The sequence below is a fragment of the Gilliamella sp. Lep-s35 genome (genome assembly GCF_009795845.1).
In the GTDB taxonomy this organism is placed as follows: domain Bacteria; phylum Pseudomonadota; class Gammaproteobacteria; order Enterobacterales; family Orbaceae; genus Gilliamella.
The window spans coordinates 1-57,671 of record NZ_WTEX01000004.1 but is presented as its reverse complement, the minus strand read 5'-3'; the positions used below and the strand labels follow the sequence as shown (position 1 = coordinate 57,671).

General features: G+C 36.4%; 54 protein-coding genes, 2 tRNA genes, 3 pseudogenes and 1 riboswitch (1 of these 60 running past the window's edge). Of the genes and pseudogenes, 30 read left to right on the top strand and 29 right to left on the bottom strand.

Going from position 1 to position 57,671, the window contains the following annotated elements:
* From GQ590_RS02815 to GQ590_RS02790, 6 genes are all read left to right on the top strand, one after another.
* Window positions 1-227, top strand: the end of a protein-coding gene (locus GQ590_RS02815; RefSeq protein ID WP_160406408.1) for an ABC transporter permease subunit. Its footprint begins 529 nt before the window's first position; 227 of the gene's 756 nt are visible here — the last part of the coding sequence; the start codon falls outside the window, past its left edge; it ends in the stop codon at window positions 225-227.
* 1 nt (window position 228) lies between these two features.
* The gene (gene uvrC / locus GQ590_RS02810) at window positions 229-2,064 is read left to right on the top strand and encodes an excinuclease ABC subunit UvrC (RefSeq protein WP_160406407.1); all 1,836 of its coding nucleotides are present in this window, start codon (window positions 229-231) and stop codon (window positions 2,062-2,064) included.
* A gap of 109 nt (window positions 2,065-2,173) precedes the next feature.
* The gene (gene pgsA / locus GQ590_RS02805) at window positions 2,174-2,728 is read left to right on the top strand and encodes a CDP-diacylglycerol--glycerol-3-phosphate 3-phosphatidyltransferase (protein WP_160406406.1); all 555 of its coding nucleotides are present in this window, start codon (window positions 2,174-2,176) and stop codon (window positions 2,726-2,728) included.
* A 206-nt stretch (window positions 2,729-2,934) separates the two neighbouring features.
* Window positions 2,935-3,022: transfer RNA gene (locus tag GQ590_RS02800), tRNA-Leu, on the top strand.
* Window positions 3,023-3,034: 12 nt separating this feature from the next.
* Window positions 3,035-3,110, top strand: a tRNA-Gly gene (locus GQ590_RS02795).
* A gap of 556 nt (window positions 3,111-3,666) precedes the next feature.
* The gene (locus GQ590_RS02790; RefSeq protein WP_160406405.1) at window positions 3,667-5,259 is read left to right on the top strand and encodes an ABC-F family ATPase; all 1,593 of its coding nucleotides are present in this window, start codon (window positions 3,667-3,669) and stop codon (window positions 5,257-5,259) included.
* 95 nt (window positions 5,260-5,354) lie between these two features.
* Here the strand turns inward: GQ590_RS02790 and GQ590_RS02785 are convergent, their stop codons facing one another.
* The 4 genes from GQ590_RS02785 to GQ590_RS02770 all read right to left on the bottom strand — a co-directional run bounded on the left by GQ590_RS02785 (window position 5,355) and on the right by GQ590_RS02770 (window position 8,871).
* Window positions 5,355-6,338, bottom strand: a complete 984-nt coding sequence (locus GQ590_RS02785) for a hypothetical protein (protein WP_160406404.1) — start codon at window positions 6,336-6,338, stop codon at window positions 5,355-5,357.
* A complete protein-coding gene (locus GQ590_RS02780) occupies window positions 6,317-6,784 on the bottom strand; it encodes a hypothetical protein (RefSeq protein WP_160406403.1) in 468 nt (155 codons plus the stop codon). The genes GQ590_RS02785 and GQ590_RS02780 overlap by 22 nt, the downstream gene beginning before the upstream one ends.
* A gap of 414 nt (window positions 6,785-7,198) precedes the next feature.
* Window positions 7,199-7,537, bottom strand: coding sequence for a YggL family protein (locus GQ590_RS02775; protein ID WP_160406519.1), 339 nt, complete (start codon window positions 7,535-7,537; stop codon window positions 7,199-7,201).
* Window positions 7,538-7,554: 17 nt separating this feature from the next.
* Window positions 7,555-8,871, bottom strand: a complete 1,317-nt coding sequence (locus tag GQ590_RS02770) for a DEAD/DEAH box helicase (protein ID WP_160406402.1) — start codon at window positions 8,869-8,871, stop codon at window positions 7,555-7,557.
* Window positions 8,872-9,425: 554 nt separating this feature from the next.
* Between GQ590_RS02770 and nikA the strand changes: the two genes are divergently transcribed.
* From nikA to GQ590_RS02740, 6 genes are read left to right on the top strand one after another with little or no spacing between them, the layout of a single operon-like run.
* Window positions 9,426-10,991 carry a nickel ABC transporter substrate-binding protein gene (gene nikA, locus GQ590_RS02765; RefSeq protein ID WP_160406401.1) on the top strand — a complete coding sequence of 522 codons (1,566 nt, stop codon included), beginning with the start codon at window positions 9,426-9,428 and terminating at the stop codon, window positions 10,989-10,991.
* Window positions 10,992-11,017: 26 nt separating this feature from the next.
* Window positions 11,018-11,962, top strand: a complete 945-nt coding sequence (opp1B, locus tag GQ590_RS02760; RefSeq protein ID WP_160406400.1) for a nickel/cobalt ABC transporter permease — start codon at window positions 11,018-11,020, stop codon at window positions 11,960-11,962.
* Complete coding sequence (gene opp1C / locus GQ590_RS02755; RefSeq protein ID WP_160406399.1) at window positions 11,959-12,789, top strand: nickel/cobalt ABC transporter permease; 831 nt, start codon at window positions 11,959-11,961, stop codon at window positions 12,787-12,789. The genes opp1B and opp1C overlap by 4 nt, the downstream gene beginning before the upstream one ends.
* Window positions 12,786-13,652 (top strand): ABC transporter ATP-binding protein, encoded by an 867-nt coding sequence (locus GQ590_RS02750; RefSeq protein ID WP_160406398.1) that lies wholly within the window; start codon window positions 12,786-12,788, stop codon window positions 13,650-13,652. The genes opp1C and GQ590_RS02750 overlap by 4 nt, the downstream gene beginning before the upstream one ends.
* Entirely contained in the window at window positions 13,653-14,432 is a 780-nt protein-coding gene (locus GQ590_RS02745) for an ABC transporter ATP-binding protein (RefSeq protein ID WP_160406397.1), read from the top strand.
* A 3-nt stretch (window positions 14,433-14,435) separates the two neighbouring features.
* A complete protein-coding gene (locus GQ590_RS02740) occupies window positions 14,436-15,761 on the top strand; it encodes an MATE family efflux transporter (protein ID WP_160406396.1) in 1,326 nt (441 codons plus the stop codon).
* A gap of 262 nt (window positions 15,762-16,023) precedes the next feature.
* Here GQ590_RS02740 and GQ590_RS02735 read toward each other — a convergent pair whose 3' ends face one another.
* Window positions 16,024-16,230, bottom strand: coding sequence for a hypothetical protein (locus tag GQ590_RS02735; RefSeq protein WP_065635792.1), 207 nt, complete (start codon window positions 16,228-16,230; stop codon window positions 16,024-16,026).
* A 283-nt stretch (window positions 16,231-16,513) separates the two neighbouring features.
* On the opposite strand from GQ590_RS02735, the gene GQ590_RS02730 reads away from it, so the two are divergent.
* Both GQ590_RS02730 and GQ590_RS02725 read left to right on the top strand, forming a co-directional pair.
* Window positions 16,514-17,008, top strand: a complete 495-nt coding sequence (locus GQ590_RS02730; RefSeq protein ID WP_065635791.1) for a GNAT family N-acetyltransferase — start codon at window positions 16,514-16,516, stop codon at window positions 17,006-17,008.
* Between the two features lie 46 nt (window positions 17,009-17,054).
* Window positions 17,055-17,786: a rhomboid family intramembrane serine protease gene (locus GQ590_RS02725; protein WP_160406395.1), complete on the top strand. Its 732-nt coding sequence runs from the start codon at window positions 17,055-17,057 to the stop codon at window positions 17,784-17,786.
* Window positions 17,787-17,844: 58 nt separating this feature from the next.
* Here the strand turns inward: GQ590_RS02725 and lolE are convergent, their stop codons facing one another.
* From lolE to lolC, 3 genes are read right to left on the bottom strand one after another with little or no spacing between them, the layout of a single operon-like run.
* Entirely contained in the window at window positions 17,845-19,089 is a 1,245-nt protein-coding gene (gene lolE, locus GQ590_RS02720; protein ID WP_160406517.1) for a lipoprotein-releasing ABC transporter permease subunit LolE, read from the bottom strand.
* 6 nt (window positions 19,090-19,095) lie between these two features.
* Entirely contained in the window at window positions 19,096-19,800 is a 705-nt protein-coding gene (lolD, locus tag GQ590_RS02715; protein ID WP_160406394.1) for a lipoprotein-releasing ABC transporter ATP-binding protein LolD, read from the bottom strand.
* Entirely contained in the window at window positions 19,793-20,995 is a 1,203-nt protein-coding gene (lolC, locus tag GQ590_RS02710; RefSeq protein WP_160406515.1) for a lipoprotein-releasing ABC transporter permease subunit LolC, read from the bottom strand. The genes lolD and lolC overlap by 8 nt, the downstream gene beginning before the upstream one ends.
* A 158-nt stretch (window positions 20,996-21,153) precedes the next feature.
* Here lolC and mfd point away from each other — a divergent pair, with 158 nt between their 5' ends.
* From mfd to GQ590_RS02685, 5 genes are all read left to right on the top strand, one after another.
* Window positions 21,154-24,612: a transcription-repair coupling factor gene (gene mfd / locus GQ590_RS02705; protein WP_160406393.1), complete on the top strand. Its 3,459-nt coding sequence runs from the start codon at window positions 21,154-21,156 to the stop codon at window positions 24,610-24,612.
* A 29-nt stretch (window positions 24,613-24,641) separates the two neighbouring features.
* Window positions 24,642-25,931 carry a DUF945 family protein gene (locus GQ590_RS02700; protein ID WP_160406392.1) on the top strand — a complete coding sequence of 430 codons (1,290 nt, stop codon included), beginning with the start codon at window positions 24,642-24,644 and terminating at the stop codon, window positions 25,929-25,931.
* 89 nt (window positions 25,932-26,020) lie between these two features.
* On the top strand, window positions 26,021-27,421 hold the full coding sequence (gene mmuP / locus GQ590_RS02695; RefSeq protein WP_160406391.1) for an S-methylmethionine permease: 1,401 nt from the start codon (window positions 26,021-26,023) through the stop codon (window positions 27,419-27,421).
* Entirely contained in the window at window positions 27,411-28,352 is a 942-nt protein-coding gene (mmuM, locus tag GQ590_RS02690; protein ID WP_160406390.1) for a homocysteine S-methyltransferase, read from the top strand. The genes mmuP and mmuM overlap by 11 nt, the downstream gene beginning before the upstream one ends.
* Window positions 28,353-28,521: 169 nt before the next feature.
* On the top strand, window positions 28,522-29,406 hold the full coding sequence (locus tag GQ590_RS02685) for a hypothetical protein (RefSeq protein WP_160406389.1): 885 nt from the start codon (window positions 28,522-28,524) through the stop codon (window positions 29,404-29,406).
* 125 nt (window positions 29,407-29,531) lie between these two features.
* Here the strand turns inward: GQ590_RS02685 and GQ590_RS02680 are convergent, their stop codons facing one another.
* Window positions 29,532-30,137, bottom strand: a complete 606-nt coding sequence (locus GQ590_RS02680; protein ID WP_160406388.1) for a riboflavin synthase subunit alpha — start codon at window positions 30,135-30,137, stop codon at window positions 29,532-29,534.
* A gap of 171 nt (window positions 30,138-30,308) precedes the next feature.
* Here GQ590_RS02680 and crcB point away from each other — a divergent pair, with 171 nt between their 5' ends.
* Window positions 30,309-30,686, top strand: a complete 378-nt coding sequence (gene crcB, locus GQ590_RS02675) for a fluoride efflux transporter CrcB (protein ID WP_160406324.1) — start codon at window positions 30,309-30,311, stop codon at window positions 30,684-30,686.
* Here crcB and GQ590_RS02670 read toward each other — a convergent pair.
* From GQ590_RS02670 to GQ590_RS02660, 3 genes and pseudogenes are all read right to left on the bottom strand, one after another.
* A complete protein-coding gene (locus GQ590_RS02670) occupies window positions 30,568-31,902 on the bottom strand; it encodes a DNA polymerase III subunit gamma/tau C-terminal domain-containing protein (RefSeq protein WP_160406325.1) in 1,335 nt (444 codons plus the stop codon). The two genes, crcB and GQ590_RS02670, sit on opposite strands and share 119 nt — an antisense overlap.
* A gap of 40 nt (window positions 31,903-31,942) precedes the next feature.
* A pseudogene (locus GQ590_RS02665) lies at window positions 31,943-32,350 on the bottom strand (AAA family ATPase); the annotation flags it as partial.
* A 575-nt stretch (window positions 32,351-32,925) separates the two neighbouring features.
* Window positions 32,926-33,879, bottom strand: coding sequence for a hypothetical protein (locus GQ590_RS02660; protein WP_160422529.1), 954 nt, complete (start codon window positions 33,877-33,879; stop codon window positions 32,926-32,928).
* Window positions 33,880-34,320: 441 nt separating this feature from the next.
* On the opposite strand from GQ590_RS02660, the gene GQ590_RS02655 reads away from it, so the two are divergent.
* The 3 genes from GQ590_RS02655 to GQ590_RS02645 are packed head-to-tail and all read left to right on the top strand — an operon-like array spanning window position 34,321 to window position 36,047.
* Window positions 34,321-34,677, top strand: coding sequence for an ArsC family reductase (locus tag GQ590_RS02655; RefSeq protein WP_160406386.1), 357 nt, complete (start codon window positions 34,321-34,323; stop codon window positions 34,675-34,677).
* Window positions 34,678-34,690: 13 nt separating this feature from the next.
* Window positions 34,691-35,830: a succinyl-diaminopimelate desuccinylase gene (gene dapE / locus GQ590_RS02650; protein ID WP_160406385.1), complete on the top strand. Its 1,140-nt coding sequence runs from the start codon at window positions 34,691-34,693 to the stop codon at window positions 35,828-35,830.
* 58 nt (window positions 35,831-35,888) lie between these two features.
* A complete protein-coding gene (locus tag GQ590_RS02645; protein WP_081300065.1) occupies window positions 35,889-36,047 on the top strand; it encodes a YpfN family protein in 159 nt (52 codons plus the stop codon).
* A 61-nt stretch (window positions 36,048-36,108) separates the two neighbouring features.
* Here the strand turns inward: GQ590_RS02645 and cysZ are convergent, their stop codons facing one another.
* From cysZ to GQ590_RS02610, 7 genes are all read right to left on the bottom strand, one after another.
* The gene (gene cysZ / locus GQ590_RS02640) at window positions 36,109-36,933 is read right to left on the bottom strand and encodes a sulfate transporter CysZ (protein ID WP_091125425.1); all 825 of its coding nucleotides are present in this window, start codon (window positions 36,931-36,933) and stop codon (window positions 36,109-36,111) included.
* A gap of 84 nt (window positions 36,934-37,017) precedes the next feature.
* Window positions 37,018-39,048 (bottom strand): GNAT family N-acetyltransferase, encoded by a 2,031-nt coding sequence (locus GQ590_RS02635; protein WP_160406384.1) that lies wholly within the window; start codon window positions 39,046-39,048, stop codon window positions 37,018-37,020.
* Window positions 39,049-39,051: 3 nt separating this feature from the next.
* Entirely contained in the window at window positions 39,052-39,507 is a 456-nt protein-coding gene (locus GQ590_RS02630) for a DUF441 domain-containing protein (protein ID WP_160406383.1), read from the bottom strand.
* Window positions 39,507-40,217 (bottom strand): phosphoribosylaminoimidazolesuccinocarboxamide synthase, encoded by a 711-nt coding sequence (purC, locus tag GQ590_RS02625; protein WP_160406382.1) that lies wholly within the window; start codon window positions 40,215-40,217, stop codon window positions 39,507-39,509. Before purC ends, GQ590_RS02630 begins: the two co-directional genes overlap by 1 nt.
* A 65-nt stretch (window positions 40,218-40,282) precedes the next feature.
* A complete protein-coding gene (gene bamC / locus GQ590_RS02620) occupies window positions 40,283-41,041 on the bottom strand; it encodes an outer membrane protein assembly factor BamC (protein ID WP_160406381.1) in 759 nt (252 codons plus the stop codon).
* 51 nt (window positions 41,042-41,092) lie between these two features.
* The gene (gene dapA, locus GQ590_RS02615; RefSeq protein ID WP_160406380.1) at window positions 41,093-41,971 is read right to left on the bottom strand and encodes a 4-hydroxy-tetrahydrodipicolinate synthase; all 879 of its coding nucleotides are present in this window, start codon (window positions 41,969-41,971) and stop codon (window positions 41,093-41,095) included.
* Between the two features lie 94 nt (window positions 41,972-42,065).
* Window positions 42,066-42,824 (bottom strand): Nif3-like dinuclear metal center hexameric protein, encoded by a 759-nt coding sequence (locus tag GQ590_RS02610; protein ID WP_160406379.1) that lies wholly within the window; start codon window positions 42,822-42,824, stop codon window positions 42,066-42,068.
* A 200-nt stretch (window positions 42,825-43,024) separates the two neighbouring features.
* Here GQ590_RS02610 and rnt point away from each other — a divergent pair, with 200 nt between their 5' ends.
* Window positions 43,025-43,705 carry a ribonuclease T gene (gene rnt, locus GQ590_RS02605; protein ID WP_337189570.1) on the top strand — a complete coding sequence of 227 codons (681 nt, stop codon included), beginning with the start codon at window positions 43,025-43,027 and terminating at the stop codon, window positions 43,703-43,705.
* Window positions 43,695-43,859 carry a hypothetical protein gene (locus tag GQ590_RS02600; RefSeq protein ID WP_160406378.1) on the top strand — a complete coding sequence of 55 codons (165 nt, stop codon included), beginning with the start codon at window positions 43,695-43,697 and terminating at the stop codon, window positions 43,857-43,859. The genes rnt and GQ590_RS02600 overlap by 11 nt, the downstream gene beginning before the upstream one ends.
* Window positions 43,860-43,866: 7 nt before the next feature.
* On the opposite strand, the gene GQ590_RS02595 is transcribed toward GQ590_RS02600, so the two are convergent.
* The 5 genes from GQ590_RS02595 to yejK form a co-directional block, all read right to left on the bottom strand.
* Window positions 43,867-44,193, bottom strand: coding sequence for a Grx4 family monothiol glutaredoxin (locus GQ590_RS02595; protein WP_160406511.1), 327 nt, complete (start codon window positions 44,191-44,193; stop codon window positions 43,867-43,869).
* A gap of 124 nt (window positions 44,194-44,317) precedes the next feature.
* Complete coding sequence (locus GQ590_RS02590; protein ID WP_160406377.1) at window positions 44,318-44,464, bottom strand: hypothetical protein; 147 nt, start codon at window positions 44,462-44,464, stop codon at window positions 44,318-44,320.
* A 160-nt stretch (window positions 44,465-44,624) separates the two neighbouring features.
* The gene (locus GQ590_RS02585; RefSeq protein WP_160406376.1) at window positions 44,625-45,665 is read right to left on the bottom strand and encodes a hypothetical protein; all 1,041 of its coding nucleotides are present in this window, start codon (window positions 45,663-45,665) and stop codon (window positions 44,625-44,627) included.
* Window positions 45,662-46,507: a deoxyribonuclease IV gene (gene nfo, locus GQ590_RS02580; protein WP_160406375.1), complete on the bottom strand. Its 846-nt coding sequence runs from the start codon at window positions 46,505-46,507 to the stop codon at window positions 45,662-45,664. Before nfo ends, GQ590_RS02585 begins: the two co-directional genes overlap by 4 nt.
* Before the next feature lie 42 nt (window positions 46,508-46,549).
* On the bottom strand, window positions 46,550-47,554 hold the full coding sequence (gene yejK, locus GQ590_RS02575; protein WP_160406374.1) for a nucleoid-associated protein YejK: 1,005 nt from the start codon (window positions 47,552-47,554) through the stop codon (window positions 46,550-46,552).
* Between the two features lie 169 nt (window positions 47,555-47,723).
* Between yejK and GQ590_RS02570 the strand changes: the two genes are divergently transcribed.
* Window positions 47,724-49,100 (top strand): MATE family efflux transporter, encoded by a 1,377-nt coding sequence (locus GQ590_RS02570; protein ID WP_160406373.1) that lies wholly within the window; start codon window positions 47,724-47,726, stop codon window positions 49,098-49,100.
* 31 nt (window positions 49,101-49,131) lie between these two features.
* Here GQ590_RS02570 and GQ590_RS02565 read toward each other — a convergent pair.
* The 3 genes and pseudogenes from GQ590_RS02565 to clpB form a co-directional block, all read right to left on the bottom strand.
* Window positions 49,132-49,732, bottom strand: a pseudogene (locus tag GQ590_RS02565) (transposase).
* A 411-nt stretch (window positions 49,733-50,143) separates the two neighbouring features.
* A complete protein-coding gene (locus tag GQ590_RS02560) occupies window positions 50,144-50,410 on the bottom strand; it encodes a hypothetical protein (RefSeq protein ID WP_160406372.1) in 267 nt (88 codons plus the stop codon).
* Window positions 50,411-50,538: 128 nt separating this feature from the next.
* Window positions 50,539-53,112: an ATP-dependent chaperone ClpB gene (clpB, locus tag GQ590_RS02555; protein ID WP_160406371.1), complete on the bottom strand. Its 2,574-nt coding sequence runs from the start codon at window positions 53,110-53,112 to the stop codon at window positions 50,539-50,541.
* A 286-nt stretch (window positions 53,113-53,398) separates the two neighbouring features.
* A riboswitch (PreQ1 riboswitch) is annotated at window positions 53,399-53,444 on the top strand.
* A gap of 3 nt (window positions 53,445-53,447) precedes the next feature.
* On the opposite strand from clpB, the gene queD reads away from it, so the two are divergent.
* On the top strand, window positions 53,448-53,870 hold the full coding sequence (gene queD / locus GQ590_RS02550; RefSeq protein WP_065635568.1) for a 6-carboxytetrahydropterin synthase QueD: 423 nt from the start codon (window positions 53,448-53,450) through the stop codon (window positions 53,868-53,870).
* A 1-nt stretch (window position 53,871) separates the two neighbouring features.
* Window positions 53,872-54,486: a 7-carboxy-7-deazaguanine synthase QueE gene (locus GQ590_RS02545; protein ID WP_160406370.1), complete on the top strand. Its 615-nt coding sequence runs from the start codon at window positions 53,872-53,874 to the stop codon at window positions 54,484-54,486.
* Between the two features lie 68 nt (window positions 54,487-54,554).
* Here GQ590_RS02545 and pgeF read toward each other — a convergent pair whose 3' ends face one another.
* Both pgeF and rluD read right to left on the bottom strand, forming a co-directional pair.
* Window positions 54,555-55,322, bottom strand: a complete 768-nt coding sequence (gene pgeF / locus GQ590_RS02540; RefSeq protein ID WP_202112842.1) for a peptidoglycan editing factor PgeF — start codon at window positions 55,320-55,322, stop codon at window positions 54,555-54,557.
* A 5-nt stretch (window positions 55,323-55,327) separates the two neighbouring features.
* Window positions 55,328-56,302, bottom strand: a complete 975-nt coding sequence (gene rluD, locus GQ590_RS02535) for a 23S rRNA pseudouridine(1911/1915/1917) synthase RluD (protein WP_065635565.1) — start codon at window positions 56,300-56,302, stop codon at window positions 55,328-55,330.
* 92 nt (window positions 56,303-56,394) lie between these two features.
* Here rluD and bamD point away from each other — a divergent pair, with 92 nt between their 5' ends.
* Together bamD and GQ590_RS12430 are read left to right on the top strand one after the other, a co-directional pair.
* Entirely contained in the window at window positions 56,395-57,189 is a 795-nt protein-coding gene (gene bamD / locus GQ590_RS02530) for an outer membrane protein assembly factor BamD (protein ID WP_160406369.1), read from the top strand.
* 235 nt (window positions 57,190-57,424) lie between these two features.
* A pseudogene (locus tag GQ590_RS12430) lies at window positions 57,425-57,624 on the top strand (hypothetical protein); the annotation flags it as partial.
* Between the last annotated feature and the right edge of the window lie 47 nt (window positions 57,625-57,671).

Below are 57,671 nucleotides of genomic sequence, written 5' to 3'. Positions count from 1 at the left end.
GAGCACTTTCAACTTACTCTAATGAGGTTGTCTTTGTTATAAAAGGCACGGCATTAGCATCGATGATTCCCGTGATGGACATTATGGGATATAGCAACCAATTAAATAGTAAGGATTATGATTTTTCTATTTTTATTGTTGCTGGCTTAGTTTACCTCTTGATAAATGGCTTACTTAGCACCATTATGAGGATTATAGAGAAAAAAGCCCTCACTTTCGAAAACTAATATGAGCCAATTTGATTCAAATTCTTTTTTAAAAACAGTCCCACATAAACCGGGTATTTATCAAATGTTTAATGATAAAGAAACCATTATTTATGTGGGAAAAGCCAAAGATCTTAATAATCGACTAAAAAGCTACTTTAATAACAGCAAAAAAACATTAAAAACGGATATGCTAGTCAGCCATATCCATCGTATCGAATTCACGATTACCAATACCGAAACCGAAGCATTACTACTTGAACAAACTTATATAAAAAAACATCAGCCCAAATACAATGTACTTTTAAAAGATGATAAAAGTTATCCATTTATAAAACTAAGTAAAGAACGCCATCCACAACTTTCACTTTATCGAGGGGCGATAAATCGAAAAAAAGATGAGTTTTTTGGGCCTTATCCAAGTGGATATGCGGTAAAACAAATATTAACTTTATTACAAAAAACATTTCCGATAAGACAATGCTTAAATTCAACTTATCGAAATCGAACACGTCCTTGCCTACAATACCAAATTAAGCGCTGCTTAGGCCCTTGTGTGCCAGGTCTAGTTAGTGATGAAGATTACCTTGAACAAGTTAACTATGTTAGATTATTTTTATCTGGTCAATCAGATCAAATACTACAAAAAATAACTGAAGATATGCAAAAAGCTAGTAGTGAGCTTAACTTTGAAAAAGCAGCGGTTTTGCGTGATCAACTTCAAGCAATAAAACACATTAATGAAAAACAAGCAATATACAATAATAATGATAATCTTGATGTTATTGGATTCCATTATGAATTAGGATTAGCTTGTATCTATGTACTGTTTATTCGTAACGGACAAACTTTTGGTCATCGATCATACTTTCCTAAAGTACCATCAAATACAGAACTAGAAGAAGTTATAGAAACTTTTTTAGGACAATTTTATCTACAAGGTAATCAGAATAGAAATATTCCGAGAAAAATTTTACTCAATTTTTCATTATCAGATAAACAACCAATGGAAGAGACACTGTCACTTATTGCAGAGCATCAAGTTAAACTCATTGATGAACCTAAAGGAGATAATCTTAAATTACTCAATATTGCAACAGTAAACGCTCAAACTGAAGTTAAAAATAAGCTATTAGAAAATTCCACAATAAAACAACGATATGACGCATTAAAATCTTTTTTGGGAATCGATAAAATTAACCGAATGGAATGTTTTGATATCAGCCACTTTATGGGTAAAAACACGATTGCATCTTGTGTTGTATTTGATGATAAAGGACCTGTTAAATCTGAATTCCGTCGTTATAATATTACTGGTATCACACCTGGCGATGATTATGCGGCAATGGAACAAGTCTTAACGCGCCGTTACAGTAAAAAAGAACTACCCGACGAAAAGATTCCTGATATTATTTTTATTGACGGTGGTAAAGGGCAACTTAATCAAGCTCTAAAGGTATTTGAACAATTAGAGGTAAATTGGAACAAAAATCATCCTATACTAATTGGTGTTGCTAAAGGTGCTGATCGTAAAGAAGGATTAGAAACCCTCTTTTTTGAAGCTCATGGTACAGGACATTATCTTGATGATCACTCCCCTGCACTATTACTCATCCAACAAATTCGTAATGCATCGCACGATCACGCTATTGTTGGGCAACGCAAAAAAGGGACAAAACAACTTACTGATAGTGCCCTAGAACATATTGAAGGCATTGGAGCCAAAAGACGTCAAGCACTACTAAAACATTTTGGCGGATTAAGAGAGCTAAAAAATGCCAGTATTGACGAAATAGCACAAGTACAAGGCATATCCAAGCCATTAGCAGAAAAAATTTATCTAAATTTAAAGCAATAACACATTGAAAAAATAACATATTTCAGGCAACATAAACGCCAAGAAAATACTGTTTTTTTAATAATCAGTAATATATTGATTAATAAAGAAAAAAAAGAGCTTATGTCACATGAAAATTAATTTTCCAACATCCTTAACATTATTTCGAGTTATTTTAATCCCTTTTTTTGTGTTGGCATTTTATTTATTTCCTCATCGATGGTCTGGCTTTTTTTCTGCATTGATTTTTTTAATTGCTGCGGTGACCGATGTATTAGACGGTTATCTTGCCCGTCGTTTAGGTCAAACCACTAAGTTTGGTGCGTTTTTAGATCCCGTCGCTGACAAAATTATGGTAACCATTGCATTAGTTTTAATTACGCAATATTACCAAGCGTGGTGGATCTCAATCCCGGCAATTATTATTGTTTCGCGCGAAATTATCATATCAGCCCTACGTGAATGGATGGCCGAAATTGGCAAACGTAACAGTGTTGCTGTTTCATCAATTGGCAAAATCAAAACGATTGTACAAATGACAGCGTTAACTTGGCTACTTTGGCGACCTTGTGATATGGTCATTTACGCAGGACTTGCAGCCCTATTTCTTGCAGCATTCTTAACCTTATTATCAATGTTACAATATTTATGGATAGCGCACAGTGATCTACTTAATGAAGAATAACTTTTTAAAATACATTTACATACAGTATTTAATTTTAAAAATTACATTTTTTATTCTATAAAATTAAAAATAAGCTATTTTCAATATATAACAAGTCAAACATTGAGCAATTAAACAATTAATTTAAAATTTTTGTTGACTGAAATGATAAGATAGGTAAAATGCACACCATTCAAAGCGCAATTACTTTCAGTAATTAGTTTTGAGCCCGGGTGGTGAAATCGGTAGACACAAGGGATTTAAAATCCCTCGGCCTTTTTGGCCGTGCGAGTTCAAGTCTCGCCCCGGGCACCAATTCTTACCTATGCGGGAATAGCTCAGTTGGTAGAGCACGACCTTGCCAAGGTCGGGGTCGCGAGTTCGAACCTCGTTTCCCGCTCCAAATTGTATAACTCAACAAAATTGTCTTGATGCTTCGTAAATATTACAAAATAAATTTTTATTTTCTATCTTTTGCATCACTAAATATTTGTTGATTATACCGCATCTCAATTCTAAGTTTGTATCACTCTCTCGGCTTACCCATTCGTTTGTGGCGGATCTATTTAGTAAACTTATTGATTAATAATATGATTGTCACACATTTTACCTAAACAAAGAAAAACAGCTCAACTCTTGTCAAAAAGTTTCAGAAAAGCATAGTGTTTAAGTAAAAAAACAAAAAAATCAGTAAGCAACGCAAGGAATTTCTACACATTATAATATCACTTTACTAGTACCTAATCTATTTTGTCTATTTGTTAATTCATCATGCTTATATTTTGATTGTAAAATAAATGAATTAAAAACTAAACCTAACTTATTCTATAGCAACAAATCAAAGATCCTCAAACAAGTTTTATTATGGCATAATATGCGCCAATTGATATTTCCGCGACTTTACTCAAAGGCTAATTATTACTTGTGAGTAAAGCGCATGTTAAAGAGAGTAAATTCTAGTGTTAAGTACAAATAACATCACAATGCAATTTGGCAGTAAGCCATTATTTGAAAATATCTCGGTTAAATTCGGTAATGGCAATCGTTATGGTTTAATTGGTGCCAATGGTAGCGGTAAATCAACTTTTATGAAGATTATTGGTGGCGATTTAGTGCCAACATCTGGCAATGTTGCTTTAGATCCACATGAGCGATTAGGTAAGTTACGCCAAGACCAATTTGCGTTTGAAGAGTTTACCGTGCTTGATACCGTAATTATGGGGCATACCGAATTATGGCAGATTAAGCAAGAACGTGATCGCATTTACTCACTTCCTGAAATGAGTGAAGATGATGGTTTTAAGGTCGCTGATTTGGAAACCCAATATGCCGAAATGGATGGTTATAGCGCCGAAGCTCGTGCGGGTGAATTATTATTAGGCGTTGGTATTCCAATTGAAAAACACTATGGTTTAATGAGCGAAGTTGCTCCTGGTTGGAAACTGCGTGTATTATTGGCACAAGCCCTATTTTCAAATCCTGATATATTATTGCTTGATGAACCAACCAATAACTTAGATATTGATACAATTCGCTGGCTTGAAGACACCCTAAACCAACGTGAAAGCACCATGATTATTATTTCGCATGACCGCCATTTTTTGAATATGGTCTGTACCCATATGGCAGATTTAGATTATGGTGAATTGCGCATCTATCCAGGTAACTACGACGATTACATGACCGCATCAACGCAAGCGAGAGAGCGTTTGTTAGCCGACAATGCCAAAAAGAAAGCACAAATTAGTGAGCTACAATCTTTTGTTAGTCGATTTAGTGCCAATGCGTCTAAATCAAAACAAGCAACTTCGCGCGCAAAACAAATTGAAAAAATCAAATTAGAAGAAGTCAAGGCCTCTAGCCGTCAAAATCCATTTATTCGTTTTGAACAAGATAAGAAACTATTCCGTAATGCGCTTGTTGTTGAAAAGCTAACCAAAGGTTTTGATAATGGTCCACTATTTAAAAACTTAAACCTAATGGTCGAAGTGGGCGAAAAAGTGGCTATTTTAGGGACTAATGGTATTGGTAAAACCACATTATTAAAAACGCTAATGGGCGAGCTTATTCCCGAACAAGGCGATATAAAATGGTCTGAAAATGCCAATATTGGTTATTATGCTCAAGATCACGAATACGAATTTGAAGGCGATTTAACGGTATTTGACTGGATGAGCCAATGGAAGCAGCCAACTGACGACGAGCAAGCTGTACGTAGTATTTTAGGTCGATTGTTATTTTCACAAGATGATATTAAAAAGCAAGTTAAAGTCCTATCTGGCGGTGAAAAAGGACGTATGTTATTTGGTAAATTGATGATGCAACGTCCTAACATTATTGTTATGGACGAACCAACTAACCATTTAGATATGGAATCGATTGAATCACTCAATATGGCATTAGAGCTTTATCAAGGCACGCTATTTTTTGTTTCACACGATCGCGAATTTGTTAGTTCATTGGCAACACGCATTGTTGAAATTACAGCTGAAAAAGTCATTGATTACACAGGTAATTATGAGGATTACTTGCGTAGCCAAGGGATTGAATAATCAGTTATAAATAAAAATAGCCACTAATAATAATGTGGCTATTTCCTGTTATATTAATAATTTTCATTCAATGATAAAGTATCTTTTTATCGATGCTATTTTCGACAAACGGGAGTGCATCCATTATTTTTAAGCACATTATAACCAACATAACCATTTTGGACATTAATGCCAAATATAACTCTATTTGTATACGCCTGACTACTCCAAGTGCATCCTCGAGATAAATCAAAACCACTTTGAGGATATCCTTTATACAAATTCCCCCACTCACCATAAAACGTCCCATCTATATCTCGAGATAATCTAGCTTTTTGATTATGCACCCATTTAGGAAATGATCCAGTTCCATTCTCTGTTACAGCTGTCGATGCACTTGGAGCATTACTAAGTTCCATTGGTGAATAAAAATAACTTGCCGCTTCTTCTGCACTAATCATCCCTAAATCACGTCCAGCACAAGCATTAGCTGCAGGGAAAATACCATTTCCAGTATCTAAATACTGCTCTGTTTTATATTGTGTTGGAGGAAGTGCTCGTATCCATTTATTAATGGTAAAAGAATAAATAGACGTTTTTGAAGGCGTTATTATATTGGGTTTTGTCCTTGCTGTTAAGGTTACATTAAAAGGTAAATTGGGATGAACGGATGAATTAAAGGTAACAACACCTTCACTTCCTGCTACATTACTTATTGAGACTAAATTCGGATTACTTGATGTATAAATATAATCACTCTGTTTGTTACTCATTCTTAAAGTGAATTTTGCTTGATCAAAAGCCGTTGTGGGGAATTTAGTAGGAGCCAAAGCCGAAAACCCCTCATTAGGGAAGAAAACGCTAGGGTTATAACCGCCAACAAATTTACAATTTTCTTTATTAGTACATGTGTTTTCACCAACACCAGAAGCATCATAAATTTGTAAACTAGCAGGTTTTATATAGCAAACTTTGAAATCATCAACTTTTATTGTATACGTTTTACTAAGACTACCATAAGCATGTTCAGATGGTATGCCATATTCAGATTGCACCTTAACATTACTAGCACTAATCGTCAATTGATATGGCTTTGACATGAATCTAATTTGTTTTTTAATTCATCAGCAGATAACGTTCTTATCGTACCATCTGGCTGTTGATATCGCCAAGTAGCAGTTAAAGTACCTGTTATTCCCATAGTTAAATGAGCGAAATCACCATCATCATCAGCATAACTTACCCCCACAATATCTGACAAATGATTTGGTTGTCCATCAGCAACAACTTTTGTAATAAATTGATTAAATTTGTCTCCACTATGAGCATAAATAACTTCATTGTTCGATGGAGTAATTATCATTAAGCCTTTCGAACTATTCGTTTTTTCAAAACTTAACAGATCGGTTAAATCATTAATTGCAGAACCATTTAATCTAATATAAGGTGAATTACCATGAATCACTGCTGAACTCGTCGCTGATAAAGCGGCATAGCTGTTGTTAATACCTAACAAGATAAGCAACCCAAAAGCTAAAGTCTTCATTCCAATAGGTACTATTTTTATGAAGATTAAATAATCATTAATACCTTTAGACAAATTACTATAAACAGATAATAAACGCTTTAAGAGTTTATTTAGAGATAATTTTAGTTGTTCAAACCTTGTTGTGTGCTTGTGTGCTTGTTATCACCTTCATTCTATCATTATCCATCTTATATTGCAATCCATTATTTAATTTGCTGTTTTTATAAACTCCATCAATTAATATTTATGATATTAATTAAAAAACATACCACTTATAATAATTGAATTAATAACGAGGCTAGGATATAGGAAAAAACAAATAAATTCAGTAATTATTTCATAAAGATTAATAAAGATTAATAAAGTTTAATAAAGTTTAACGAGGAATAGCCACATCAGTGGCTAACTTATTTCAATTAATTGCTTAGCAAATTAAAACTCTAACTCATCCCACCAAATATCGATAAGTGGACTGGTTTTGACATTTTTTAAGCCGTGACTTTCAAGCCATTTTGTGACAATGTCACGATGTTCATCAGTACAGTTGCCGAGTTTTTGAGTACAAATAATACCTTTCCAATTCAAATAACCACTACCCTCATAAGCTAAACCATTTGGTTGAATAGCTTCAAGAATAAATTGATCAACAATATTATCTAAGGTTTCTTCAGTTGTACCTTCGTCAAAAGACCAACTAACAGTAAAACCTAATTCTTTAAACTCGTCGATGTGTAATTTTTTTCGTAAACGTCTACTACGATTAACCATAATCATTTCCTTCTTTTCTATTAAATATTCGTTTGTTTATTTCTAGTATAATGTTGTCTGTTAGCGGATTTTACACTATTTTGCTTCGGTTGCGACGATCGGTTTGTTGTTGAACTTGCTCTTTTTGGCCCAGTTCGCCTTGCTGACGATTTTTTAACAGGCTCTGGTTTTATTTTAGGATCGACTTCAAATCCTTGTGTGGTTAGCTCAGGAATTGACCTTTTAATCAACTTTTCAATCGCTTTTAGTTGTGGAAGTTCATCAATACAAACTAATGAAATAGCTTGTCCTTGATTTTGCGCACGTCCTGTTCGACCAATACGATGCACATAATCTTCAGCAACTTGTGGTAATTCATAATTAACAACATAAGGCAATAACTCAATATCAAGCCCACGAGCAGCAATATCGGTTGCCACTAACGCCCTAATTTGCCCTGTTTTAAAATCGGCTAACGCTTTAGTGCGAGCACCTTGGCTTTTATTACCATGAATTGCAGCAGCCTTAATGCCATCTTTGGTTAATTGATCTGCCAAATGATTAGCGCCGTATTTGGTGCGAGTAAAGATTAGCACTTGTTGCCACTGATTTTTACCAATTAAATAAGAAAGTAACTCACGCTTACGACGTTTATCAACCCGATGTACATATTGCGTGATCTGCTCTGAAGCACTATTGGTTTTAGCAACCTCAATCAATTTTGGTGAATGTAAAATTGTTTCGGCTAAGGCTTTTATTTCGCTTGAAAATGTTGCTGAAAACATTAAATTTTGGCGTTTTTTAGGCAACTTAGCGATCACACGGCGAATATCATGAATAAAGCCCATGTCTAACATACGATCGGCTTCATCCAACACCAACATTTTAACAGTAGCAAGATCCACCGCATTTTGTTGTACTAAATCAAGCAAGCGCCCTGGTGTTGCAATCAAAACATCAACACCACCGCGTAACTTCATCATTTGTGGATTAATACTCACACCACCAAAGACCACTAACGAACGAATGGGCAAATAACGGCTATAATAGCGGATATTTTCGCCTATTTGCGCAGCCAGCTCACGCGTTGGGGCTAAAATCAAGGCATATAACGGACGTTTGCCTTTTTGGGCACCTGCTTTATTGCTATTTTGAGCTTGTTGAATAAACAGTTTTTGCAAAATGGGCAAACCAAAGCCAGCCGTCTTTCCTGTTCCTGTTTGCGCACTGGCCATCAGATCGTTGCCTGATAAAATAACGGGAATAGCTTGTTGTTGAATGGGAGTTGGTGTTGTGTAGTTCTGTTCGTGAATTGCTTTTAAAATCTCGGTATCTAAACCAAGAGAGTCAAATGACATGAAATATTCCTAAAATGAAAAATAAATTATTCATATCCATTATAAAGCAATTCAATAATAAATGTCTGACTATTTAAATAATATTAGCGCTTAACTAATTTTATAAACAAAATCGCTATTACATCAAATGTGTTATCCTACCTATTTAAATAGTTTTTTACATAAACGTAGTACACTCCTGAAACTTTTTGACAAAATGATGCAATCTTTATTTGTTTAGATAAAATGTCTGTTTAAGTAAACTGCGTAATACCCTACTGTACCAATCAGAAATTCATCAAACTAGCCTATTCACAAACAAATAAGATAATCGAAATCGTGATACGAATTTTGAATTGGGATTTAGTATAATCAGCAATTATTTAGCGATTCAAGGGAAAACGTCTTATGCGTTTTTAGAGAGTTATTTTAATTATTGATGTGTAAATAACTCAGCGTTTTTCTATAAATAATATTTTTCAGGAGATCTATAATAAAAAAATCAAATGATATTTATTATCATTTGTGTTTATGCTACTATTTTCTCTTTGATAATGATAATTAATGGATTTTGTATGCATTTTAATCTTAGCGGTATAAAACGTTTATTTATTGCTTTGCTTTTAACAACCCTTAGTCTTAACTGTTTTGCTAAAGATGATATTACTTTTGCAAACTTTCGTGATATTCGTGATTTGAACCCACATCTTTATGGTGGCGAAATGTGGGCGCAAAATATGCTTTATGAGTCGCTAGTTCATTACAATGAGGATGGTACCTTTTCGCCTTGGCTAGCTGAAAGCTGGACCATTACTAACGATGGTAAAACTTATACTTTTAAGTTAAGAAAAGATGTTACTTTTAGTGATGGTGCTAAATTTGATGCCCATAGCGCTAAACTAAACTGGGATGCGGTGCTTTCAAATAAAGTACGTCATACTTGGCTTGAAATGGTACGCCTAATTACCGAAATCAAAGCCGTAGATGATTATACTTTACAAGTTAACCTATCCGAACCTTACTACCCATTTTTGATTGAAATTGCTGTTACAAGACCAATGCGCTTTATTTCACCAAATTCTATGATTGATGGCGAAACTAAAAATGGTGTTAAATCTTATATTGGTACTGGCCCTTATGTTTTAGGCGATCATAAAAAAGATCAGTATGCCATTTTTAACGAAAACCCTAACTACTGGGGCAAAAAACCGCAAATTAAAAAAGTCACAATGAAAGTGATCGCTGATAACCAAAGCCGTTTGATGGCGCTTGAAAAAGGTGAAATTGATCTTATTTACGGTAAAAATATGGTCGATGCTGATTCGTATGAACGATTTGCTAAAATGGATAAGTTTCAAACATTAATGTCAAAACCCGTTTCAAGCCGAATCGTTCTGATGAATACAACAAGGCCACAACTTAAAGATGCCAATGTGCGCCGAGCTATTGAGCATATCATCAGTAAAAAAGATGTTTCTGAAGGTATTTTTAATAATAGCGAAGCGCCAGCCGATACTTTAATGGCAACTAATATTCCTTATGCTAATATCGGGTTAAAACCTTATGAGTATGATACCAACTTAGCAGCGCAACTACTTGATAAAGCAAGTTGGGTTAAAGTGAATGGCGAGCAATATCGTCAAAAAGAAGGCAAACCGTTCGAAATCACCCTTTACTATGATAGCAACACAGCTTCGCAAAAAACCATTGCTCAATATATGCAAGATGAATTTGAGCAAGTTGGTTTAAAATTAAACATTCACGGTGAAGAAGAGCAAGGGTATCGCGATCGCCAAAAAGCCGGTGATTTTGATATGGTTTTTGATATTTCATGGGGGATGCCTTATGATCCGCAGTCTTTCTTATCTGGCATGAAGTTGCCTGTTTATGGTGATTATATTGCTCAGCAAGGCTTAGCAGAAAAAGCTCAAATTGACGCAAGTATTAGCAAAGCGCTTATTTCCACCGATGAACAAGAGCGACAAGCACTTTACCGCTATGTACTAGAAACACTTCATAACGAAGCGGTATACATTCCTTTAACTTATGAACGTAACCGAGCTATTGCCATTAAGTCATTAAAAGGCATTGAATTTGCACCGTCACAATTTGATATTCCATTTGATAAAATGCATTATTAGGTTGTTGATTTTATTATTTAATAACAATGTTAAATTATATTTTTAAACGTTTAATTATGATGATACCGATTCTTATCGGTATCTCATTTATTGCTTTTTTGCTGATTAATTTAGCGCCTTCAGATCCTGCCGAAGTTGCATTACGCCTAAACGAAATCATGCCAACGCCTGAAGCCATTGAAAGTATGCGCCAAGAGCTTGGTTTAAATGAACCTTTTTGGTATCGTTATTTTAACTGGCTGTATAACGTCTTTCATCTTGATTTTGGTCGTTCATTTATTCATCGTGACCGATTTGTTTGGGATGAGATGATCCGCTGTTTAAAACCAACACTTATTTTAGCTACATCATCCTTTATTTTTACGCTTATAATTAGTTTAATTTTTGGCATACTCTGTGCCATTTTTGCCAATTCTGCGTTTGATCGGATTTTGCGCATCATTATCTTTTTAGGCACAGCGATGCCAAGTTATTGGCTGGGGCTGTTATTTATTTGGTTATTTGCCAATTATCTTGATCTATTGCCAACTAATGGTTATGGTTCTTGGCAAAATTTAGTTTTACCTACAATTACATTATCGTTTGTGTATATTTCTACTTATATTCGATTTATTCGTAATAACATGATTGAAAACATGCATAATTATTTTGTTTTTTATGCTCGTAGCCGTGGATTAAAAGAACGCACAATCATTTTAAAACATGTGCTAGTCAATTCATTACAAACCACCATCACCGCATTAGGTATGACCATTCCGCAATTAATTGCGGGTTCGTTTGTCGTTGAGTATATATTTTCGTGGCCAGGGCTTGGGCGGTTGTGTATTTCTGCAATAATGAATCGAGATTACCCTGTTATTCAAGCTTATATCTTATTGATGGCTATTTTATTTGTTGTTTGTAATTTTATTGTGGATGTTTTACACCTATTACTCGATCCACGATTAAAAGAGAGTGGTAGTCTTTCATGAACCAATTTAAGCAACTGCTCAACAATAAAATGGCATTATGCTGTTTAACGATTATTGGTGTGTTTATTGTTTTAGGTATTTTAGCCCCTTATATTGCACCATTTGATCCCAATAAAGTTCGCATTGTGCGCAAATATGCAGCGGTTTCTGCTCAGCATTGGTTTGGTTGTGATCATTTAGGTCGAGATATCTTTTCTCGGTTACTTTATGGCATTCGCTCAACACTATTTTTGTCGATATTGACCATGGCAATAACAATTGTTATTGGAACCATCATTGGGCTTATTTCGGGCTATAATAGAGGTAAACTTGACGAATGTATTATGCGCCTTTGCGATATTATGCTTTCTTTTCCAAGTCAGGTAATGATACTAGCCATTGTCGGCGTGCTTGGAGTCGGTATTGAAAACGTGATTATTGCTAATATTGTTGTCAAATGGGCTTGGTATAGCCGAATGATTCGTAGTTCTGTAATCAAGTATAGCCGTAAAAACTATATTCTTTTTTCACGCACAATTGGTGCGCCTCATTTTTTTATTATTCGGCGCCACTTGCTACCTAATATTATGTCTGAACTTGTTGTGCTTGCTACACTTGATACAGGGTGGGTTATTTTAAACATTTCGGCACTTTCTTTTATTGGATTAGGCGTACAAGCACCCACCGCAGAATGGGGATTGATGTTAAGCGAAGCCAAAAACGTAATGATTCAGCACCCGATGCAGATGGTCTTTCCAGGAATGGCTATTTTGATTGTGGTTGCTGCATTTAATATGCTAGGGGATTGTTTGCGAGATATTTTAGATCCAAAGGAAAAAACAGCATGAGTGACACATTGCTTCAAGTTAACAATCTCACCGTAACACTAGATAACAGCAAGCCACTATTAAATAATATTTCGTTTCATCTAAAACATCATCAATGTTTAGGTATAGTTGGTGAAAGCGGTAGTGGCAAAAGCTTAACATGCAAAGCGATTATGGGCTTGTTAGAACCTTATTTTTCAGTTCAAGGGCAAATCCTGTTTTCCCCAAAAAAAACACAAATCAAGTTACAACAAAATGGCGATTTGTTAAAACAAAATAACGAAACATTACGTTTTATGCGTGGTAATGTGATTTCGGCCATTTTACAGCACCCAATGAGTGCTTTTGATCCGCTTTACTGTGTTGGTAACCAAGTTGTTGAAACGCTATTGGCTCATCAACCAATCAGTAAAAATCAAGCCATAACTAAAACGCTTAATATGCTTGCAGATATTGGTCTTGATAATCCTAAACAAATTTATAATCGATACCCTCATCAATTAAGTGGCGGTATGCTACAACGAATAATGATTGGTATTGCTCTTATGCTTGAACCTGAGCTGATTATTGCCGATGAACCAACAACTGCATTAGATTCAATTAGCCAATTTCATATTCTAAAAATATTTGAACAAATTAAACAACAATCCAAAACATCCATGATATTTATCTCACATGATCTAGGCGTTATTCACCATATAGCCGATCACATTTTGGTAATGAATAAAGGCACCATTGTGGAACAAGGAAGTCGAGATCATATTTTTTATCATTCTAAAAATGATTATACTCAATATTTAATTAATGCTCGTAAGCAATTATTAGCCAAATTTAATTGTGTTGTTCAACCCAATTATATAACACCCAGTTCGGAGACAATCTAAATGCCACCGTTGTTACAGCTTGAGCATGTAAAAAAATCGTTTTTACAACCCAATCAAGGCTTACTTGGTCGTAAAAAGATATCGGTAATTAATGATGTCTCGTTTTCACTATATCAAGGTCAGTGTTTGGGAATTATTGGGGAAAGTGGCAGTGGTAAAAGTACCCTAGGTAAACTGATTTTAGGGCTTGAAAAGCCAGATACTGGAAACATTTACTTTAATGGATTTGATACATCTCAACGCGCTTGGCGAAAATCCTCAATGCGGCGTGATATCAGTGCCGTATTTCAAGATTATAATGCATCTGTTAACCCTTATTTTACTACCGCTGAGATTATTGCCGAACCTATTGATATTTACGAAAAAATATCAGCCAAAGAACGCCAAAAACGAATTGATGCGCTGTTGGAACAAGTCGGGTTAGATCACTCCTTTTATCATCGCTTTCCTCATGAAATGAGTGGCGGTCAATTGCAACGAATTTGTATTGCACGGGCGATTGCTTGCTCGCCTAAATTTATTCTATTTGACGAAGCAGTCAGTTCGTTAGATATATCCGTACAAACTCAAATTTTATCTTTACTGGCAGATTTACAAAAACAGCTAAACCTAACCACGATTTTTATCACTCATGATTTAACGACTATCACTTATTTGTGCGATAAGGTGATCTTTTTTTATCAAGGACAAATTGTTGAACAGGTGGACAATATTTCTCAATTAAGCCAAGTCAATCATCCTTATTCTAAACAACTTCTTGAATCTATTTTAGGATTTTAGATTATGACCACATCTTCAAATTCAAACAAACAATACCATTTTAAAAACTACCTTGCGCTAGTTATCCCCTTTATTATTTCAACAATCACCACGCCACTACTGGGTGTGGTTGATACTGCTTTAGTTGGTCACTTACCTAACCCCGCCTTTATTGCGGGTATTGCTGTGGGCACCGTGATTTTTAATACTATTTATTGGCTATTTGGCTTTTTACGAGTCAGCACCACAGGGTTTTCAGCGCAAGCTTTAGATGATCCTATTTTACTAAGATCTTCGCTTATTCGTCCGCTTTTTATTGCCATTTTATTAGGCATTGTTTTTATTATTTTTCAAAGCCTAATATTTAATAGCGCCATGCAGCTGATAAAACCAAATGAAGAAGTAAAACACCACGCCCACACCTATTTTACTATTCTAATTTGGGGAGCACCTTTTGTTTTAATCAATTATGTTTTAGTGGGTTGGTTAATGGGCATGGCAAAAATAAAAGCGGTTTTGTTTTTGCAAGTATTAATCAATTTACTTAACATTGTTATGGCTGCCACGTTTGTTTGGGGCTTTCATTTTGATATTCAAGGTGTCGCTTTTGCTACGCTTAGCGCACAAATTATCTGTACACTATTGGGTATTTGGTTTATTTATGCCTATCTACCTAAAACTGAGCAAAAAACAGATTTCAAAGCCATATTATCTTGGCAATCTTTAAAAGGGGTAATTTTAGTTAATACCAATTTAATGATTCGAACTATCTGTTTACTTATTGTTACCAATCATTTTATCTCAATAGGCTCTCGTTTTAGTACTGAAATGTTAGCCGCTAATGCGGTTTTATTTCAAATCCACTATTTAATGGCTTACTTATTTGATGGTTTTGCCAATGCATCGAGTGTTTTTAGTGGTAAAGCTAAGGGAACAAAAGACATCACGTTATACAATCAAACACTACGTTGGTCATTGCTATCGTGCCTTATTTGTCCTGTTGTTTTGATAGCAATTTGGTTGGGATTTGATTCAATGATTATTCGGTTGCTTACTAATCAAACCGACATTATTAACCTATGTATTGAATATCAATACTGGCTTATTGTATTCCCTATTGTGGTTGCTGGTGGGCTTATTTATTATGGCGTATTTTCAGGTATTAGCTACACATCGTCCATTCGCGACTCAATGATTTTAGCGCTATTGCTATGGTTCATTGCACAATATCTATTTGTGCCAATTTGGGGCAACCATGGGTTATGGCTCTCTTATATTTTATTTAGCGCAGGGCGAACACTCTTTTTAGTCATCTGGATTAAAAAATCTAAAAACAATATTATGCTTTAAGCAGCTACGCAGTAGATAAACCTATTGCGTAGGTTAATATCAAATTAAGTGTAAGTAACAAAACTCAAAAATACACAAGGCATCTCTTTTTTAAACTCAACTTATTGAATATTATTGATTATTTAATATATCAATTAAAGTATATATCACTTTTCCTCGTTTTTTAAGTTTTAAACGGTATAGATTCCTGAATATTTTTTACAAAAATATAATCAAAAAAGGCAACCTAATGGCTGCCTTTAATTGCATTAACAAACTAAAATCACTTTTTATGTGGATGCGGATCTTTAACAGAATCACCCTGTCCAGTCATAATATACCAACCATTTTTGCTATGTGGTTTTTTATTATAATCAGGGCAAGGAGGTAACGATTTCTTACTTTGGTTTGAATAAATATAGCCACAGTCAGCGCATTTATAAGTGCCTGACGAAACATCACTACCATATGGAGCAAATTTGTGTACCATTTTAAGACCCTCCAAATTAAATAAGCGACAAGCCCAATGCTTATCACTGTATATATAACCGCCGATTTAAGAAAAAATCAAGTGTGTTTTTTAAACAAAAAACGAATAAAATAACTATTTTTAATACATAAAAATCAGTCAAAAAAGATATTGATTTTATTGAAATTTTTTTGAGACAAAAATCATTATTTTTTGTTTGCTTTTTAATCAAAATATCCCTTATTGCCTATAACCCATAATAAAATTACAATAATCCTCCTTTTAATTACTTACTACAAAGAAGATGATCACTTACCACGATGCTACATTAGAAGATTTGTCATTTATTGTCGATGTTTATAACTCAACTATTGCTAGCCGACAAGTTACTGCTGATACTCAGCCTGTTTCTGTTGAAAGTAAATTAGATTGGTTTAATCAGCATAACCCACAAAACCGCCCACTTTGGCTAATAAACTATCAAGATAAGCCTTGTGGTTGGATAAGTTTATCTTCATTTTATGGTCGCCCTGCCTATAATAAAACCGTTGAAATCAGCTTGTATCTTCATCAAGATTATCGGGGTAAGCAAATTGGGCAGTTTATGATTAACCGTATTGAGCAGTTTGCTAAGCAAGCAGGCATACAAACCATACTGAGTTATGTGTTTGGTCATAACACGCCTAGTATCAATCTATTTAAAAAAATGCAGTATCAACAATGGGGCTTGTTTCCAAATGTTGCGGAGCTTGACAATATTCAGCGTGATTTGGTGATACTAGGCAAACGGCTAGATTAACCACTCGCTTTGTCAATACAATTTAACACTAAAAAGGACCTTTTTAATGAGTACGTTAAATGATATCAAGTATTACGCTAGTCAATCTAAAATTACCACGACACTAGTGGTCATTAATATTCTATGTTTTTTTGCCTTTAGGATGCTTGATAGTGATGGTTTTTCGTCACTTTATGAAAACCGTTTTTTGATTGATTGGGGAGCCGATGTTGCGGAGTTAACTTTTTCTGGCCAATATTGGCGCATGTTTACTAATTTATTTATGCATATCAGTTTTACTCATTTAGCTATGAATATGCTGGCATTATGGAGCATTGGTCCTATTTTAGAACAGCGCATTCCTTGCCTTGCTTTTGTTGGCATTTACTTTTTTTCAGGGCTGGTAGGAAGCTTATCAAGCGATATTGCCACCATCAATCAAAATGTGATTAGCTGTGGTGCCTCGGGTGCTATTTTGGGTATTATTACCGCATTGTTGGCTTATTGTTTGGTGTTTAAAACCAATATACAAGAAATGCCAGTCAAAGCAATGCTGGTGAGTTTAGTATTAACTGCTGGGTTAGGGTTATGGCCATCTATCGATAATATGGCGCATATCGGTGGTGCTTGCGCTGGTTTTGTGCTTGGTGGGGCTGTTTCGTTATGTATTAAAATGTTCAAATACCCAAGTAAGTTAACTTTACTTATTATTGGTCTTGTATTTATTGTGACTGCATTGGGGATCTATGTGCAATATATGCACTATGCTTTGCCTAGTGGTTATTATGTCTATTATTAATAATAAAAAGGCGCTGATTATCATTAAACAGCGCCTTATTTATGCAAAATCGATACAACTAAAAGCTATTTAAAATCCGAGCAGGTTCGATTTTGCAAGCCCGTTTAGCAGGATAGTAGCTAGCAATTAAGCTTAGTAACATGGCAGTAATAAACACCATGACCACATCAAACAGATGAATTTCGGATGGTAAAAAATCAATAAAATAGATATTACTATTTAAGATTTTATGTCCCATTAATGACTCAATAAAGCCCATGATATTAGAAAGTTGCCATGACAGTATTACGCCTAAAATAACGCCAATTAAACTGCCAATTAACCCTGAAATCACTCCATACCATATAAAAATATGTTTGATTAAACGATTAGTTGCGCCCAGGGTCTTTAATATGGCAATATCACGCTGTTTATCTTTTACGGCAATGACTAAAGTGGATACAATATTAAAACAGGCCACGCCAATCACTACAATCATGGCCAGATACATGATTTGCCTAATCATTTGAATATCACGATACATAAAGCCAAACGTCTGTTCCCAACTATTAAATAACAGATCTTCGTCAAGCCCTAATGCTGCTTGACCAATAAGGTTATTGGATTGATAAACGTCTTTTACATTTACCATAATACCTGTAACGCTATCGCCCATATTTAGTAATTTTTGTGCATCGGTCAACGGAATTAAGGCCATGTTATTACTCAAGCTGCCACTTAATTCTAAAATCCCTACTACTTGCAAACGGACTCTTTTAGGTGGTTTGAGTTGATTTGGACTACTCGAAACAGGAATTAATAAAGAAACCCATCCCCCTTCTCTCACTGATAAATTTTTAGCAAGCCCTGCTCCAATAATAATTTGTTGGTTATCGGGCTTAAAATCTTGCCATTTATTATTCAGTACATAATTCGGTAGTGAACTGATTTGCATTTCTTGTTCAGGGTCAAGACCCTGTACTTGCACAGCACCAAGTTTGCTACCGTTTTCAATTAATCCAGTAAAATTAACAAATGGTAAGGCTGATACAATATTACTATTGTTTTTAAGTTCTTGTTGAACGTGTTGCCAATTATCTAAATTGCCGTACTCTGGATAGAATTGTCCATGTGGCACTACCGATAACACTCGATTGTGTAATTCACGCTCAAAGCCATTCATGGCACTTAAGCCAATAATTAATGCCGCAATACCAATAGCAATACTGAGTGTTGAGATAATCGAAATTAACGACACCATACCACTTTTGCGACGCCCTTTTCGAAATTTTATGGCGGTAATTAAAGATAAATTCATATTAATTATCCATTAATTGTTATCTGATGATGCGCTATCAGAAAGTTGACCATCTCTCATCACCATTTGTTTATCAAGTTTATTGGCAAGCTCAAGATCATGCGTCACCACCAAAAATGCAGTGCCATGTTCCCGATTTAGTTTAATAAGCAAATCAAAAATGGTATCCGCGGTTGATTTATCCAAATTGCCAGTTGGCTCATCAGCCATGACCAGTGCAGGGTTGTTAATTAATGCTCGCCCAATTGCCACACGCTGACGCTCACCACCTGATAGTTCCGATGGACGGTGATTAGCTCGTTTAGCCAAATTAACCGCTTCAAGCATTACCATAGCTCGTTTTTTTGCTTCATTAGGCGATACACCACCAATTAATAGTGGCATTGCAACGTTTTCTAGCGCGGTAAAATCAGGTAATAAGTGATGGAACTGATAAACAAAGCCGATTTCTTGATTACGTAGCTGTGCCTTTTCGACTTCGGATAGTTGGTTAAGTTGTTTTGACTTAAACATGATTTCGCCTGAAGTAGGTTTATCAAGTCCTCCTAATAGATGTAATAACGTACTTTTACCCGATCCTGAACTACCAATAATGGCAAGTAATGATTTAGAGTAAATATCAAACGAGACGTTTTTTAGCACCTCGGTGACCATTTTGCCTTCGTTATAAGTTTTATAAAGATTCTTGGCACTTAGTAATATTGGTGAATTATTCATAACGTAAAGCCTCGGCAGGTTGGATATTGGCTGCACGATATGCAGGATAAAGTGTTGAAATTAGCGATAACATAAGCAATCCAATAATAATTAAAATAATTTGCGATGGTTCAACCAATGAAGGTAGCAAGATACCAGCTAAAGATAAACCTAACAATTGCATGATTTCGTTTAAGTTAATAGCAAGTAACAGTCCTAAGGCGCTACCTAATAACGTGCCAATTATTCCTGAACTTGCACCTTGAATAATAAAAATTAACATAATTTTAAAGCGAGACAGACCTTGTGTTTTTAAAATAGCGACTTCGCCTTGCTTTTCCATCACCAACAAGCTTAATGAAGTAATAATATTAAAAGCCGCAACAATCACAATCAGGCTAATGAGTAATCCCATGACATTTTTTTCCATTTTAATGGCTTGAAATAATTCACCTCGTTTAGCTCGCCAATCTTTAAAGACTAATCCTTCAGGTAATGGGGTATTGGTTATCGAGGCAATATCCAGTGGTTTATCTAAAAATAGACGCCAACTGCTAATCATATTAGGAGGATAACGTAATAAGTTTTTAGCGTCAGATTGATTGACATAAATGAGTGATTGATTAATATCATGATTAACTGAAAATAGTCCAACAATATTAAACAAACGTTGTGAAGGAATACGACCAACTGGAGTGATCTGGCTAGCATCGGTCACCATTAAGCGGATTTTGTCACCAACTGTTACGCCTAATTGATTAGCTAATGTTTGCCCAATAATGACATTGTACTGCCCTGCTTGCAAATCTAAAACAGAACCACTATAGATGTAATCATTGATTGGATCATTGTCTTCTGCTGTAATGCCCATTAAGGTACTTACTGTGATACTTTGTTCACTTTGCAAAACCACATCACCAGTAACTAAAGGGCTAATATGGTTAACACCTTGAATATGGCTAAATTGCTCACCAGTAACAACGTTAGGATCAATACGACCCTGTGAACTTGTAATCTGTGCCTGAGGTAAAAACTTCAAGATACTGCCTTGCATCTGATCTTCAAGCCCATTCATGACTGATAAAACCACAATCAGGCCAATAGAGCCGAGCATAATGCCAATCATTGACAACCATGATACAAAGCGACCAAAGCCATCCGTTTTTTGCCCATACACATAGCGCAAACCAATAAAAAAAACTAATGGACGAAATATTTTTGACATAAACGTATAGATTACCTGAAACTTTTTGACAAAGTTTTGCTAGTTAAATACAAGGTGCTTATCATACAGGATTAAACTGTTATAGAAAACAACCTCATACTTACGTTATAATCTGACAATAAATTTTCAGCGACATCAACGAACTCATCATGTCTAAAACAGTTAATATTTCAAACTTAATTCCTCAAAAATCAGGTGAAGTAAAGCAAATTGGGCAGCTAGTTGGCTCTTCCTTATCACAATTTTGCGCTCAAGCTATAGATGCACATGAAGGTATAGTTGTGATTGTCACTGATGATATGCAACAAACCTCGCGCATTCATGAAGAACTAAAGCAGTTTACATCCTTCCCTTCTATTATCTTTCCAGATTGGGAAACATTGCCTTATGACAGCTTTTCTCCTCATCAAGATATCGTATCAGAACGCTTATCTTGCCTTTATCATCTTGGACATTTAACCAAAGGGGCGTTAATTTTACCCATTAATACCTTAATGCAAAAAGTCTGCCCACAAAGTTATTTGGGTGGACATGTTTTTATGATGAAAAAAGGCTTACAAATTAGTCGTGAACATTTGCGTTTACAACTTGAAAATGCTGGCTATCGTTCAGTTAGCCAAGTCATGGAGCATGGCGAATATGCTACTCGTGGAGCGCTTTTTGATATCTACCCCATGGGCAGTGATAAGCCTTATCGCATCGATTTTTTTGATGATGAAATCGACAGTATCCGTACTTTTGATGTCGAAACTCAACGTACCTTTGATGAAATTGCTGAAATACAATTGCTACCAGCCCATGAGTTTCCTTTCGATAAAACAGCTATTGAGTTGTTTCGTAGTCAATGGCGAGAACAATTTGAAGTTAGATTAGACTCAGAAAGCATCTATCAACAAGTTAGTAAAAATATTTTGCCAACCGGTATTGAATATTGGCAAGCCCTGTTTTTTAACGAACCATTAACACCTCTATTCTCTTATTTTTTAGCAAATAGCTTAATTATCAATACAGTTAATATTGATCAATATGCTAACAAATATTGGCAAGATATTACCCAACGTTATGAAAGCCGCAAAGTCGATCCTATGCGACCATTACTTGCACCAAATGTTATTTGGTCTAAAACTGACGAGATTTTTGCCAATTTCAAAAACTACCCAAGAATGGTTTTATCGCATGCAATAACGACTGAATCAAATAAAAACGTTAATTTGCCTTATGTAGCATTACCTAATATTGCTATTGAGATCCAACAAAAAGATCCTTATTTGCAATTTCAAAAATTTGTTGAAAATTTTGCAGGAACAATCATCTTTTCGGTTGAATCAGAAGGACGCAAAGAGGCTTTACAAGAAATTCTTGGACGAATTCGTATTCATCCCACTACCATCAATTTACTTGATGAACGAAAAAACAGTGATAGCCGATTTTATTTAATCGTTGGAGCTAGTGAACAAGGCTTTATCAATCAGCAAGATAATTTTGCCTTTATTACTGAAAATGAGCTATTAGGACGACGAGTAGTTCGTCGTAAAAAAGAAAATAAACAAGCTATCAATACTGATTCACTTATTCGTAGTTTAGCTGAGCTAACACCCGGCAAACCCGTTGTCCATTTAGAACATGGCGTTGGTCGATATGCAGGACTTACCACATTAGAAACAGGGGGGATTACGGCTGAATATCTTATTCTATTATATGCCAATGACACCAAGCTTTATGTTCCTGTTTCATCATTAAATCTAATTAGCCGTTATTCTGGTGGCGATGAAGAGAACGCACCACTCAATAAATTAGGTACTGATGCTTGGAGTAAAGCACGGCAAAAAGCGGCCGAAAAAGTACGAGATGTTGCAGCTGAATTACTAGATATTTACGCTGAACGTGAAAGTAAACCCGGATTTGAATTTAAACAAGACCGAGAGCAGTATGAACTATTTTGCCAAGGGTTTCCTTATCAAGAAACTGATGATCAACAAAATGCCATTGGGGCAGTAATTGGCGATATGTGCTCTCCTTATGCCATGGATAGATTAGTCTGTGGTGATGTTGGATTTGGTAAAACAGAAGTAGCGATCCGCGCTGCTTTTTTAGCCGTTATTAATCATAAACAAACAGCAGTTTTAGTTCCTACAACTTTACTTGCAGAACAACATTACGAAAGCTTTTGTGATCGCTTTGCAAACTGGCCAATTCGCATAGAAAGCCTGTCTCGATTCAAAACCGCCAAACAACAAAAAAGTATTATAGAAGCTCTTGGTGAAGGCAAAATTGATATTGTAATTGGCACACATAAATTGTTACAAGAAGATATCAAATGGAAAGATTTAGGCTTGTTGATTGTTGATGAAGAACATCGTTTTGGCGTCCGCCAAAAAGAACGAATTAAAGCAATGCGAGCAAACATTGATATTCTAACACTAACCGCAACGCCAATTCCAAGAACCCTCAACATGGCAATGAGTGGTATGCGGGATCTTTCTATTATTGCGACTCCTCCAGCTCGCCGATTAGCAGTGAAAACCTTTGTTCGAGAATATGATGATCTTGTGATTAGAGAAGCCATTTTGCGTGAAATTTTACGTGGTGGTCAGATTTATTATTTGCACAATGATATTTCTGATATCGAAAAAGTAAGCGAAAAACTGGCAGAGCTGGTGCCCGAAGCGCGAATTACCATTGGTCATGGGCAAATGCATGAACGCGACTTAGAGCGCGTAATGAATGACTTTCATCATCAACGTTTTAACATACTTGTTTGTACAACCATTGTTGAAACTGGTATCGACATTCCTAATGCCAATACCATTATCATTGATCGTGCTGATAAATTTGGTTTAGCACAGCTACACCAATTACGAGGACGTGTTGGTCGATCATACCATCAAGCTTATGCTTATCTATTAACGCCACATCCCAAGTTACTCAGCAAAGATGCCAAAAGACGCCTTGATGCAATAGCCTCGCTCGAGGATTTAGGCGCTGGATTTGCCTTAGCAACGCATGATCTTGAAATTCGTGGTGCTGGCGAGCTGCTTGGCAGTGATCAAAGTGGTCAAATCGAAACTATTGGCTTTAATCTTTATATTGAACTGCTTGATGACGCCGTTAAGTCACTAAAAGAAGGCAAAGAACCAACACTTGAATCATTACTCAATAATCAACAAACAGAAATTGAGTTACGCTTACCAACACTTATTCCTGATGATTTTATTCCCGATGTTAATACACGGCTATCGCTTTATAAACGCATTGCTAGCGTTGATAACCTTGATGAGCTCACCGACATTCAAGTTGAAATGCGTGATCGCTTTGGACAATTACCTGATGCGGTACTATTTTTGTTAGAAACAACCAAAATCCGCTATCATGCAAATCAACTAGGTATTACTAAAATCGAATTTGGCGAAAAAGGTGGTTATATTGAATTTGGCAGTAATAATAAAGTGTCAGTTGATTATTTAATTGAAATAATACAAAAAGAGCCAAAAAATTATCGCTTAGAAAACTCAAATCGATTAAAATTACAAAAATCAGAATTACAACGAAATGAACGTATTGAATATATTAAAAATTTGTTGGCTAATTTTGCAAAGCATCAAGAATGATAATTTAAAATATAACTAAGAGAACGAAAATGAAAAAAACTACACTCGCTATAGGAATCGTTGCCGTATTAGGAATCGCTTACGTTGGTACGGCATGGTACACTGGTAACATAATTGAAAGAGATATTGACAACCAATTAGCACTAATCAACAACAAAGCCAATCAACTTGAAAAGAACTTAACATTTTCTATTACCAAAAGTCATTATGAAAAGGGAATTTTCTCAACTAAATTACACCTAACTGTAACAGCGTTAGAAAACAATTCGTTTTATGGTGAAGACGCAACCCCAACAACGCTATTTGATGATGATGTAACCATCCACCATGGCCCTTTCCCTATTGCGGCTCTTGCTGAAGGGACATTCGCTCCACAAATGGCGTGGTTAGAATACGAAATGAGTGAACAAATCAGCCCACAACTTTGGAAATTAGCCGGTAATCAGCCATTTATTACTGGGCATGTTGGTATGAGTTATGGCAAATATCTCACTGTTAAGTTAAAAAACAAAGCCATCGAGGTCGGGCAAAACGAAATTCCAATTTTCAATGGTACATTGTCTCTTGGCAAAGGTAGTTACACCTTTAGCGGGTATACTAGTGGTAAGGACATTAGCTCTAAAATAGAGATCGATAAGTTTTCATTTAATCATTTCCAATTATTTAGAACTGATCCTACTTTGGTGGTGGTTAATAAATTCGTTATGAATCAGAATGCTAATTTAAATAGCGACACAAATACAGCTGAGGGGTCGCTTTCTAGTCATATTGATTCAATTATTTATGGTCAACACAATTTGGGAACCGTTTCATTAGATTTTGATTTCCAAGGATTTGATAAACAACTATTTACTAATCAATTAGGCATGAACTACCCTGATTCTGACTTAGATGATATCGACAAAAAACATAATATCAGATTTTCATTAAACAAATTCAATTGGCAAACATCTAGTGGCGATATTAATGCTAACCTAATGTTTGATATCTCTGATTTTAATAGTGAAGTCCTTGATAAAGAAGATTACGAAAAAATTAACGCGCTAAAATTCAAGCTTGAAGCACCATTTGACGTATTAGCTCATTTATCAGCACAAATTAAGTCACCTGATACCAATGATATAACTTCACAAATTATTGAAGAAAAGCAAAACATACAACGGATGTCTGGCTTCCTTGTTCATAATTCCCCATTTTTAACATTAAGCAATGGTAAAACTAAAGGTATCTATTCTGATATAAGCCTAACCAAAGATAGTGATGAAGTTAACGTAAATGGTAAAAAAGTGTCAAAAGAAGAATTCTTTGAGCAATTATAATTAGCTAATTTATTATTCAAACTAACCTATTCCGTTCCGCCACTAATTTTGGCGGGATTTTATTATTTTTAACTTAAGCCCAAAAATTTATGAATACAAATTCATCATCCACAACAGAAAACCAATTTAAACGCACCATGAAAACCCGCCATTTAATTATGTTGTCACTGGGTGGCGTTATTGGCACTGGTTTATTTTTTAATACTGGTTATATTATTGCTACTGCTGGGGCTATTGGTGCTATTATTGCTTATTTGATTGGTGCATTAGTTGTTTATTTAGTGATGCTATGCCTAGGCGAACTGGCTGTTGCCATGCCTGAAACCGGTGCATTTCACACCTATGCCTCGCGCTTTATTAGCCCAGGCACAGGTTATACCGTTGCTTGGCTGTATTGGCTAACCTGGACAGTGGCATTGGGTTCAAGTCTAACTGCTGCTGGATTATGTATGAAGTATTGGTTCCCTACTGTTTCGGTTTGGATCTGGTGTTTAATTTTTTGTATCGTAATTTTTGCATTAAACACTATAACTGCGCAATTTTTTGCAGAAAGTGAATTTTGGTTTTCAATTATTAAAGTCATCACTATTATTATCTTTATTGTCGCAGGTACTGCCGCTATCTTTGGTTTTTTTCCTATGAAAAATGACATGCCAGTCCCTTTTTTACACAATATTACCGATAATGGCTGGTTTCCTAATGGTATAACGCCAATTATCATGACAATGGTTTCAGTCAATTTTGCCTTTTCTGGTACTGAGTTAATCGGTATTGCAGCGGGCGAAGCAAAAGAGCCAGAAAAAACAATCCTATTAGCTATTAAAACCACAATTTTACGGCTTATCATCTTCTTTATTGGTACCGTTTTTGTCTTAGCCGCCTTATTGCCAATGGATCAAGCCGGCGTTATCGAAAGTCCTTTTGTGACCGTTTTTGAAAATATTGGCCTACCTTATGCGGCTGATTTTCTTAATTTTGTGATTTTAACCGCCATTTTATCGGCTGCAAATTCGGGGCTTTATGCTTCTGGGCGTATGTTATGGTCGCTTTCTAATCAGGGCACTTTACCTAAAAGCTTTAGCAAACTCACTAAAAAAGGTATCCCGGCATTTGCTATTCTGGTTAGTATGTTAGGGGGCTTATTAGCATTGTTAACAAGTATTATTGCGCCTGATACCGTCTTTGTTGCCTTAACCGCAATTTCAGGCTTTGCCGTAGTAGCCGTTTGGCTAAGTATTTGTGCTTCACACTACTTTTTTAGAAAACAACTATCGGCAACGGAACTCAGTGCCTTAAAATATAAAGCACCACTTTACCCACTAGTGCCAATTTTAGGATTTATTTTGTGTTTGATTGCTTGCATTGGCTTAGCATTCGATCCTGAACAACGCATTGCGCTATATTGTGGTATTCCGTTTGTAGTATTGTGTTTTATTGCACACCATTTTACCCAATCTAATCCAAAGCGAGTGGAAAAGAATGATCAATAACAATCCTATTAACGCATTACTAAAACAAAAAAAACATATCATAGTTGACGGTGCACTTGCTAGCGAGTTACAACGCCGCGGGTGCGATCTTAACGACAGTTTATGGTCAGCAAAAGTGTTAATAGAACAACCCGAACTGATTCGCCAAGTCCATTATGACTATTTCGGTGCAGGCGCAGATTGTGCCATTACCGCCAGTTATCAAGCCACACCATTAGGATTTGCTAAAAAAGGGATCACACTAGATCAATCCATCAAACTCATAAAAACCAGTGTCGAGCTTGCCAAGCAAGCAAAGTGGCAATATCTAAACGAAACAAAACAAAATAAAACGTTACTAATTGCAGGTTCAGTTGGTCCTTATGGTGCTTATCTTGCAAATGGTTCAGAATATACGGGCGATTATCAACTTTCTGAATCAGAATTTATTGATTTTCACTATGACCGCATCAAAGCATTAGTTGATGCAAAAGTCGATCTACTGGCCTGCGAAACATTGCCCTCTTTTGCTGAAATCAAAGCTCTCACAAAACTTCTTGAAAAATTTCCAATAGTAACAAGCTGGTTTTCGTTAACATTAAAAGATGCCAATCATCTTAGCGACGGCACACCATTACCTTTAGTAATCGAACATCTAAATCACTGCCAACAAGCGGTTAGTATTGGTATTAACTGCATTGCCTTAGAAAGCGTTACCGCTGCGTTAAAATCGTTGCAAAAACTTACGCAAAAACCACTGATTGTCTACCCAAATTCTGGCGAGCAATACGATCCAAATACCAAACAATGGCATAAAAATAACCATCACAATTGTACCTTTGCCAACCAATTACCTTTATGGACAAAACTAGGGGCTACGTTGATTGGGGGATGCTGTCAAACAACACCAAGCGATATTACCGAAATTGCAAGGTTATTAAAAGATAACTAAATCATTTAAGATTTGGGCGTAATAATCTATGATAATCAAATCGAAGCACTTAAAACCGCCCAAAGCCTGATCGATAAAACACTATAGAAAGATTAGAAAATATAGTAATTTTATTTAAGTGCTGATTTTAGGTATTCTAAGTATCGATAAATATTTTTAGGAATTAACTATGATAAACCAAGAAAATGAATGGATAATATCACATATTGATACACTTATTGATAAGGTTAATAATTTACCTCATGAGGATTTTGAGGGTTATTCCCCTTATGAAATGGGATCTTTGCTGAATTTTTTAAATGATCCTCGCTCCCCGCTTAAGATTAATGTACTTTCAGATAAAGCCTACAAAGAGATTCCTTTACTTAATCAAACCTGCTTGCTTATGTCTATTTTAGAAGAGCAGGAAAACCTATTATTAACAAAAGTCGGTAATTTACCTCCAAAATGGGTAAAAGCACTTTATGTTTTAGGCCCACCTGAATTAGCAATTGAAATGAGTTCCAAAAACGTAATTAAAGAGCAAGATACTATTGCAGTACAGTTAGCCAGAATAATATTAAAGATTTATCGTTTGTGTAAACAACGCCATAACAAACTCTCTCTAACTCATCATGGCAAGAAACTACTTAATAATAAGCCTGCGTTACTGCATGGCATATTACATGTTTTAACCTATCAATTTAATTGGGGATATTTTGATGGTTATGGTAATTTTGAAATTGGCCAATTGGGATTTGGGTTTACCCTAGTATTGCTAGCGAAATATGGCGACAAACCACAACCAGCTGAGTTTTATGCAGATAAGTATTTTAAAGCTTTCCCTCAATTATTAATCGATAATAATAACAACTCGCAGTTTAGGCACAATAAAAAAAGTCTTAAGTACTGTTATTATTTTAGAAATTTTGACCGTTATTTATCTTATTTAGGGTTAGTAAATATAACAAAAGTTCCAAGTACTTTGGAAGAAAAATATTTAATTCAAAAAACGCCTCTATTTGATCAGTTAATTACTGTCGTTGCACCGCAAGGAATCGGTGACAAAGTATAAAATTATAGCAAAAACTAAACTTTTAATAAAAATATAGGCTTTTTCTATATCCTTATAATAAAAATGGAATATTTATGTAATGCAAATAATTAAAAATTAGCACAAATATTTTTAATATAAGTAGGTTATCTAGAGGCAAGCACTCGCTCAACCGTATCGACAATGGCTTGAGTTTGAGAGTCGATTTCGATATTAACTTTGTCCCCAACTCTTTTTGCGTTTAAGGTAGTAACAGCGAGTGTTTCAGGGATTAGATGAATATGAAAGCAATTATCGTTAACCTTGCCAACCGTCAAGCTTGCACCATCAATACCAATAAAGCCTTTATATAATAAATACTTACTAAATTGTGCTGGCAACTGTAACGTCATTTGGCAATTGGTTGCTGTTTTTTGAATATCAATTATAGTTGCTGTGCAAGAAATATGACCAGACATAATATGCCCACCCACTTCATCACCATATTTTGCACTACGTTCAATATTGACAAAATCGTGGATTTTTTTATTGCCTAATGTTGTTAACGCTAGGGTTTCTTGCATAATATCAAACGTTACCCAATCTTGCTCAAAACTTGTCACTGTCAAGCAACAACCATCATTAGCAATTGAAGCACCAATTTCAATTTTATCGACCAATTGATGGGGTAATTTAACTTTATATGTTCTTAATTTATCTTTATCTTCAATATCAATGATCTGACCAACTCCTTGCACAATACCTGTAAACATATATAAACCTCAATTCTTGATAATGCTAAATATTCTATCTCAATCTGCTTAGAATTTCCTATTTCTATTTTCTACTGGTATGATCGTTTCAAATGTTTATTGATCAATTATTATTGATATCGATAACAAATTTAACTTTTTATTACAGTATATAAGCAAGGACATATCATTATGTTAAAACTGATTTTAGCTATTTCGGTCGGTTCGGTGGCGGGTGGTTTGTTACGTTGGTTTTTATCGCTTAAATTAAATATTATTGCTTTTGCAATTCCGCTAGGCACATTACTGTCTAATTTAGTTGCAGGTTATATTATTGGTTTTGCCATTGCTTTTTTTAACCATTCTAACCTTTCTGCCGAATGGCGTTTACTTGTGATAACCGGTTTTTGTGGAGGGCTATCAACCTTTTCAACTTTTTCAGCCGAAATTGTTAACTTTTTACAAGAAGGTCGAATATCTTGGGGCTTAGCAGCCATATTGATTCATGTAATTGGCTCAGTTTTAATGACATTTTTAGGGATTTTATCGTACCAATATTTGCGATCTTAAAGCAATTTAATTCACAAATAATACAAAAAATAGTCATAGGACGAACACTTGCTTCATCAATCTTAGCGTCAAAATATCGGCAAATTGTAGCCACTTTTGGATCTTCAGCAATCGTTATCTTCGCTTGTGCGAGTTTTTCTTGGTACAACTCTTCACGCATTTCAATTGGTGTTTTATAATTTAGATCATCATCAATAATAATATTTACATCAAGCTCTTGGTTACGATGTTTGCAAAGCGCTTTTTTTACTTTAATCACATTCGATACCGAATTAATTAAATGTTTAACGTTTGAACGCAAATGCAACACAATCGTTTCATTATCTGTTTGCTCAACAGCCGAGTTAACAAAAATTTGCTTAATCAAAGGTGACAAATCCAATTGCTCAATTTCAGCACACCATGCATCCTTTTGAGCCATTTCTGCAATCAATTTTTTAGTCATTTCAGGTGTTTTTTCACCGTTAAGCGATTCACGAAAGGCTTTAGTATCAACCACAATCTCTTCTTTCATCGGAATTAAACCACTCGCTTGCCATTGATAATTTTCGGCTGTGATTTCTTCTTTTTCGTTACTATTATCGCTATCATTATCAGCATGACTATCGCTATTATCGGTATTGATAGACTCAACAGGAACCGAATTTTGCTTAATTCGTTCAAGTGATGCGTTGATTACAGGGCTTTTTGGTTGAGCCACCTTAGCCTCAACCGTTTTAGGCTTTTTTGGATTTTGTTCCTCTTTCATCAACTGCATGCGCATTTCTAAAATGCTTTTAGTCACCGTTGAAACATCATCAGGAATCGCTAAATCATCATTTCCAGATTTAGCCATTTTTTCAACTTTTCGGCTAGCAACAGACGACTTGTCACTCACTGGTTTAGAGGAATTTTGTGATTGTTCAGATCCAGATAAAGGCGAGCTAAGCGCTGATTGTTTTGCTTCAAGCGAGGAGGATTTAACGGGATCTGAGTGATTAACTGCGTTATGCTCAAGCTGACTTACTTGCGGTGCCTTTGTCGCTTGTACTGGTGTTGTTACATGCGAAATTTGCGTTTGAGAATTAACTGACTTATTACCCTCTGCTTGCTTTGATACATTAGTTTGCTCTATTGCTTGAGCTTGAGCTTGAGCTTGGTGTTGAGTTTGGGTTTGGGTTTGCGATTGTGGCTGTAGCACAGTTGGCGGAACAACCGCATCAACGGCCTTTGGCATAAAAGCCAAGAGTTGAATCAAGCACATTTAAATGCAAACAGCGTGACAGCATATGGACTTCGTCAATCAAGTAGACCTTAAAGCGCCCTTTAGTTGGTAAGTATTGAATATTATCAAGAATTTCACGCGTGTCTTCGACTTTGGTTCGTGATGCGGCATCGATCTCGAGCAAGTCAACAAATCGCCCTTGCTCAATATCACGACAGTTATCACAAACCCCGCAAGGTGTTGCCGTAATGCCTGTTTCGCAATTGAGCCCTTTTGCTAATAAACGTGCAATTGACGTTTTACCCACGCCTCGTGTGCCTGATAATAAATAAGCATGATGAACGCGACCAAGTGATAGTGCATTAGACAAAATTTTAAGGACATGCTCCTGCCCCACAACTTCAGAAAATGATTTTGGTCGCCATTTGCATGCTAAAACTTGATAACTCTTAATCAGCATAACTTATTGTCATTGAATTTGGCGCTAATCATACCATAAAGCGCTAAATTAGTCTTTATATAAGCAATAATCTGTAGAAAAACACCGAGTTTTTACATTTCATCATTAAGGTAATTCGCTAAAAGCGCATAAGTCCTTTGGCTTAAAATCGCTTTATTCGGTTTAACGGTATAGACTCCGGAATATTTTTTACAAAATAACCGACAAAATAAACCAATAAACAGCCACGCTTAATGTGGGGCTTCTGCTTTTTATTGCTTGGCTAGTTTTTATAACTTAAGTTTGATTTTTTTAGGTTTTTTACATAAATAAGGTGCATTCCTGAAAGTTTTTAACAAAAATGGGGCTTTGTCTGTTTTCTTGATAGCGTAAAAAAACTGAAATATTGGCCTTGCGGTGTTGTTGGCACTTTTTACTTTTTTAGTTAAATCAATTTGTTATGAATTTAAAACGGTATAGACTCCGGAATATTTTTTACAAAATAATCGGCAAAATAAACAGCCCCACTTAATGTGGGGCTGCTGTTTTTTATTGCTTGGCTGTCTTATATAACTTTAAAGATTAATAACTAAAAACTAAGGGGTGGTGCAAACAGCATAAAAGTGAGTGTCGGGGGAGTCGCTGGGGATGGCAACGTTGCCACCGCCCGCGTAGACATTGTACCGAATTCTATCTGCCTCTACCCCGTCACTTGTCCAATAGTAGAGGAAGACAAAGTTCGCACCATAGTAGTCCTGCACGTAGCCCCACTCCGTGAAAAATCCAGCGCCAATTCGACGTTGTAATCCATACTCTCCTGACGACGGCTTGGCGCCATCTATGCCATTCCTACAGGGGAAATAATAATGTTTACCACACTTCGCATTGGTTAAATCTTTTACCTTCGGCATGCGATAACCCAAACTATTACACCATGCTAACTGGTCACTATAAGGTTTAGATTCAGCACCACGATTGACAAACCACTTTTGTAGCACAAATCCATAGACTACCTCATGGCCATCATTATCTCTACCCACTAACTCAAACGTCTGCGGTAACCTTGGCTTAGCAATTGGGCTAGGATTCGGATTCTTATGTTGATTTATTGTTGCCACTGGACCGGTTAGCGTTACGCGAGCTACCACAGGTCCTCTCTCCTCATAATCAGGAGTCCACAAATGAGCATTTACAACATTTGTCACTGTTGCAGTAATTCCTTCGTGCGTGACTGGTTGCCATGTCAATTTATTTATATCTACGCCACTTATGAGTAAATCAAAAAATAGACCATTCGCACCCGTGGTCGGAAAATTGAGATTGTATGACTGAGGCTCGATTGATTGAACTAAAAAGCCTTTATTCGAATTCCATATGTCAGCTGGGCCTCCAAAACCACCCCTTAGAGTTGGCCTTGCATAATTAATAACTTCCGTCAGTGGTAGTATTATGGCATCACTACGCTTAGCTCGATTATTGCTATCATTTGCTGCCTGCAATTGCCACGAATATGACAATAACGGCAGTGCCAGTAATACAATTTTTGCCAATGATTTTAGTGATAATTTAAGCGATAATATCGAGGATATAAGCGAGAAAAATGTGAAAATGCACCTAATGGCAGTGTTTGGTAAACTTAAAACATAGGTTTGCCAGTGTCGGTGTTCGGTGTTCGGTGTTCGGTGTTTAACATGGTACTGCATCATATTTCCTTTGTCAAGTAATTCTTTGTTTTATTTGATTTTTTATACCCGTTAGATTATTAAATGATCTGTTTTGCTTTTTTAGTATAATCGTTTGAAAACTATTTGACTAGCTTTTTTAAGATTTTTTTTAGTTTTATTAAGGGTTTTACTAATTAAGTTGTAAAAAACAGCAATTGTTCTTTGTTATGATTAAAATAATCCGTTTGCTTAAATTCCTCCTTTAATTTGCTGCCCTATGCTGATAACTGTTATAATTTGCTTATCTTTCAAACTGAGATCAGCCTTATGTACACTATTTATGGCATTAAAAACTGCAACACAATGAAAAAAGCCTTTACTTGGCTTGATGAACATCACATTAATTATCAATTTCACAATTATAAAACCGATGGACTATCAGAAGCGCTTTTAGATACATTGTTGCAATTGGTAGATTGGCAAAATTTGCTTAATACGCGCGGCACAACTTGGCGCAAGTTAGATGAAGCTGTCCGTGCTCAGATCGATAACGAGCAAGCAGCTAAAAAAATCATGCTAGCCAATCCATCTATTTTAAAACGCCCTTTATTGATTGATGGAAAACGAACTTTATTGGGATTTTCAGATCCACTTTATTCACAATTTACATCGCAATCTAAATAAAATTGAGGCCATTATGACCGAACCTGTTATTGCATTAACCAAAGCACTCATTGCCGAAAAATCAATAAGTCCTGACGATAAAAACTGCCAAAAACTCATTATTGAGCGATTAAAACCGCTTGGTTTTGTCATTGAAGAAGTCAATATAGGGCAAACCAAAAACTTATGGGCTTATCATGGTGATGCTACCAGCAAAACCTTGATGTTTGCAGGTCATACCGATGTTGTACCTGCAGGCGATGAAAGTAAATGGCTTTATCCACCTTTTACACCAACCATTGACGAGCATGGCGTGCTTTATGGGCGCGGTGCATCAGATATGAAAAGCGGTGTTGCAGCCATGGTTTGTGCAGCAGAAGAATTTGTTAAACGCAATCCAAACCACGCAGGACGTGTGGCTTTTTTGATCACATCAGATGAAGAAGCAGACGCCACTGACGGCACTGTCAAAGTGGTTGATTTACTAATAGAACGACAAGAACGTGTTGATTATTGTATTGTCGGCGAGCCATCTAGCGACACCGTGTTAGGCGATCAAATTAAAAATGGCCGCCGTGGTTCACTCACGGCTAATTTGGTTGTACATGGCGTTCAAGGCCATGTTGCCTATCCTCACCTTGCCGATAATCCCGTTCATCGCTTTGCGCCAGCATTAAACGAACTGGTTAGTACCGTTTGGGATGAAGGTAATGAGTACTTTCCTAAAACCACAATGCAAATAGCGAATATTAATGGCGGTACGGGTGCTGAAAATGTTGTACCGGGCGAGCTTTGTGTGCAATTTAATTTTCGGTATAGTAGCGAATTGACCGATGCTATAATTAAGACGCGTGTTGAGCAGATTTTACAAAAGCACAATGTTAATTATACCTTAACTTGGCGATTGTCTGGTCACCCTTTTTTAACGCCACAAGGTGATTTAACCAACGCTGCAGCTAGCGCTATCAAAGAGTTAACCAATATTGATACCGAATTATCTACTAGCGGTGGCACATCTGACGGTCGTTTTATTGCTAAAATGGGCTGCCAAGTGATTGAATTAGGTGTGCTTAATAAAACTATTCACAAAGTCAATGAAAATGCCAACTGTCAAGATATTATTACTTTAACTGCAATTTATTACCGTATTTTGGAAAAATTGTTGTTAGCGTAATTAGTTGATGTGACGATTATAACTTGGTGATTTTGATTTTAATCTAAGAGGAAATACTATGGAATGGCTTAAAGATTATTGGTGGATAATTTTGATTATTTTAATTGGAATTTTTATTAATACCATTAAAGCACTAAATCGACTAAGTTATAAAGCGTATCTTGAAAAAAAGAAAGGAATAAAACCTATCCCTTATAAAGATGACGACGATGATTGACCAACAACGCCCACTTCAACGTCGCCTAAAAAAAAGTAACACTGTTAAAATAATAGTAAGCTTAGTTACCGCTATTAAATAATGCTTGATGGCGGTAGCGATCAACCCACATTGCCGTAGCACCACACACGGCAATAGGCATAATAATTAAATTAAGCACTGGCACCATGGTAAAAAAGCTAACTAACATGCCAAAAGTTAAATTATCGGCTTTATGTTGTTTAAGCAACTGACGCATATGATCAAAAGTGATTTTGTGATTATCAAAGGCGTAATCGGCATATTGAATATTAATTTGCCAAGCAGTAAATAAAAACCAAACCACCGGTGTAACCGATTGCCCAATAACTGGAATAAAATAGGTTAACAGTATCGGAATAGCCCATAATAGATAGTTGAGCAATTTTTGAAATTCACGACCAAAAATACGAGGAAGATCTTTAATAATACTTAACCACGATGTATCTACCGCAGGTATTCCTGTTAATTGTGCTTCAACTTGTTCGGCCAATATACCATTAAACGGTGCAGCAATAATATTGGTTACCGTACTAAAAAAATAACAAAATAAAATTACCAGTGTCAATATCACAATAAAAACGATAATATAACCCAACCACTGCAACCAACTTGGTACATACGATAATCCCCAATCCACTACTCCCGTAATGGAGGTAAAAAACCAATAAAATAGTGCCGACATAATCACAATATTGGCAATTAGCGGTAAAAAAACAAACCGCTTAATCCCGGGGCTAAACGCCAATGACCAGCCTTTTAAAAAATACTCAATGCCTGTTGTTGGTTGACCTTTTGGGGTGTTGTTATTCGTTTGGTTTTGCCAATGGCGGTGCTGCGTTTGGTTTTCGAGTTTATTGTGAGTCACATTCGATTCCTTTTTAATTAAAACCAATTGAGTAAAAACATAGTAACTATTGTAAACATACCTCTTGATAACCTGCAATGGCAATTAATTATTTTTGCTGTCTATTTGACTAAAGATTACATTATTGCCCTGCTTTGCTAGCCATGTTCTGACCTCGTGTTTAATAGTTTGCATTAATGCTTGTTTGCCGGCAAGTTGATATAAATCAATGATCAAATTCTGATTGTTTTTGCTTTTTAGCAGTGCTGACAATACAGGCAAAGTACTCGCCTGTGTAGATTGTGATTGTAAGCGCGTTTGAATATGACGATTTAATCGACACAGCGCAGGGTAAGAGGCTTCAAATGGGCGGTGATAATAAGCAAATCCCGTTAGCTCATCAAAATCATGCGTATCTAAATTTAGTGATAATAACGTTTCACTATTGTTCTTAATCATCTGGTTAAAAGGTAAATCGATGATATTTTTAAGCCAATAAGCATTACGGTGTAACCTTTGGGTGAGTTTTCGTATTAGCTGCTGCCCAGATTCGGTTAATGACTTAAGCACCATAACCGAATAACTGCCACTGCTAGCTTGTTTATGGCTACTAATATGAACTAAGGTAAAACCACAAGCTGTCCAAAATTGATAATTAGACGGGCTATAAGCAAAACTAACTGATACAAAATCACAATTATGCGCTTTGCCATCATCAACAATATTCTGCACAAGTTGTTTAGCAATAGATTGTCGTCGATAAGTGCTAATAACCGCAATGCGGTTGATTCTAACCGAGCGCAGCTTGGCAGCTAACCGCTCACCAGCATGGGCAACCAGTGACTGCGCCACTAAATTACCTTTGGGGCGACGTGTGCCTTGCCATACTTGTTCAATTAAGTCATCAGGCAAATTACCTTCAGTTATTGTCACTGCCGCAGCAACTTTTTTATTATCAACTGTTGCCTGCCAAACTGATAAATTTTGTGCGTCAAATAGTCGTCGTAAATCAATGAGTGTGGTTTGATAATGTGCTATTTTTAATAAATAAAAGATCGATGTTAATGCATTAACATCGTTGTGATCAACCTTAGTATATTGGGCGGATAAAGAACTCGTTTGCCTAGCGTTATCTTGCGCCAATAACCCATTGAGTAACAACCGATCGCTAAATTGTTCAAGTTTATCACCCAATTGCCAACGAATGGGGGTATGTAGGTAAAAATATTGACACGCTTTATTTGCCAATAATTTTAATAAAAAGCCCTGCCCTGTACCTTCATACCCTTCAACGGTTGTTGTTAATAATACTCGGCTATTATTGGCAATAGCCAATTGTAGCAGTTTTTCAAGCATTGAAAGAGGAATCATTGCTGCTTCATCAATAATCAAATAGTTAGCAAAATTATGATGTGACTGTGCAATTAATTCATCAGGTGCAAAAAATGGGGTATCGGGTTTGGCAAAAGCAAAAAAGGTTGTCAAAGCTGATTTATTGGGCGCTGTTACAATACAACGTTGATAATGGCTAAACAGTCCTGCTAATGCCGATTTGCCACGTCCACGCTTGGCAACAACGACATTAATTTGTTTATTGCTGTTTAATAATTGCTTTAATGTCGTTTGCTGCTGAGTTAAGTCGTAATTGTCATCGGTCACCTGCTCAAAAAACATGGGCGATACAGCTGTTTTTGGCAAAGAGTTTTGATTAATAATGATGCCAAACTCTGCTAATGTTTGGGTTAAATGTGCAACAAAATTAGGTACCGTGATGGCGGTTTGACATTCGTTCCAGCGCAAGCTGTCTTGATCGTGCCAAGTAGCCAAGTTATTGGGTAATAACAAAACCAACACACTGCCTTTTATTAGTGTACCGACTAACATGGCAAAAGCATCAAGATTAAATCCAACCGTTGCATCAAAAACCGCATGCCGATACTGCTGACCCAATAATTGTTTTGTTTGATTAGGTTTAAGTGCGTTCGCAATCAATGAACAAGGCAAACAATCAGGCTGATGCGTAACAGTAACCCAATCGCCAGCGTTTTGCTCAAAGATGGGTATAAGTTGTTCAAATAATTGTGAGGTTTCACCCTGTAACACCCATAGCTGTCGAGTGTTGTTGGGAGTATGCATAGGTTAACTTTTTCCAATTAATAACGACAATATCCCAGCAGCAATAAGCGGCCCCACAGGAACACCTTTGAAAAACGCAACGCCAATTAGCGTACCAATAATTAAGCCATTAACAATAGTTGGCTCTGCACCAATAAGCGATACGCCACGCGTGCCAAGCCAAGATACACAAATACCCACCAAAATAGCCAATAGTGATTGCCAAGTAGTAAACGATTTAACAATATCGCTAATTTTTAACGAACCATCAGCCAATGGCACCATCATGGCAGCTGTTAAAATAACAATTCCAATGGTTAAGCCATATTGATTTAAAAATGGAAAATAAGTGGCTAGTGGTGTTAGCTTAAAGAGTAACAATAACAGTACTGCAAATGTCACTGTGTTATTGTGCGTTAAATAACACAGTGCTGCTAAACCTAATAGAATAAAAAAAGAAACATCAAACTGCGCAAGCATTACAAAGGCACACCAATGCGTTTAGCCACCTCTTCATAAGCTTCAATTACACCGCCTAAACCTTGGCGAAAGCGATCTTTGTCCATTTTTTTTAGTGTGGCAGTTTCCCACAAGCGACAACCATCGGGTGAAAACTCATCGCCTAAGGTAATTTCGCCTTTAAATAAACCAAATTCAAGCTTATAGTCAACTAATATTAGCCCTGCTTTGTCAAATAAATCAGTCAAAATAGTGTTGATTTTAAAGCTCAGTTCTTTCATTTTAGCTAATTGATCATCGCTCGCCCAACCAAAAGCTTTACAGTGTGACTCGTTAACCATCGGATCGTGCAATGCATCGTTTTTGAGGAATAATTCAAAAGTAGGAGGATTTAAGACTTTACCTTCTTCAACGCCTAAACGCTTAACTAAAGATCCTGCTGCACGATTGCGCACCACACATTCAACAGGCACCATTTGTAGTTTTTTTACAAGTACTTCGTTGTCTGATAATAAGGCCTCAACTTGAGTTGGGATACCTGCTTCACGCAATTTAGTCATAATAAAATAGTTAAATTTATTATTAACCATGCCTTTACGATCTAATTGCTCAATGCGTAAACCATCAAATGCGGATGTATCATTGCGAAACTCAAGGATTAATAAATCGGGGTTTTCAGTAGTGTATACCGTTTTAGCTTTACCACGATAAAGCTCAGCCAACTTTTTCATGTTTTTAACCTTATACCAGTTACCAATAAATAATTAAGGAGCTGTTCGCTCCTTAAATTCCAAATCTATTTTTGATCTTCATCACTTACGGCTGTTGCTGTTTTTTTGCTTTCAGGCTTGTTCTTTTCTTCGTCATTTTTATCTTGTGCTTTTGCTGGCACAATACGCATAGAATCAGGTGCAACATCGTTCATGATGTCATTAAATAAACCAACAATATAGCGTTGTACTTCAACCGGTTGTGAAATTAAATTTTCAGTACCACGGGTTAACGAGGTGATCAAAATAGTGATTGTTTCGGTATCCCCTAGCAATTGACGTTTAATTGAATAAGAGGCTTCAACCGCTTGCTCTTCGTCAGCACGAACCATAAAGCTTTTGCCGGTTTGAATAGTATTACTGTCGTGGCTAGCAATCAAAATATTTCTTTTATTTAAACTATTAGGAATCTGCTCCCACACATTACTACTTAATGGCACATTAAAAGTGACTGAGCCGTTATTATAAATTGCAAAAGCTTCTTGGATAGTTGAGATTGGTAAAGTTGGTGGTCTAATATCAAGCTTCTTTCCTAAATCACCGTGAACCTCAGTTGTATTAACAAAAAACTCATTACTTTCAGCTGGTATCGTAGTACCTTCTGGAATGATTAACGGTTTTAAAGCAGGTGATTTAAGATAATCTTCATTTCCTTCAACTTCACGTTTAAAATTTTGATCATTACCACAACCAACAAGAAATAAAGAAGTCACAACTGCTAAAACAGCCGTTTTTTTAATAACATTGTTTTTAAATAGGATTTTGTTCAATGTGTTATTTAACATAGATATCTGCTTTTAAAATTAAAGGTTATACAAAACTAAGGTTATACAAAACTATAGTAGATTTGCCTCTTTTAATGCTTGCTCAACTACCGAAATTGATGATTGAGTTAGCGCAACTAAAGGCAATCGAATGCTTGGGCTTTGCATTAAACCTAATCTTGCGCAAGCCCATTTAGCTGGCGTTGGGTTGGGTTCAATAAACAAATGACGATGTAATGCCGTTAAAGTATCATTTAAAGCACGAGCTTCTTGAATTTGGTTATTAGCAGCAAGCTTACATACCGTTGCAACAGCTTTGGCAGCCACGTTGGCAGTGACTGAAATCACTCCATCACCACCTAAAATCATAAAGTCTAAAAACGTTGAGTCATCGCCACTTAATAATTTAAAATCAGGCCCAACTAATTTACGGGTTGGATAAACTCTTGAAAGGTCACCTGTTGCATCTTTTAATGCAACAATATTTTTAATTTTGGCTAAACGCCCAACGGTTTCAGGTTTAATATCGCTACTAGTGCGCCCAGGCACATTATATAAGATTTGTGGCAACGTTGTACTTTCTGCAATGGCTTTAAAGTGTTGATAGATGCCTTCTTGGGTTGGTTTATTATAATAAGGCGCAACCGTTAAACAACCAACAACCCCGATATTTTCAACCCGACTGGTTAATTCAATGGCCTCTTTCGTTGCGTTTGCCCCCGTACCTGCAATAATAGCAATGCGACCATCGGCATAATCGATGGTTCGTTTAATCACATCGATATGCTCATGATGATCAAGCGTTGCCGATTCGCCTGTCGTACCGACCGAAACAATGCCCGATGTTCCATTAGCAATATGATATTCGACCAATTTTTTTAAGCTTACGTGGTCTACATTTCCTTTCGTATCCATAGGGGTAACTAGTGCGACCAGACTTCCTGTAAACATAAAATGACCTCTCATATTATTGGTTTATAACACAACGTAAAGAATAAAATATGCGAATAAGTATGCGATATTTCTCAAGTAAATTCAACTTTTGTTATGCAGGATTATCAATATCAATAAAAATAACATCAATACCATAACCGCTTGCTAACCATTTTCCTAGATTTTCAATGCCATAACGCTCAGTAGCATGGTGCCCTGCGGCATAAAAGTTAATACCATATTCGCGCGCAATGTGAATAGTGCGTTCTGATACTTCGCCAGTAAAAAAAGCATCTACGCCCATTTGTGCTGCTTGCTCAATATAATCTTGCCCACCACCACTGCACCAAGCAATACGCTTAATCATTTGCGGTGCATTATCACCACAAAACAACACTTGCCGTTGGCTATGATGTAATACTTGTTCAAGTTGATGTTTAAATTGTAATGCCGTCAATGGGCTATTTAGCACACCTGTAAAAAGTAGGTTAGTAATATCATCACGCTTATCAACCGTAATCCCGAGTAAATTAGCTAACGCCATATTATTACCTAAAGTGGGGTGACCATCTAACGGCAAGTGGTAGCCATACAAATTAATATCATTTGTTAACAACGTCTTGATGCGTTGATACTTAATGCCAGTAATGGTTTGCACTTCGTTTTTCCAAAAATAGCCATGATGCACCAACACCGCATCAGCCTGTAATTCAACTGCTTTATCTAATAATAACTGACAAGCTGTAACGCCTGTTACAATTTTATTAACTTGCCTTCGCCCTTGTACTTGCAACCCATTTGGCGCATAGTCCCGATAACGGGTAATTTGTAGCTCATTATTAATAATCTTTTCTAATTCAAAATGATGCATTGCTTACTCGGTTTTAAAATGATTTTATAAGGAATGATTATAATCACTTTAAATAATAAACGCATCTACTCGTTTGCCTTAATGTGATTATGTAAAGCTTCCGATAAACAAATTAACAACAAATGCTTAAAGCCAATGCTAGGCGAACCGTTTAAAAACTGGCATAATAGCCCTTTTTTGACGAATTAAGATAAATTATTGTGCCAAACGCCAAATTATGTGAACGCTTTCGGGGGTTTTATCCCGTTGTCATTGATATTGAAACCTCGGGGTTTGATCCCAAACTCAATGCCATATTAGAAATTGCCGCCATCACTCTAAAAATGACGCCCGACGGCTGGCTAGAACCAGAAAAATCGCTACAATTTAATGTCAATCCATTTGACGGTGCTATTTTGGAGCCTGCTGCACTTGCCTTTAACGGCATCGACCCCAGCAACCCATTACGGGCAGCAGTAGACGAAAGGCAAGCCCTAGATGAAATATTCAAAATGGTCAGATCAGGCATCAAAGACAGCGGTTGCACGCGCGCAGTCATTGTGGCACATAATGCACATTTTGATCACAGCTTTTTAATGGCAGCAGCAGAACGCTCAGAAATCAAACGCAATCCATTCCACCCATTTGCTACCTTTGACACAGCATCACTCAGTGGCTTAATTTTTGGACAAACAGTGCTTGCCAAAGCTTGCCAAATGGCACAAATCACCTTTGATCACAAACAAGCTCACAGTGCACTATACGACACTCAAAAAACGGCTATACTTTTTTGTAAAATTGTTAATCGACTAAAATCACTTGGAGGATGGCCTTTGGTATCTATCGATAGTAAAATGGAAACCGAAACACCAATAGAGACAAATGAACATAATGAGCAATAAACTAAAAACAAGCAAACACACTAAAACAATAGATGATTTAGAAAAAGCCATGCTCAATACAGACAAAGCCAAAAAAGCGTACGAAGATGCTCAATATGAATGGCATCTAAAAGAGTTGCTTGCAAAAGCGCGCTCAACTGGCGCGCTTGATTGATTGGAGATTAAGATTTGTGCTTTTCAGCCGTTTGCTTAATAATCGTTTGCAACTCGCCAGTTTGGAACATTTCTAACATAATATCACAGCCGCCAACAAGCTCGCCTTCAACCCATAATTGTGGGAATGTAGGCCAATTAGCAAATTTTGGTAACTCGGCACGAATATCAGGGTTTTGTAAAATATCAACATATGCAAACGCTTCACCACATTGCGACAAAACCTGCACAGCCTGAGCCGAAAAGCCACAACTTGGCAATTTTGGCGAACCTTTCATATATAAAATAATTGGATTGTCAGCAATTTGTTTTTTGATTTTGTCGAGTGTTGTCATTTCAGTTGTCATGCAATTTCCTTGGTAATTATTGCGTAATAAACTAACTATTTTAACGTAGAATTAGGGTTGTGACTAATGCTATCTTGAATCAAATCAGTTTAATGGAGATTTTTGCAGCTGATTATGGATGAGGAGAAAATCCATCAAAATAACCAAATAAAAAACCAACAAAATCAATATCTTTTAATTCATCTAATTTAGTCGCTGTTTCCAAAGAAATTTCATCTAAGTTTTTAGATTGAATGCTTGATCCTTGCCAAAATACCAAACACTGCCGACCGCTATCATTTTATCGTTTTGATAATATTGTTGTTCAGGCGTCATCTAACTGTTAGCTGAATGACGATGGATATGATTATAATAGATATTCAAATAGTACTTTATTAATCTGTCTGCTCGTTTTTGCCTACTAAAATAATGTACCGGATTTAATACCGTGCATCACACCTTGGCACAAAATAGTCGTGCAGTGGACGCATAAATTGGAAAACAGGAGTACAGGAAAATGATGATGATTTGAAACCAAACACAACGGGTGGCTCATTTTTTAAAATTTTACCTGTCCATTGATATATAAACTCATCTTTATTATTTAAGCTATTTAGTGGGTAAAACATGTCACCTTCAGCTATACCTTCAATCTCATTCGTTATTATATTGGAGTTGGAGTCTAATATAATTAAATGCCTTGCTATGATTTCATCACTTTGAATAAGCTTGCTTTTATCTTTGTTGGTATAGTTTTGTATAAAAAAACGAAAACCATTTGCTTCAGCCAAATAACAGTCCATTTTTTCCAAACTTTTTATATCTCCCCAAAATGCTATAGCGGTAATTTCATCGTCTTCATCAAGAACAGGAAAGTCCTGTTCATTGATTTTGTTCCAAAATAAAGGCGTTAATTGCTCTTGTACAAAAGGGTTTTCTTTGCCGATATAAACAAGGCTAGATGGATGGTCTTTAAATATTTTAGAATCTAATTTAAAACCAAACATATAATCAGATAAATCAAAAAAATCTTCACTACTGCTATAAGGATTAACAATAGCTAAAGCTTTTAAGCTATTAATAGGAAATGATTTTAAATAATTTTTTTCATAATCATAAATAAAAACCGTATCGTTTTCAGATATTCCAACTTCAGAAAAAAATTTAGCACGATATGAATCAGTCAATAAATATTCTTTCTTTTTGTAATTTTCTCTTTTTCCACTAGGAATTAAAAAGACTCTTTCTTTATACTCTTTATCATATAAATTAATATCATCAGATAATGAGATGAACGTAAAACTAGGTTCATCTTCAATATAATTAATAAATTCTAGCGAATAGATTCGAATATCTTTTCTATAACCACTACCATCAAATTCTTTCAATTTATTACGATCAAGGCTTTGAGCATAACTATAGAAACTCAGTGGCACTAAGATAAAAATCAGAAACAAAAAATAGAATAATTTCTTTATCATTTATTCATCTGTTCCTTTAACCAGTTTATTTCTTGTGCCCAAATATCGGGATCAATAGTTTCTAAGATAAGAGGAATTTCGTCAATTCTTGGGTCTTGCATGATATATTTAAATGCCGCTTCGCCAATATTGCCTTTGCCTAAACTGTGATGGCGATCGACATGGCTAGCAAATTCGCTTTTGGCATCGTTTAAATGCATGCCTCGTAAGTATTGAAAACCGACTATTTTTTCGAACTCAGCAAAAGTTTCTTGGCAAGCTTGTTCGGTACGTAAATCGTAACCAGCGGCAAAAGCATGGCAAGTGTCAATGCAAACTCCAACTCGGCTTTTGTCTTCGACTTGGTCAATGATTTGCGCAAGATGTTCAAATTTATAGCCTAAGTTAGAGCCTTGTCCAGCCGTATTTTCGATAACAGCAACCACATTTTGTGTTTTGTCGAGCGTAATGTTAATCGATTCGGCAATGCGTGCTAGGCATTCATCAACCGATATTTGTTTTAGATCGCTTCCTGGGTGAAAATTGAGTAATGTTAATCCTAATTGTTCACAACGTTGCATTTCGTCTAAAAACGCAGTGCGTGATTTTTCAAGTTGTTCACTATCGGGGTGGCCTAAGTTAATTAAGTAACTGTCGTGTGGCAAAATTTGTTTGCTGGTAAAGCCATATTTTTCGCAGCGTTTTTTGAAGCTGTCGATGGTGGCTGTTTCAAGCGGTTTGGCGTGCCATTGCCGTTGGTTTTTGGTAAATAGCGCAAATGCGGTTGCGCCAATTTGATAGGCATTTATCGGGGCGTTATCTACCCCACCTGCTGCACTTACATGTGCACCAATGTATTTCATTTTTTGTCCTAATAACGTTGTTAGTTTATGATTAGCGGATAATTAGTTCGAGCCGCTATTGCGTTGTAGCTGATCACGCAAATTAGGCGGTACACCTTTAATAACCAGTGAGTCAGTCTGTGGATCCCATTTTATACGTTCACCTAACAAATTTGAATCGAAGCTTAAGGTTAATCCGCCACCGCTGCCCGAGAATTTTTTAAGTTGGCGCAATGCACTACGATCAACGGGGAATGTGTCTTCTAAGTCATATTCGCTGTTTTTAATAAATTCGATAAAGTTGTTATCGTCACTTGTTGGTAGTTCGTTGGCTAGATTTTTTAGTTCAATTTCTTCACCAGCTTGTAATTGAGCTTGACAGTAATTGTAGACGCTTTCACGTACGTTGGTTTTGTCTTGTTTGTCAAATTGCATTTCTTGGCAGTAATCATCTACCGCTTTAACCAGTGTTTTGTTTTGTGCTTTCGCATCTAATCCTTCATTAGCACCTAGGTAGTCCATAAAAAAGTCAGATACTTTTCGCCCTACTCGACCTTTTAAGAAAGTTAGGTATCGTTTTGAGTCGGCTTGGGTTTCCCATTCGGTCATGTCTATACGGGCAATAATATCGGCATGGTCAATATCTAGATATTGCGTTTCGCTAATATCTAAGTCTTCATTAACTAACATACTTAAGCAACTATTTAACACCGCAATAATTAAGTATTCAACCGCCAAATAACGATATTGGCAAAACACCACCGTTCCTCCTTCTGCAAAAGGATATTTGGCAAGTTCGTTGCGTAGTTGTTTGGTTGATTCTTGGCTAAAATGTAAAAAATCTTGATTGCCTAGCCGTAGTTCTTTTAGTGATTGTTCAAATAAGCTTTCGCTATTAAATAATCCATAGGCTTTGCTTTTGTTATTATAGATGCGGTTGATATCTTCAATTAAATTAATAACCGCTTGCTCATTACCTAGCGTTGAGTCACGTAATTGCAGTTCGATCTCGGTGTCACTTTTTCTAACTAATTTATGTAATATGATATTTTCGATTTGTACACTCATTAGAAATTCCTGTTTAGAGCTTGAAAAAATAGTGTTCATTTTAGCAAAACACGAAAAAAGTGCTATCAACAATTAATAAGTCTGTTAGACTAGTAGGCATAATTTCAAATTTATACTCAAACGTATATCTTATCTGAAACTTCTTTATCTAACGATAGGAATAAAAAATATGGTGAAATCTCACGATATTTATCACGATTTTAGGCAAAAAAAAATTAGTGCTTTGTTTTGGCAATATGCGTTACCCGCCATTATCGGGACAATAGTTAACACACTTTATAATATTATTGATGGTGTTTTTATTGGCCATTGGATTGGGCGCGAGGCATTAAGTGCCGCTGGTCTTATTTTACCGGTAATGAATTTGGCAGCAGCAATTGGTATGCTAGTTGGAATCGGTTCGGCCAGTCGTATTTCGATTTTTTTAGGTCGTGGTGAAAATGATAAGGCCGAAAAAGTCGCTGGTACGTCATTTGTGCTAACTGCGGTGCTGAGTGGTTTTACGTTGTCGATGTTACTTATTTTTGTTGATCCCGTGTTGCGTTTTGTCGGTTCTAGCCCTGTTAATCATGTTTATGCTAGAGAGTTTTTAGAGATTTTTCTACCTGGTAGTATCTTTTTAACCCTGACTTTTAACTACAATAATATGATGCGCGCAAGTGGTTATCCATTTAAGGCAATGGTCACTATGTTTGTTAGTGTGATTGCCAATATTATTTTAGCGCCAATTTTTATTATTGGTTTAGGCTGGGGAATGCGTGGAGCTGCACTGGCAACAACGTTGTCGATGATGATTAGCTTTGTGTTTGTTATGCAACATTTTTTAAATAAGAATAGTAATATTAAGCTTTATCGTCGTAATTTTAAGTTGGACTTTTCAATTGCAAAATCGGTTATATCAATCGGTTTATCGCCTTTTTCAATGCAAATGGCTGCGTCAATTGTTGTGGTGTTTATTAACTGGCAACTTAATCGCTATGCGCCACTTGCTGGCGTATCTGGTGATGATTCCATTGCCGCTTTTTCTAATGCTAACCGACTTATTACGCTAGTGATTATGATTGTTATTGGTATCAATCAAGGTATGCAACCTATTATTGGTTATAATTATGGTGCTAAAAATTATGATCGCGTTAAAAAGACGTTCTTTTATGCTGTGAAAGTGGCAACGGTTGTAACTTCGCTCGGTTTTGTGTTAGGATTTTTTATTCCAGATATGTTGGTGCGAGCTTTTAGTTCAGAGGAAGATCTTGTAGCATTATCAGCCATTGCGTTGCGTTTTACTACACTTTCGTTTATTTTTGTTGGCTTTCAAATGGTGACTACTAGCTTTTTCCAATGTATTGGTATGGCAAAAATTTCGATTTTATTAAGCCTTTCAAGACAAATTTTGATTTTGTTACCTGCCCTTTATATTTTGCCGTTATTTTTAGGATTCAGTGGCGTTTGGGCGGCAGCACCAACGGCAGATCTACTATCTACAGGTACGGCTTATCTTGTTTTATACTGGTACTTTAAATCAATCAAAAAAAGACAAAATCTTTAAATACCCATCCCAAATTTTGTGTATTTACCCGTTAAAGGTGACCATGAACTCGGTCACCAAATTCTATCATAAATCGACTCATCGCACTTTTCCAATTTTTAATTGGCATTGTCCATTTTTTAGATGCTTGTTGTATCGCTAAATAGATCACCTTTTTCTCCGCATCATCTGTTGGAAAAACTTTACGTTTTTTAATAGCGTGCGAATGACGCTATTAAGTGACTCTATCGTGTTAGTTGTGTAAATCGCCTTACTGATATCTTGCGGATAAACAAAAATTGCTTTGAACGTATCCATAATTTCTCTTGTGGTCATGCCTTTAGCGTACAAAAATAAGATTTGATGATTGATTTTATCGATTCGCGTTTGATGTTTTTTGATGAGCTGTGGTTCAAAATGGCTTTCCCTGTCACGAGCAATGGTCAGCTCTATCTCTCCATCATCACAAATAACCATCTTTTTACTATACTCATTGCGGCTATTACTGCCATGTTTCTTCTGATTTTTTTATGTCCAAGATGTTCGGTCATTTCAGCATTTAAGGCTGTTTCGATAATCAGTTTATTCATAAAACCGGTTAATTTACCTAAATCTTTTTGGGTTTTTATTCCTTTGGCAAGCTCGGCTGCCATTTCTTTTAGTCTTTTTTAGTCCATTTGTATTTACTTCTTTTTTTACTCAATAGAGTAGTTTAAAAATCAGCAAATACAAAAATTTATTTATAGGGTCTCTTTTAGCAATGTATCTGCTTTCTGTTGGGTTTCAATCTATTTATGTTGATTTATGAAATTAATTACAGGTTGCCAAATTTCTTGTTCTGCGGCTTGATAATCCCATAAAGGGGTAACCAAATCATCTAATATTTGCAATTAATTTATCGAGGAAATTTTTTGAATAGGCTTGACGTTGTTCTTCTGATATGGCTAGCAGCCTTTCTGACGTAATGTATTTGCGCTTTTGCCGTGGGTTTTGAATAAAATTGCCTAAACTGCATAATTCTTTCTCGTTTTCACATTCAGAATAGGAAAAGGAATAAGTTTGTTCTACTTGTTCAAAACATCTGCAATTTGTGGTAAGTTTACTGCTTTCATTGCGGGTACAACATATTTTGCTGTAGCATAATTCCATAGAAGATTACACCAACCATCGCTTTGCCAATTACTAATGGTATGAATGATAACAAAAGCATAGAAGGCATTTCGTTTCAGTTTTGTGCTTAGATCTGATTCGCAAGGGATACACTCATAAATCTTATCAAAGAACGTTATTACATCTTCAAAATCAGATAGCTTTTGATTCCTAGTTAACATATTAATTGTTATCTTACTATTCCCTTATCCTATTTTATTTGAATTTTAGCATTATTGAAAAGCAGTGAAATGCCACTTTAACAGTGGCCTTAAACCGACCCTTTAGGTCGGTTTGTTGTTTTGGTGTGTTATTGCTGTTTCGCTTCAATATTGTCACCCACTAAATCCAGCTCAATAGCTTTACCCGGAACTAATTTGCCTGACAATATTTGTTGCGCTAATGGATTTTCGATCTCTTGTTGTATTGCGCGTTTTAGTGGTCTTGCACCATAAATTGGGTCAAAGCCCACTTTGGCAAGATGTTCTAACGCCGCATCTGAAATATCCATTTGGTAACCGCGTTCATCTAAACGTTTTTCAACGTGTGCTAATTGAATTTTGGCAATCGCTTTGATGCTTTCTTGTCCAAGTGGGTGGAACACGACAGTTTCATCAATTCGATTGATAAATTCTGGTCTAAAGTGTTTAGCTACAACGGTCATAACCAGTGCTTTCATTTCGTTATAACTTAGATCAACTTGACCTTGAATTAGGTCAGATCCTAAGTTTGATGTCATGATGATAACCGTGTTACGGAAATCAACAGTGCGACCTTGCCCGTCGGTTAAGCGTCCATCGTCTAACACCTGTAGTAGGATATTAAACACATCAGGATGCGCTTTTTCAACTTCGTCAAGTAAAACGACCGAATAAGGGCGACGTCTTACCGCTTCGGTTAAGTAACCCCCTTCTTCATAACCCACATACCCCGGAGGCGCACCGATTAAACGTGCGACTGAGTGTTTTTCCATAAATTCAGACATATCAATTCGCACCATAGCATCTTCGCTGTCAAACATAAAGTTAGCAAGCGATTTGCATAGTTCGGTTTTACCGACACCCGTTGGTCCTAAAAATAGGAATGATCCAATTGGTTTGTTCGGGTCTGATAACCCAGCACGACTACGTCGAATCGCATTGGCAACCGCAACAACCGCTTCTTGTTGACCAATAACGCGTTTGTGTAGCGCATCTTCCATATGTAATAATTTTTCTTTTTCGCTTTCGAGCATTCTTGAAACAGGAATGCCTGTTGCTTTTGATAGCACTTCGGCAATTTCGTTATCGGTCACTTTGTTACGCAATAACTTCATGGTTTTGCCTTCTAACTGCGTTGCCGAGGCGAGTTTCTTTTCAAGCTCGGGTATTTTGCCGTATTGTAATTCGGACATTTTACTGAGATCGCCTGCTCGGCGCGCTTGTTCTATTTCAGTGCGTGCTTTTTCTAATTCGGCTTTAATGTTTTGTGTGCCTGAAACAGCAGCCTTTTCAGATTTCCATTCTTCTTCGAGCGATGCGTACTGTTTTTCCTTTTCTGTAAGCTCTTCATTTAACATTTCAAGACGTTTTTTACTGGCATCGTCTGATTCTTTTTTGAGTGCTTGTTGTTCCAATTTAAGTTGGATAATACGTCTTTCAAGGCGATCTAAAGATTCAGGTTTAGAGTCCATTTGCATACGAATGCTTGATGCGGCTTCGTCAATAAGGTCTATCGCTTTATCTGGTAGCATACGATCTGAGATATATCGATGCGACAAAGTTGCCGCAGCTACGATCGCAGGATCGGTAATTTGTACATGGTGGTGCAATTCGTAGCGTTCTTTTAATCCGCGTAAAATAGCAATCGTGTCTTCTACTGTTGGTTCAGCAACGTAGACTTTTTGAAAGCGACGTTCTAACGCTGGATCTTTTTCAATATATTGGCGATATTCGTCAAGTGTGGTTGCCCCAACGCAGTGTAATTCACCACGCGCTAATGCTGGCTTTAACATGTTACCTGCATCCATTGCGCCGTCGCTTTTACCTGCACCGACCATGGTGTGGATTTCGTCAATAAATAGGATGATGCGCCCTTCTTCTTTGGCTAAATCTTTAAGTACCGCTTTTAAGCGTTCTTCAAATTCACCACGGTATTTTGCACCCGCAATTAATGCGCCCATGTCTAACGATAAAACACGTTTGTTACGCAAACCTTCAGGCACTTCGCGGTTGACAATGCGTTGCGCAAGCCCTTCAACAATGGCGGTTTTACCTACACCCGGTTCACCAATAAGTACAGGGTTGTTTTTGGTTCGGCGTTGTAATACTTGAATGGTACGACGAATTTCTTCATCACGACCAATTACAGGATCTAACTTACCTTGCTCTGCACGTTCAGTTAAGTCAATGGTGTATTTTTTAAGTGCGCCTCGTTGATCTTCGGCATTAGGATCGTTCACGTTATCGCTCCCTCTTACTTGGTTAACTGCTTGGCTAAATTTGTCTTTATTGATGCCTGATTTTTTAAGGATATCGCCTAGGCTGCCTTTGTCTTCTAAAGCGGCAAGTATAAAGAGTTCTGACGAAATATAGCTATCGCCATTTTTTTGCGCTAATTTGTCACACAAATTTAAGACACGAATAAATTCTTGTGATGGCAATACATCAGCCCCGACACCTTGAACTTGTGGTAATCGGTCAATCGCTTGTGTTAGTTCTTGCTGTAAAATAGCCGCATTAGCGCCCGCTGCATTCAATAATGGCGCAACGCTGCTACCTTCTTGGTTGAGCATGGCTGTTAGGACATGCACTGGCTCGATATATTGATTGTCTTTACCTAATGCTAGCGATTGTGCATCAGCTAAAGCTTGTTGAAATTTGTTGGTAAGTTTATCTAACCTCATAGTTTAATCTCCTGAGCAATAGATTTGGTGTAAATGCTTAATACATTTATACCATTTGCATTGATCACTAAATGAGTGTGGAAGAATAATTTTCAAGATCGGGGGAAGAATATTTTTATAAAATTTGTACAACAAAATCATTTACTAGTTTAGGCTTAATCAATGCTAAAATAAAGTGGTAGTAAGAATAACTATAGTCAATAAATATCATTTAATTAACCAGTGAAAATGACAAATTGCCGTTTATCGATTATAGTAGTGCTCCCTTTTTATTTTGTTAGATTATCTAACCGTGGTTCGTAACCCATCCCACGCAAAAAAACTAGGAATACAACATGTTCAAAATAGCCAAAGAATTTCAATTTGATGCTTGTCATATGTTAGACGGGCATAATAAGAAATGTCACAATCTGCACGGTCATACTTACCGTTTATTAGTCGAAGTCAGCGGTGATCTTATTGATAGCGGTTCAAGCCAAGATATGGTCATGGATTATGCCGATTTAAAGCAAATCGTTAAACAGTATATTGTTGATTCTCTCGACCATGCTTATCTTTATAATCAAAATAATCCTAATGAGTGCCGTATTGCGTCGTTACTGCAAGAAATGGATCGCAAGATTTTTGCCTTTCCTTGCCGAACAACGGCCGAAGGGATGAGTCAGTTTATTTTCGATCATCTGTCGCAATATTTGCCTGTTTCGATGATCAAATTATGGGAAACCCCCACTTCGTATTGCGAATATCGTCGGAGTTAATATGGTTGAGTTTCGTATTGTTGAAATCTTCGAATCTTTACAGGGCGAAGGTTATAATACTGGCATGCCTGCGGTTTTTATCCGTTTTGCTGGGTGCAATTTGAATTGTGCTTGGTGTGATACTAATTTTCGTCAGTTTACTCGCTTTTCGTTGGCGGAACTGCTTGACAAAGTGAGCGAATTTAAAACTAAAAATATCATAATTACTGGCGGCGAGCCAACCATGGTTAAAGCGTTACCTGAATTGCTTTTGCCACTTAAAAAAGCGGGGTATTTTATCGCCATTGAAAGTAATGGGCTTGGTAAGGTCGATCCGTTAGTTGATTACATTGCACTTAGCCCTAAATTTTGCTACCAATCACGTTACCAAAAAATAGTTCAATCCACCGCTAACGAGGTGCGTATTGTTGCTGAAAATCACCCCGATTTTATCGATTTTTGCCAATATATTGAAACTCATATTCAAGCCAAACACTATTATCTATCGCCTTGTGAAAAAGATGGTACGTTTAATATGTTTGAAACAATAAAGTTGTTAGGAAAAATCAACCAAAATCGACTGGATAATAAATGGTTTTTGAGTGTGCAAAGCCATAAGTTTGCCAATATAGAATAAAAATCCAATACTTTAAAAAACAAAAAATATCGTTAATACTTAATAGGTAAGATTAACAAAATTAATTTTTATTCGAACCAAATCATTGATGCCATCCTACCGGTCTTACTTTCTCGACGGTATGAAAAAAACGTGTCTTGTTCGGTATAAGTACAAAAATCACCGCCAAAAATCTTAGTTACCCCCATTGCTTGTAAGCGTTGTTTTGCAATTAAGTAAAGATCGGCTAGATATTTTTGTTCTATAGGGTTAATTAATTTAAAGGCTGTTTTTGCGTTGCGGTCAATGCTTTCAAATTGTTCCTTAACTTCAATACCAACTTCGAACTTTTTAGCGCTGATTGCTGGCCCAAGCCATGCAATGATATTTGACGGTGGCGAGGCAAATTTTTTGACGGTTTCTTCCAGTATTCCGTTACATAATCCTCGCCATCCTGCATGCGCTGCCGCAACTTCGTCACCTTTGGTTGTACAAAATAAGACAGGCAGGCAATCGGCTGTTAGTACAACGCTCACTTGTTTGGGTTGATTAGTATACGATCCGTCGGCTTCTGTCGTTTGGTTAGGAATGTTACCTGTTGCCGTTTTTAAAGGATTTTGCGATATGTCTAACACTATGGTGCTATGGGTTTGAGTTAACCAATAGGGTTCGCTAGGTATTTGTTCTGCCTGTATAACACGCTGGCGGTTTTGGGTTACATGCGTTAAATTATCGCCTATTCGACTTCCCATATTTAAGCTTGTAAATGGTGCCATACTAACACCGCCTATTCGTGTTGTGGTCAAGGCATGGACGTTTTTGGGGGCTGTCCAATATGGGTAAATCGATTTTATCATGTTGGTTACCAATCTAGTTCGTCTTTGTGTTGTTCGGTATCTTCTTGCAAGGCCTGAATTAGCGTTTGCATATCTTGCGGTATTGGAGCATTCCATTGCATAAGTTCGCCTGTAATAGGGTGATACAGACGTAACATGGTAGCATGCAGTGCTTGACGATCAAAATCGCGCAAGGTTTGAATAAACGATTCGCTTGCACCTTTAGGAGGTCTTGGGCGTCCGCCATAGAGTGGATCGCCAATTAATGGGTGAGCAATATGCGCCATATGTACACGAATTTGGTGCGTTCGGCCTGTTTCTAAACGTAAGCGTAAACGAGTATGTAGGCGGTACTTTTCCATCACTCTGTAATGTGTTACGGCAGGTTTTCCTGTTGGAAATACCGCCATATGAGTACGTTTGGTTGGGTGACGGGTGATTGGTTGATCAACAGTGCCTCCTGCAGTGATAATGCCCATGGCAACAGCTTCATATTCCCGTGTAATTTCACGATGTTGAAGCGCATCAACTAAATGGGTCTGAGCATTAATGGTTTTGGCAACAACCATTAAGCCTGTAGTGTCTTTATCGAGTCGATGAACAATACCTGCTCGCGGCACGCGTGCTATATCAGGATAATAATGCAATAAGGCATTTAATACCGTACCATCAGGATTGCCTGCACCTGGATGCACAACTAAATCACGAGGTTTATTAATCACTAAAATGTCATCATCCTCGTAAACAATATCAAGTTTTATATCTTCGGGTTGATGATAGGTTTCTTCTTCGATTTCAGCATTGATTGTGATTTTTTCACCACCTAATACTCTTTCTTTAGGTTTGTTGACAATAACATCATTAACAATGACTTTATTATTGACAATCCAATCTTTTATTCTTGATCGTGAATAATCAGGAAAAAGCGCTGATAAAGCTTGATCTAAGCGCATCCCTAATTGGGTTTGTTCAATTTCGGTTGATAATTTTAACTTATGCATGTGTAATTTATCTATTTTAAGCTGTTATGTTTTAGAGTATTATATACCAATCATTGCCTTTAATGTTTAATTATATTTGGATTGAAAACTGAATGAAATTACGTTTACACTCTTTGTTAGCAATTGTTTTAAGTGGCTTGCTAATTGGCTGTACGTCTTCCAAACCCGATGTTGAAAATGTACCGGAAATAGAGCTTTATAATAAAGCAAAATCAGATCTTGAAAATGGCAATATTAAATCTAGTATTGCTGTATTAGAGGCTATGGACAAGAACTATCCATTTGGTCCTTATTCACAACAAGTACAACTTGATTTGATTTATGCTTATTATAAGTCAGCTGATTTACCATTAGCGATTGCATCAATTGACCGTTTTTTAAAGTTGAATCCAACACATCAAAATATTGATTGGGTTATTTATATGCGTGGTATTTCAAATATGGCGCAAGATGATAACATGATTCAAGGTTGGTTTAACGTTGATCGTTCAGACCGCGATGCTGATTATGCAGCTGCTGCATTTAAAGATTTTACTTATTTAGTATCAAGTTTTCCAAGCAGTCAATATACGGCCGATGCGCAAAAACGCCTTGTGTTTTTGAAAAACAGATTAGCGCGCTATCAGTTAAAAATAGCTCAGTTTTATACTAAACGCGGTGCCTATGTAGCGGTAGTTAATCGTGTGACTGATATGCTATCAATGTTTCCTGATACCGATTCAACTAAAGAAGCATTGCTGTTAATGCGTAATGCTTATAACCAGTTAGGTTTAGTTAACGAAACACAAAAAATCGATCAGCTAATTCAAGCCAATCTTGAAAGCATGCCAAAACAAGAACAAAAATCGTTTTTATCAGGCTTTACTAGTGTTTTTAATGGCGGTTAGGCTGTTTTAAATTTAAGCTCAAATCATTATTCTACATAACATTAATTGCTATTTATGTTTGATTAAATAGCAATTATTTTCGTTTGTGATAGCTCAATCAACGTACCGCCTCCGAAACGAAAGATATGATAATAAAATTGCTAACGCCGTTTAAAAAATGGTTAAAAGCATCACCTTTGATAATGGAACCGAATTTAATTATCATCATGCTATTGAGCATTATTTAAATACTAGCGTATACTTTGCGGAGCCTTATAAAAGCTGGCAAAGAGGTACAATGAAAACACCAATGGCTTAATACGTCAGTTTATACCTAAGTCAGCGGCCATTTCATTAGTTGACGACGAACAGATAAAGAAAATACAATATCTATTAAACTCACGCCCAACAAAACGGCATTGTAAATACCCCAAACTTAGTACAAAACTCACATAGAAAATCACGCTGCCTGTTTTTGTGTTTTAAATTCAATCGGCGTCATA

Coding starts and splice junctions, on each gene's coding strand:
- uvrC (WP_160406407.1), top strand. CDS start 229: ATGAGCCAATTTGATTCAAATTCTTTTTTAAAAACAGTCCCACATAAA.
- pgsA (WP_160406406.1), top strand. CDS start 2,174: ATGAAAATTAATTTTCCAACATCCTTAACATTATTTCGAGTTATTTTA.
- GQ590_RS02785 (WP_160406404.1), bottom strand. CDS start 6,338: ATGTCAAAGCCATATCAATTGACGATTAGTGCTAGTAATGTTAAGGTG.
- GQ590_RS02780 (WP_160406403.1), bottom strand. CDS start 6,784: ATGAAGACTTTAGCTTTTGGGTTGCTTATCTTGTTAGGTATTAACAAC.
- GQ590_RS02770 (WP_160406402.1), bottom strand. CDS start 8,871: ATGTCATTTGACTCTCTTGGTTTAGATACCGAGATTTTAAAAGCAATT.
- nikA (WP_160406401.1), top strand. CDS start 9,426: ATGCATTTTAATCTTAGCGGTATAAAACGTTTATTTATTGCTTTGCTT.
- opp1B (WP_160406400.1), top strand. CDS start 11,018: ATGTTAAATTATATTTTTAAACGTTTAATTATGATGATACCGATTCTT.
- opp1C (WP_160406399.1), top strand. CDS start 11,959: ATGAACCAATTTAAGCAACTGCTCAACAATAAAATGGCATTATGCTGT.
- GQ590_RS02750 (WP_160406398.1), top strand. CDS start 12,786: ATGAGTGACACATTGCTTCAAGTTAACAATCTCACCGTAACACTAGAT.
- GQ590_RS02745 (WP_160406397.1), top strand. CDS start 13,653: ATGCCACCGTTGTTACAGCTTGAGCATGTAAAAAAATCGTTTTTACAA.
- GQ590_RS02740 (WP_160406396.1), top strand. CDS start 14,436: ATGACCACATCTTCAAATTCAAACAAACAATACCATTTTAAAAACTAC.
- GQ590_RS02735 (WP_065635792.1), bottom strand. CDS start 16,230: ATGGTACACAAATTTGCTCCATATGGTAGTGATGTTTCGTCAGGCACT.
- GQ590_RS02730 (WP_065635791.1), top strand. CDS start 16,514: ATGATCACTTACCACGATGCTACATTAGAAGATTTGTCATTTATTGTC.
- GQ590_RS02725 (WP_160406395.1), top strand. CDS start 17,055: ATGAGTACGTTAAATGATATCAAGTATTACGCTAGTCAATCTAAAATT.
- lolD (WP_160406394.1), bottom strand. CDS start 19,800: ATGAATAATTCACCAATATTACTAAGTGCCAAGAATCTTTATAAAACT.
- mfd (WP_160406393.1), top strand. CDS start 21,154: ATGTCTAAAACAGTTAATATTTCAAACTTAATTCCTCAAAAATCAGGT.
- GQ590_RS02700 (WP_160406392.1), top strand. CDS start 24,642: ATGAAAAAAACTACACTCGCTATAGGAATCGTTGCCGTATTAGGAATC.
- mmuP (WP_160406391.1), top strand. CDS start 26,021: ATGAATACAAATTCATCATCCACAACAGAAAACCAATTTAAACGCACC.
- mmuM (WP_160406390.1), top strand. CDS start 27,411: ATGATCAATAACAATCCTATTAACGCATTACTAAAACAAAAAAAACAT.
- GQ590_RS02685 (WP_160406389.1), top strand. CDS start 28,522: ATGATAAACCAAGAAAATGAATGGATAATATCACATATTGATACACTT.
- GQ590_RS02680 (WP_160406388.1), bottom strand. CDS start 30,137: ATGTTTACAGGTATTGTGCAAGGAGTTGGTCAGATCATTGATATTGAA.
- crcB (WP_160406324.1), top strand. CDS start 30,309: ATGTTAAAACTGATTTTAGCTATTTCGGTCGGTTCGGTGGCGGGTGGT.
- GQ590_RS02670 (WP_160406325.1), bottom strand. CDS start 31,902: ATGCCAAAGGCCGTTGATGCGGTTGTTCCGCCAACTGTGCTACAGCCA.
- GQ590_RS02655 (WP_160406386.1), top strand. CDS start 34,321: ATGTACACTATTTATGGCATTAAAAACTGCAACACAATGAAAAAAGCC.
- dapE (WP_160406385.1), top strand. CDS start 34,691: ATGACCGAACCTGTTATTGCATTAACCAAAGCACTCATTGCCGAAAAA.
- GQ590_RS02645 (WP_081300065.1), top strand. CDS start 35,889: ATGGAATGGCTTAAAGATTATTGGTGGATAATTTTGATTATTTTAATT.
- GQ590_RS02635 (WP_160406384.1), bottom strand. CDS start 39,048: ATGCATACTCCCAACAACACTCGACAGCTATGGGTGTTACAGGGTGAA.
- GQ590_RS02630 (WP_160406383.1), bottom strand. CDS start 39,507: ATGCTTGCGCAGTTTGATGTTTCTTTTTTTATTCTATTAGGTTTAGCA.
- purC (WP_160406382.1), bottom strand. CDS start 40,217: ATGAAAAAGTTGGCTGAGCTTTATCGTGGTAAAGCTAAAACGGTATAC.
- bamC (WP_160406381.1), bottom strand. CDS start 41,041: ATGTTAAATAACACATTGAACAAAATCCTATTTAAAAACAATGTTATT.
- dapA (WP_160406380.1), bottom strand. CDS start 41,971: ATGTTTACAGGAAGTCTGGTCGCACTAGTTACCCCTATGGATACGAAA.
- GQ590_RS02610 (WP_160406379.1), bottom strand. CDS start 42,824: ATGCATCATTTTGAATTAGAAAAGATTATTAATAATGAGCTACAAATT.
- GQ590_RS02600 (WP_160406378.1), top strand. CDS start 43,695: ATGAGCAATAAACTAAAAACAAGCAAACACACTAAAACAATAGATGAT.
- GQ590_RS02595 (WP_160406511.1), bottom strand. CDS start 44,193: ATGACAACACTCGACAAAATCAAAAAACAAATTGCTGACAATCCAATT.
- GQ590_RS02585 (WP_160406376.1), bottom strand. CDS start 45,665: ATGATAAAGAAATTATTCTATTTTTTGTTTCTGATTTTTATCTTAGTG.
- nfo (WP_160406375.1), bottom strand. CDS start 46,507: ATGAAATACATTGGTGCACATGTAAGTGCAGCAGGTGGGGTAGATAAC.
- yejK (WP_160406374.1), bottom strand. CDS start 47,554: ATGAGTGTACAAATCGAAAATATCATATTACATAAATTAGTTAGAAAA.
- GQ590_RS02570 (WP_160406373.1), top strand. CDS start 47,724: ATGGTGAAATCTCACGATATTTATCACGATTTTAGGCAAAAAAAAATT.
- GQ590_RS02560 (WP_160406372.1), bottom strand. CDS start 50,410: ATGTTAACTAGGAATCAAAAGCTATCTGATTTTGAAGATGTAATAACG.
- clpB (WP_160406371.1), bottom strand. CDS start 53,112: ATGAGGTTAGATAAACTTACCAACAAATTTCAACAAGCTTTAGCTGAT.
- queD (WP_065635568.1), top strand. CDS start 53,448: ATGTTCAAAATAGCCAAAGAATTTCAATTTGATGCTTGTCATATGTTA.
- GQ590_RS02545 (WP_160406370.1), top strand. CDS start 53,872: ATGGTTGAGTTTCGTATTGTTGAAATCTTCGAATCTTTACAGGGCGAA.
- pgeF (WP_202112842.1), bottom strand. CDS start 55,322: ATGATAAAATCGATTTACCCATATTGGACAGCCCCCAAAAACGTCCAT.
- rluD (WP_065635565.1), bottom strand. CDS start 56,302: ATGCATAAGTTAAAATTATCAACCGAAATTGAACAAACCCAATTAGGG.
- bamD (WP_160406369.1), top strand. CDS start 56,395: ATGAAATTACGTTTACACTCTTTGTTAGCAATTGTTTTAAGTGGCTTG.